The organism is Anoxybacillus sp. ST4 (genome assembly GCF_019448545.1).
Taxonomy (GTDB): domain Bacteria; phylum Bacillota; class Bacilli; order Bacillales; family Anoxybacillaceae; genus Anoxybacillus; species Anoxybacillus pushchinoensis.
The window spans coordinates 115,344-173,014 of sequence record NZ_JAHZOE010000004.1; the positions used below are offsets into that span (position 1 = coordinate 115,344).

A 57,671-nucleotide genomic window follows, 5' to 3' on the forward strand; every position below is an offset into this window, starting at 1 on the left:
AATGTTTGCTTATTCTTTTTCTTCGAAGTCGTTAACTTTTCCAATTTCACATGCGTTTTTGTGATTTTTATCTTTTCCGTATCTTGATAAAAACTTGGTTTACTTCTCTTTTTTGACTTAAATTTTGGAAACTCTGTCCTGCCTTCGAAGAAGTTTTTATACGCTTGGCAAGCATCTTTAATCGCTTGTTTTGTTATATTGTTTGAGTAATGGTTAAGCCAAGCATATTCTTTTTGCTTTTTTAACTGTGTCAACGTTTTCCTTAACTTATTATCGTTTACAAACGTTCCACCATTTTTGTAGTTTTCTTGTTGTGTAGCCAACGTCCAATTATATGCCCACCGGGACACGCCTGCACACTGAAATAACTTTGTTCTTTGCTTATTGTTCGGCAAAAGCATGACCTTATAAGTCTTTATCATCTTTTACCAACTCCTGAATCACTTTGTAAGTTGTATATAGAGTTTGGCTAAATTTTATAAATTTATTTTAACTGTTTCCAACCCCCTTTGTTATAAAAATAAAATAAATTTTCTGAACAAACTTACTTTCATTATATAATGAATGAGCGTTCAGTCAATATTTTTTCTCATTTTTTATTTTCTTTTTGGAAAGACTACAAGAAAGAAAGGAGTGAAAGCATGCGTTGGCTCGCCATTGTCCTCATTTTATTGTTTCTCCTTTTGCTTGATTACAAATGGGGCGAAAAAGTGTCAAAAGCTTCTGTACGAAAAAAAATCGGCGTCGAGCGCGAAAGCAACTTGACGCTATTTACAGCCGGAGAGGAGCTGTTTGATGACTATTTCGCCGAGTTAGAACGAGCGAAACATCACATTCACATTTTATTTTATATCGTGCGCGATGATGAAATGGGGAAGCGTTTTTTTTCTTTGCTTGAACAAAAAGTAAACGAAGGGGTGGAAGTGCGCCTCCTTGTCGATTGGGTTGGAAGCTTCGGATTGCCTCCTTCCGTCCGACAAAAAAGCGGTCAGTTCGCTTTTGCAAACCGCCCAACATTGCCGTTTTTTTTCTACAAGTTAAACGAACGAAACCATCGGAAAATAACAGTCATTGATGGGAAAATCGGCTATTTAGGTGGATTTAATATCGGAAAAGAATATATCGGTCAAGATCCGAAGCTCGGCAACTGGCGCGACTATCACTTAAAAATCGTCGGAGAAGGGGTTCACGATTTGCAACGACAGTTTCAAGAAGATTGGAAAAAAGCAACTGGACAATCGTTTGGAAATAGTGAGCGATATTTTCCACCTCTTCAAAAAGGAGCGATGAAACATCGCTTTCTTCCGACAGATGGAAAATATTTAGAGGAAGAATTTATTCAGCTCATTAAACAAGCGAAACGAAAAATAATTATTGGCACACCGTACTTTATTCCGAGCAAAAACATCATGACCGCCCTCCTTGAAGCGATGAAGCGCGGCGTCCAACTGACTATTGTCGCACCGACACAAGCTGATCATCCACTCGTCAAAGAAGCCGCATACCCTTATTTTCGTCAGCTTCTTCGTGCCGGAGCTCATATTTACCAGTTTAACAACGGGTTTTACCACGCCAAAGTGATCGTCATTGATGATGATATTTGCGATATCGGCACAGCGAATTTCGATCGCCGCAGTTTGTTTATTAACTATGAAATGAATTGTTATATATATGACAAACCGTTTATTCAACATGTGAAACAAACGATTGAACGAGACATTAGCACATCAACGTTGCTAACGGAACAATATTTTCACCAGCAACCATGGTTTTATCGCCTAAAAGAAATCGCCGCAACAATGATGGCCCCGTTATTGTAAAAAGCCCTCTCCAGGCGGAGAAGGGCTTTTCGTTACATTTTTTCTGGTGCGTGTACGCCGACAAGCGCTAACGCATTTTTTAACGTAATTTGCACAGCTTTCATAAGCGCGAGGCGGGCACGACTTTTTTCCACGTTCGTTGCATCAAGCACTTTTTCCGCATTGTAAAAGCTATGCAGCGCAGAAGCGAGCTCGAAAATGTAGTTCGTCATGCGATGCGGCGAACGTTTCACCGCCGCCTCCGCAACCGCGGACGGAAACTCTCCTACCTTTTTCAACAAGTCAATTTCTTTTTCTGCCAATTCATACGTGAACGATAAGTCGCCGTCATATGATAACCCTTGCTCTTCCCCTTGGCGAAGCATGCTGCATACGCGCGCATGAGCATATTGCGCATAATATACAGGGTTCTCGTTTGATTGCGATACCGCTAAATCCATATCAAAATCTAAATGCGTATCCGATGAGCGCATCGCAAAGAAATAGCGCGTCGCATCTAGCCCGACTTCTTCCATTAAGTCGCGCAACGTTACCGCCTTTCCTGTCCGCTTGCTCATGCGCACTTTCTCGCCGTTTTGATATAAGCTGACGAGTTGGATAATTTCAACTTCCAATACGTCTGGGTCATAGCCGAGCGCAGCAATCGCTGCCTTCATGCGCGGAATGTAACCGTGATGGTCCGCTCCCCAAATGTTAATGATTTTCTCAAATCCGCGCTCGAGTTTATCTTGATGGTACGCGATGTCTGGTAATAAATACGTATACGTCCCATCTTGTTTAATAAGCACGCGGTCTTTGTCGTCACCAAATGTCGTAGAGCGGAACCACGTCGCGCCATCTTGCTCGTAAATATGTCCTTTTTCGCGCAACGTTTCAAGCGCTTTATTAATTTTTCCGTTATAGTAAAGCGACGTTTCTGAATACCAAACGTCAAATGTGACCCGGAAGTCGGCTAAGTCTTTTTTAATTTTGTCCATTTCAAACGCCAGTCCGTACTCGCGGAACTGTTGAAGTCGCTCTTGTTCATCAAGCGCGACAAATTTGTCGCCATGCTCTTCCGCTAACTTTTTCCCTAATTCAACAATATCTTCACCGAAGTATCCGTCTTCAGGCATATCTTTATCGATGCCAAGCGCTTGAAAATAACGAGCTTCTACCGACTTTGCTAAATTGGCAATTTGATTGCCCGCATCGTTAATGTAATATTCGCGCGTCACGTCAAAGCCTGCTTTTTTCAAAATGTTGCATAATGAGTCACCAACTGCCGCCCCACGCGCATGGCCTAAATGCAAGCTTCCTGTCGGATTGGCCGACACAAATTCGACCTGCACTTTTTGACCGTTGCCGACGTTCGTTTCTCCGTACGCATCTCCTGCTTGTAAAATGGCGGGAACGAGTTCAGTTAAATAGCTGTTGTCCATGTAAAAATTAATGAATCCTGGTCCAGCAATGTCCACTTTTTTAACGGAAACCGCTTCGCCATGGAAGTGGCGAACAATATCTTCCGCAATCATGCGCGGTGCTTTTTTCGCTACGCGCGCCAATTGCATCGCAACGTTTGTTGAATAGTCGCCGTGCGCTTTATCTTTCGGCGTCTCTAAAATGACGTTCGTCACGTCTTCTTCCGTCGCGATCCCCGAGCGAATGACCGCTTCTTTTATTTCTTCTTTTAACTTTTGTTTCATTTGTTCAACAATGTTCATTTCTTTGCCTCCTTAAACGACATCGTCACAGCATGACGGCCGATATGTTTACCAGATAAGTGAAGTATATAAGAAAAAAACAGCTGCCCTTTTTTCGTTTTCTCGTTGTACTGATACAATACTTGTTCCGTCTTCGTCTTCATTTCCCAGCGTGCCATCGGACTTTCGTACATCCCGATCGTCTCCGACTGTTTGCGGAATGTGTGACGCATCGAGATGGCTCCAGAGCGAAGGACGACCACTTCATCGGCCATAATTTTCACGACGTTTTTGATCGTCTCCCCTTCGTACATCTCTTCAAACGTCACATACGTCACATCTCCTTTTAAGTAGTATAAACCATTTGCCTCAATGACAACAATTTCTTTTCGTGCCCCGTCCCGAATTTCTGTTACCTGCTTGAGCTGTATAGGCGTTCCGTTCACCTTCCCCACATCCTTGCTGTTGTTATGACTGTAGATAAGTATAGAAAAAGAGACGCATACATGCAATAGGCGGCCCCTTTTTAGAGACCGCCTACCATGTTACGCCTGCTTTAAGTTTTTTAATACATTCCATGCAAACGTTAGCACCGCGATAGTAACGAGTGTACCACCGAGCGCAGTTAGTGGAATGAATGCTTCATATCCCGAGACGACAAATGCTAAACCGATCATCATCGCCGGCAATCCAATATTATGAAGCCAAAAATGCGCTTTCGCTGTTTTCGTTTCCGCAATATGAGGGAATAAATGATATAAAATACCAGCAAGCGTTAACGCTGTCCAACCGAGCAAATTAATATGAACGTGGACAGGTGTAAATGTAAAAGCGTGCGTCATAGACATGTAAAGCCCTAAACAGACGCCGATTGCGAAATACACAACAGAAATTTTAATTAGCCGAATGCCCATTTTTTCACCTCCTTTCAAATATTTACACTATGTAAATGTTACTTTCAATGTATGACGTTGGCAATACTTTTATGAAAAAAAATCCCCGTCTCATAGACAGGGATTTTCATTTATTTCACCCAACCGAGAAGCATTTCGCGCACGAGTTTGCTTGCCGTGTTGGCTGTTTGTTCAGAATGGTCATATACTGGCGCAACTTCCACTAAATCTGCCCCAACAACACGAACGTCGGAACGAGCGATTGCGTGAATGGCAGCTAACAACTCTTTCGATGTAATGCCTCCCGCATCGACTGTTCCCGTCCCTGGCGCATGCGCTGGATCTAATACGTCAATGTCGATCGTGACATATACCGGACGACCAGCAAGCGTTGGGAGCACCTCTTTTAACGGTTCAAGCACATCGAATTTCGCAATGTACATACCGTTTTCTTTCGCCCACTCAAATTCTTCTTTCATGCCCGACCGAATGCCGAAAGAATATACGTTTTTCGGTCCAATGAGCTCAGCAATTTTACGAATTGGCGTTGAATGCGACAACGGCTCACCTTCGTAATGCTCGCGTAAATCCGTATGGGCATCCATATGAATGATCGCTAAGTCTGGGTACTTTTTATATACAGCTTTCATAACCGGCCAAGATACTAAATGCTCGCCGCCAAGACCGAGCGGAAATTTCCCAGCTTCTAACACGCGATCAACAAACTGTTCAATCATATCTAAACTGCGTTGCGCGTTGCCAAACGGTAACGGAATATCCCCTGCATCAAAATATTTCACTTCATCAAGCTCGCGATCTAAATATGGGCTATATTCCTCAAGCCCGATTGACACTTCGCGAATGCGTGCTGGACCGAAACGGGAGCCTGGGCGGTAGCTAACTGTCCAGTCCATCGGCATCCCGTAAATAACCGCTTGGCTTTCTTCAAAATTCGGATGGCTTTTAATAAATACGTTGCCAGAATACGCTTCATCAAATCGCATCGTCTTCTCCCCTTACTTCACTAAGTCTTCAACGAATTTCGGCAATACGAAGCACGCTTTATGAAGCTGTTTTGTGTAATATTTCGTTTCGATGTCGTGGAAACGTTCTTCGCTCACTTCAAGCGGATCGTATTTTTTTGAGCCCATAGTAAACGTCCACATGCCGCTCGGATACGTTGGAATGTTTGCGATATATAAACGTGTAATTGGGAAAATTTCACGCACATCACGTTGAACAGTGCGAATTAAATCTGCTTTAAACCATGGATTGTCTGTTTGCGCAACAAAAATGCCATCATCTTTTAACGCTTTCGCAATGCCTGCATAAAACCCTTTTGTAAATAAATTGACCGCTGGACCGACTGGCTCTGTTGAGTCAACCATAATGACGTCGTATTCGTTTTCGCTTTGCGCAATGTGCATAAAGCCGTCGTCCACTTTCACTTCCACGCGCGGATCGTCTAATTTTCCAGCGATTTCTGGCAAATATTTTTTCGAATACTCGATGACTTTCCCGTCAATTTCAACGAGCGTCGCTTTTTTCACGCTCGGATGCTTTAATACTTCGCGAATGACACCGCCATCTCCGCCGCCGACGACAAGAACGTTTTCTGGATTCGGGTGCGTAAATAGCGGGACGTGCGCAACCATTTCATGATAGACGAATTCATCTTTTTGCGTTGTCATAACCATTCCGTCTAAAATAAGCATGTTGCCGAATTGTTCTGTTTCAACCATATCGAGCTTTTGAAATTCCGTTTGCTCTGTATGTAAAGTGCGTTTAATTCGTGCTGTAATCCCAAAGCTGTCCGTTTGTTTTTCAGTAAACCAAAGTTCCATGTTTGAACACCCTTTCGTCAATAATGCACCGCTTATCATGCCCAAAAAATAAAATGCTAAACATGAAAAAGTATAGAGCAATCTAGCAAAATTTCAAGTAAAAATTGCTAGAAAACGTTTAAAAAAATAAAAATGTTTTCATACTAATTTTAAACGTAAAAAATGAGGTGATGGCTATGGAGACGATCGCCATCGAACGATGGAAACGAACGTTTAAATATATGCGGCTCTTCCTTTGGTTTGCGCTAGTTAGCAGCTTGTTAGGCACGATAACGATCGCCGGGCTCATTATATTTGCGAAATGGAAAGGCCCTCCCCCTTTAGCGGTTCCGCAATCGACTATTTTTTATGCAGAAGACGGCACGAAAATTGGTGAAAATCATTACGGTGGAAAAAGATATTGGGTGAAACTATCCGATATGTCTCAACATGCGATTAATGCAACGATCGCGGTAGAGGATCGAAAATTTTTCGACCATTACGGGTTCGATGTTAAACGAATTGCTGGGGCAATCATCGCAGATATTAAAGCAATGGCGAAAGTGCAAGGGGCAAGCACCATTACGCAACAATATGCACGCAACTTATTTTTAAGCTACGAAAAAACGTGGTGGCGCAAAATACAAGAAGCGCTATATACGATTCGACTTGAAGCAAATTACGACAAAAAAAATATTTTAGAAGGGTATTTAAACACCATTTACTATGGGCATGGGGTGTACGGAATTGAAGCAGCCGCAAACTTTTATTTCGGTAAATCTGCTCGGGAGTTAACGGTAGCGGAAGCAGCGATGCTTGCAGGCATTCCAAAAGGTCCAAGTTACTATTCCCCACTTGTCGATCTAGAGCGAGCAAAAAAACGGCAACGTATCGTTTTGCATTCGATGGTTGAAGCGGACGTATTGTCAAAAGAAGAAGCAGAAAAAGCTGCCAATGAGCCGCTTCATTTTTCTAACGGACAACAAATGAAAACGAAAGCCATTGCACCGTATTTTCAAGATGCTGTAAAACATATATTAAAAACGAAGCTCGGCATCGATGAAGAAACGATTGAAATGGGGGGCTTGCGCGTATATACAACGCTCGATGTGCATATGCAGGCGACCGCCGAAGCGAAAATAAAAGAAACGATTCATTCGCAATCAAACATTCAAGTGGCGCTCGTCGCCATGGAGCCAAAAACGGGAAAAGTGAAAGCACTTGTCGGGGGACGCGACTATGAAAAAAGCCCGTTCAATCGCGCCACACAAGCAGAGCGCCAGCCCGGTTCAACATTCAAACCGTTTTTATATTACGTTGCACTGCAACATGGGTTTACGCCATCGACGCTGTTGCGCAGCGAGCCAACGACGTTTACGCTTGAAGACGGTTCAACGTATACACCGCGCAACTTTAACAACTATTATGCAAACGATACAATTACGCTTGCACAAGCTATTGCTCTTTCTGATAACGTATATGCTGTAAAGACGCATTTGCTGCTCGGACAAGAAAAGCTCGTCGCCATCGCGAAACAACTCGGCATCACGAGCGAAGTAAAGCGAGTGCCATCGCTCGCCCTCGGGACATCACCCGTGAAAGTGATTGATATGGCGCGCGCCTACAGCATAATCGCCAACGGTGGAAAAAAAGTCGAGCCGCTGTTCATTACAAAAGTGACGAATTATGAGGGGAAAGTATTGTACGAACAACGAACGAATGATGAACAAATACTTGATCCAGCGCTCGCTTTCGTCACGACACATTTAATGACAGGCATGTTTGATCCAACGCTTAACGATTATGCGTCTGTGACGGGACAATCGATTATTTCGCGCATGACCCGTCCGTATGCTGGAAAATCTGGGACGACGAAAACGGATAGTTGGATGATCGGCTATACTCCTCAACTCGTTACGGCAGTTTGGACAGGATATGATCGCGACGAAACGATCGATCGGACAGATGAAAAACAGTATGCTAAACATATTTGGGTCAATTTTATGGAAGATAGTTTGCGCGGAAGAAAAGTTGCGACATTCGAGCCGCCAGAAGGAGTCATTGGGGTGTACGTCGATCCTCATAGCGGTAAGCTCGCTACTGCAGCTTGTCCGACAACGAGATTAACGTATTACGTTGTCGGTACAGAACCGACAGACTACTGCAAAGACCATCCGGCAGAAAAGAAAAAGAACAAAAAGAAAAAAGAAAAAGATTCATGGTTTAAGCGACTGTTCGACTGGTTTTAAACATAAACGCCCAAGCGCGTGTGCTTGGGCGTTTATGCGTCCTAGTTTTATCATGTGTTACATTTGTACCTCTAGTTTACTCCTTTTCCCACTCAACGGCAAGTATGGACAAGTTTTCGTTCACAAAACCGTCACATTTTATCCATGATTTTGAAGCTGTCGTTTCAATTCCTCGCTCGAACGATCCCACATGTCGCGATTATGTTGTTGTAAAAACGAAGCTAATACAGCTTTTGAGCGATCGTCCATATGGTCGACGATAATATGGCGCTTTAACGATTTATCCATTCGGTTCACATGCTCTGGAAGCGATTTATATCCGCGGCGCGCCTCGCGATCAACCGTCATTTCACACGCTGTCACCCCAGCATAATACGCCCCTTCTTCTGCATGATCAATCGTCACCCATACGAGCCAATATGGCTTGCCATTTGGCACTTCCTCACGATTCGGCGTAAATTTAATCCCTTTTTCCACGACGCTGCGCGCATGCATCGCTCCCATATCAATAAATGCCTCGCCCGCCTCAACATCGATTAAAACAGGGGAAACGTTCGCTAAGCTCAGTACGCCCGCTCCGAATGTTCCATGCACTTTCGGTTCTTTTTTTATAATATTAAACATCGGCTTTTTTTTCTCTTCCACGATCGTTCATCCTTTCATTACAAAATGAGCGTTGAAAATATACTTTGCAACCATTGAGCAACGGCTGGAATGGCTACATGGAAAATCGGTCGAATCGTATATTGATCTAATGGCGTGAAAATAAGAATTAAAAAAATGAGCGCCCCATAGTTTTCGAATTGCGTCATTTTTGCGCGCACATGCATCGGTGCTAAATCTTCAACAACGCGATACCCGTCGAGCGGAGGAAACGGCAACAAGTTAAACACAAACAGCAAAATATTAAGCCCGATATAAATTTCAAAAAACTGATACAATCCATCCCGAAACCATACCGGGATGAAATCAAATATGCCGATGCGAATCATCGCATACCATAAGGCGAATCCGATCGCCGCAAGCAATAAATTGCTAAGCGGACCAGCGACGGAAACGAGAATACCTGCAAGACGCGGATGGCGAAAATAGGCGCGATTGACAGGTACCGGACGCGCCCAGCCAAATCCAGCGATAAAAATGAGTAACGTTCCGAGAATGTCTAAATGGGCGAGCGGCGACAGCGTCAGCCTCCCTTGCTCCTTTGCCGTCGGGTCACCAAATTTATACGCGACGTAGGCATGGGCAAATTCATGGACTGAAAATGCAATCGCGAGCGCCAAAACAACATACGGTATTTCTCGAAGCGGATATGCTAAAAATTGGTCCACGATCCTTCTCCTTTTCAAACTTTTTTCATTTTTTGATTATTATACACGAAAAACATATCGAAACACTACTGATAACGGTCGATGAGTGGTATAATAACGATTGTCGAACAAAGCAGAAAGGGGACGGTCGCACATGCCATACGTAACAGTAAAAATGCTTGAAGGACGTACGGAAGAACAAAAGCGAGCGCTCGTTGAAAAAGTAACGGAAGCCGTTGCAGAAACGACAGGTGCACCGAAAGAGAAAATTGTCGTTTTTATTGAAGAAATGTCAAAAAATCATTACGCCATCGGCGGAAAGCGATTAAGCGACGAAAGCTGACCATAACGGGTCAGCTTTTTATGTACGCTTGTTCGCGCAACTGCTCAATATAACGGTACGCTTCCTCTATTTCTTCTTCCGTATACCGCTGTTTACGTTTTAACGTAAATACTTTTTCCTTCACTTCGTCTTTACTTAACTCTTCAAAGTATAAAATGGTCGAAACGAGTTCTAAAAATCTTGCACTCTGTTCATTTAAACTGCGCAAACAAACGTCTAAATCAGGCATGTCCAACTGATAGTGCGTTAAAAATTGCTCTCCTGCTTCCGTCAACGTATAGCGATATTGATAATATCCGCCTTTTTTTTCTTTCATTTCTTGTAAAAAGCCAACGTTACATAGCTCTTCAATACGCCATGTTAACTCTTCAGAATATGGACCGTAAAAATGGAAATCGAACTTTTCATAAAACGGAAACTTCATCTTTTTCGCAATGTAAATCATTTTTTGCAGCTTTTTTCGACCGACAATTTCCCCTACTGCTGCTAGCGCCTTCAACATTTTCGCATGCTCAAAAAGCAACGTCCCCATCTCCTATTCGTATAAAAGTTGTTTAATTTTTTTCTTTATATTTCTTTTTGTCGATAAGTCATCGAGAAAATCTTGTGGAAAATATAGTTTATGGTCTGTGCGACGTTTCCCGGAAATCGCATCGACGATTGTCGATTCTCGCGATAGTTCGCGCAATTCCCCATTCGGCATTAACAAATAAATCGGAAGCCGTTCTTCTTCTTCCCCCGGACGATAAAAGTCATAAGGAAGATCAGAGGAAGAGTCAACAACTAAATAATAGTCCGGATCAATGCCTGCTTTTTTAAATAACGTCGTCAATTCCATCAATTTTTTCATTTCTTCATTCGTCGGTTGAAATTCAACGTATTTAAATAAATGACGATTCATAAAACGACGGCATAAGTCGCTTAAAATCGCATCTCGTTCGTATTGCCATTGTTGAAAATAATATAACGTCACCGCTTCATCCAATTGCAAGTAGTCTTCTAGTTGCATGTTTCCATGAAAAAGAGATTGGAAATGAACTGGAGGTGTTTGGAATGTATAACCGGATAAATATAAATGTTTCGCACGGTGCAAAATTTTTGTCAAAATGACTTCTGCGCTGCGCGTAACAGGATGGAAATATACTTGCCAATACATTTGATATCGGCTCATAATGTAGTCTTCTACCGCATGCATGCCACTTCGCTTAATGACTACTTGTTCTTCACGCGGACGCATCACGCGCAAAATGCGCTCCATATCAAAATGTCCATAGCTGACACCTGTATAGTACGCATCGCGCAATAAATAGTCCATGCGATCCGCATCAATTTGGCTAGAAATTAAGCTGACGACAAGCTTATTTTCATACGTTTTTTCAATCACTTCAGCGACCTTTTTCGGAAAATGTAGCGACACACGACGCAACACCGCATTCACTTCCGTATCACCTAAAATAATTGCGCGCGTAAATTGTTCGTGATCAAGATGAAACACTTTTTCAAACGAATGCGAAAACGGCCCGTGCCCTAAATCGTGTAAAAGCGCAGCGCATAAACAAAGCAAACGCTCATTTTCATCCCAATCCGGTCGACCAGCAAACACATCGTCAACGATGCGGCGCACAATTTCATATACGCCAAGCGAATGATTAAAGCGGCTATGCTCCGCGCCGTGGAACGTCAAATACGTCGTGCCGAGCTGTTTAATGCGACGCAGCCGTTGAAATTCTTTTGTGCCAATTAAATCCCAAATGACTTTATCACGCACGTGCACATACCTATGCACCGGATCTTTAAACACTTTCTCTTCGCTTAACTTTTCGTTGGGATACAATCTCTCTCCCTCTCTTCCGTTCATAACATAGCTTTATTATAGAGCGTTCTTCGTAAAAAACAAAGGGTTCCTTTTTACTGAAATAAAAGAAAAAATCACCTTTTTAAACAAAGGCGATTTTTTTATTTTTTCAACTTCGCAGCAATTTTTTCAATTAATTCATCTTCCGTCATCGCTGATACAGGACGATTGTTGACGAACGCAAACACTTTTTTTCGACCCGGACCGCAATATGATTGGCAACCGATTTCAATCGTGGCGTTCGGATCCAACTTTTTTAACCTTGGCAACAACGTTTTTAAGTTTGTTGCTTGGCAATCGTCACAGACGCGAAATTCATTTTGCATAACGTCCTCACTCCTTTTCGCTAACGAGTATTCTAACGCTTATATACAAACAATGCAAGTTGCATCTATTTCCTTTGAAAAATAGTATATCTTTTTCCTTTTTTGGTGATTATGAAAGTAAAAGAATGTGAAAGGAGTTTTTCATATGTCAAAAAAACGGCAAGATGCTTGGACTGAAGAAGAGGATTTATTGTTAGCTGAAACGGTGCTTCGCCATGTACGTGAAGGAAGCACGCAATTAAATGCGTTTGAAGAAGTAGGTGATAAGTTGAATCGCACATCCGCTGCATGCGGGTTTCGATGGAATGCGGTCGTTCGTCAGCAATACGAGGAATCGTTACAAATGGCGAAAAAGTTTCGGAAACAAAGACAACGAGCACTTGGAAATAAACATGCCTTGCGAAAGCGACCGCTCTATACGCCGCCTGTTCCTTCACTTGAGGAGTTAGGAATGGAACCGTTACAAGTCGAGACGAATGCATATGAACATGTTGAGACGAATCATTTAACGCTCGATCATGTCATTGCTTTTTTACATTCCTTAAAGCAATCGTACGTCGGACAAGAGACGGCACTAATCGAAAATAAACAGCTCAAGCTTGAACTTGAACAATTACAACAACAACATAAACAACTAGAACAACAATTTACAAAACTACAAAAAGAAAATGAAGAATTGCGCGAAGATTACGGAACGATGGCGCGAATCATTAATCGGGCAAGACAAATCGAGATTTCAGAAGATGAGTTTAAAGCGCCTATTTTTAAAATGGATCGCAACGGAAATTTAGAGAAAATCGAAAAAATTGCTGAATAAAAAAGCTGTCCGATGCGACAGCTTTTTTATTTCGGCAACATCGTCTCATTACGGTCAATCATGCGCTGAAAATACATGTAATATCGCTCCCATTCTTCCGAGGTAAGCGATGACGGCTCGAGCCTACTCCCGAACGATTGGAGCGCTTCGTACAAGCGCATAATGAGTGATGAAACGGTCATTTCTTTACCGAGTAATTCACTAAGCGACGCCATCGTATGCGGAACGATCGTCGGATACGTGAACTTCGTTTGTTTTCCTGCTAGCGAGCGCTCATAAAATTGGCGAATCCACTCCGCTCTTGCGGCGCCGCTTCCACTTACACATATATACGCTTGCACCGCGACACCGCCTCGAATGCGCCGCTGTGAAATACCTGCAAATTTTTTTCCGTCAATGCTTAAATCAAAGCTTCCCGGGCAATACGAACCGACAACTTCCCCCGCTTGCACATGCACTTCTGACAACATGCGTGCAATAAGTGTCGCCATCGCTTCATATCCGCGATCAATGTCAATTCCTTTTTTTGTATCAGGAAAAATAAGTGAAACGTTTAAAACCCCTTCATCTAACACGACCGCCAACCCACCGGAGTTGCGAACGATCGTATGCCACCCTTGTTCATGTAAGTAGGCGAGTCCTTTCTCAATATGCGGTAATTTCGTATCTTGAATACCGAGTACAACGGTATGATGATGCACCCATAAGCGAACAATCGGTTGTGAATGACCGTTACCGACCGATTCGCAAAGCGCATCATCAAATGCAAATGACTGCTTAGCATCAAACGATGGCCCAAGACTCGAATGATCGATAATGCGCCACATTTGTTGTCGCAACAATTCGCTCATTATTCCATCGCCGCTAGCGCCTGCGCTGCTGTGATGAGTGATAATTTGTACACATCTTCGGCGTTACATCCGCGCGATAAGTCGTTTACCGGTTGATTTAATCCTTGTAAAATTGGACCGACCGCTTCAAAGTTGCCGAGACGTTGGGCAATTTTATAGCCGATATTTCCCGCCTCTAAACTCGGGAAAATAAAGACGTTGGCATCGCCTTGAATGACAGAATCAGGCGCTTTCTTTTTCGCAACTGAAGGTACGAACGCCGCATCAAATTGAAACTCGCCATCGAGCGTTAAATCTGGTGCCATTTCTTTTGCAAGGCGCACCGCTTCAATGACCTTTTCTGTCTCTGGCGATTTGGCTGACCCTTTTGTTGAGAAGCTAAGCATCGCTACGCGCGGATCAATGTCAAACATTTTCGCTGTTTGAGCGCTTTCAACAGCAATTTCCGCTAAATCTTGACTATCTGGAGCGATGTTAATGGCGCAATCTGCAAATACGTACTTTTCATCGCCACGTACCATGATGAATACGCCAGACGTTTTACGAATGCCCGGTTTCGTCTTAATAATTTGTAGCGCAGGACGTACAGTATCTGCCGTCGAATGCGCGGCGCCGCTAACAAGACCGTGCGCTTTTCCCATATAGACGAGCATTGTGCCAAAATAGTTTTCATCAAGTAAAATGTTGCGAGCATCTTCTTCTGTGACTTTCCCTTTTCGGCGTTCAATGAAAGCCGCCACCATTTCATCCATTCCTTCATATGAGCGCGGATCAATGATTTCTACTTTTTCCAACGTCAAGCCGAGCTCTTTCGCCTTTTGAACGACAGCTTCTTGATCGCCGATGACAATCGGCTGTAATACATTTTCTGCCGCTAGACGTCCGACAGCTGTTAAAATACGTTCATCTAATCCTTCTGGAAACACGATCGTTACATTTTTCCCTGCCACCTTTTGTTTTAAGGCTGCAAATAAATCACTCACGAAATGTTCCTCCTTAGTTTAAAAAAATTCGTCTATCTATTAGAATACTCTTATTGAGACGAAAAGCAATGAATTACGCCGCAAACGAAAATAGTCTTTTTTTTATAATAATTCTGTTTTTTGTTTCGAGTGATATATCACCTAAAAAGTGATATATTTGTTAAAAAACATGTACAATATAAAGGAGCGTTACGTATGTCACAATGGATTCATCACCTTGAACAATGGTTGCTTGAGTTTGGGGTCATTGGTTTAGTTATCGTTTCATTTACGGAATCTTCTTTTTTCCCTATCCCACCTGATGTGTTATTAATTCCGCTAAGCCTTGCGCAACCGGAGAAGGCATTATGGTTTTCGTTTTTAACGACCGTCGCTTCCGTACTTGGCGCCTTGCTTGGATGGTATATCGGGAAAAAATTTGGCAGACCGGTTTTGCGTTATTTGATTTCTGATGAAAAAATGGACAAAGTCGAGCAATACTTTCAACAATACGGAGCGATGGCGATTGTCATCGCAGGATTTACACCTATTCCGTATAAAGTATTTACCATTTTCTCAGGCATTTCAAACGTCAGCATTCGCACGTTGCTTTTTTGGTCGCTCATCGGCCGCGGAGCGCGCTTTTTCACCGAAGGGCTCATTATTTTCATCTTAGGCGCTCAAGCGAAATCATTTATCGAGCAACATTTCACAACGATTACGATCGTCGGCGGAATAGTCATGGTCATCGCTTTTCTCATTTACAAACGATTGAAATAGTGCGGTTTGTCATAAACGAAACACATATGATAAAATTTTTAACAGTACATACAAAAGGAGTGTGACATATGAGCGAAGCAGCACAAACGTTAGACGGTTGGTATTGCCTGCATGATTTTCGCACAATTGATTGGGTAGCTTGGAAAACGCTCACAAATGATGAGCGTCAAGAAGCAATTCATGAGTTTTTAACGCTAGTGGAAAAATGGGAAACAACGGAAGCTGCTAAAGAGGGAAGCCACGCCATTTATACGATTATGGGGCAAAAAGCGGACGTCATGTTTATGCTTTTACGTCCAACGATGGAAGAACTTCATGAAATTGAAACAGCAATCAACAAAACAAAGTTAGCTGAATATCTCGTCCCTGCATATTCATACGTTTCTGTCGTTGAGCTAAGCAACTATTTGCCGGCAGAAGCTGGCGATCCGTATGAAAACCCAGAAGTGCGCCGCCGTTTATATCCGATTTTACCGAAAACAAATCACGTATGCTTCTATCCAATGGACAAGCGTCGTCAAGGAAATGATAATTGGTACATGCTTCCGATGGAAGAACGCCGCAATTTAATGCGCGCACACGGCATGACAGGACGAAAATATGCAGGAAAAGTCGTACAAATTATTACTGGCTCTGTCGGTTTTGATGACTACGAATGGGGCGTCACCCTCTTTTCAAACGATGTCCTTCAGTTTAAAAAGCTTGTATACGAAATGCGTTTCGATGAAGTAAGCGCACGATTTGGTGAGTTTGGCTCGTTTTTTGTTGGGAACATCTTGCCAAAAGAAAAAATACAATCGTTTTTACATGTATAGGCCTCCGGTTTGGAGGTCTTTTTTTATGATGTGCTTCATACATATAACAATGACGACTTTCCTCACATTTTCGCATGTTTCATCATAGGCTAATAGCGATTTCCATAAAGCGAGGTGAAGGGATGGCTGTTGTTGCACATACAGAAGAAGATGTAAAATTGCTTGCACGCCTCATGCGAGCGGAGGCAGAAGAAGACGGACAGCTCGGCATGTTAATGGTTGGAAATGTCGGAGTGAACCGCGTACGAGCGAACTGTCTAGATTTTAATGGACTACGTACCATTCGGCAAATGGTTTTTCAAAGTCCAGGTGGGTTTGAAGCTGTACAAAAGGGGTATTTTTATCAACGTGCCCGCGAAGAAGACATGCGCCTTGCCCGGCGCGTCATTCGCGGTGAGCGATTTCATCCAGCAACGAATGCGCTTTGGTTTTTCCGACCAGATGGTCCATGTCCACCACAATGGTTTAATCAATGGAATGCAGGGCGCTTTAAAGCGCATTGTTTTTACGCGCCAACTCGCTCGAATTGTCCACGCGTATATTAATTTAAGGGAGGGATTAGTATGAGTGAAGAAAGACAACAAGTTCCTTATTATGCATATCCTTACTACTATCCGTACCAAATGCCAACATATCCATTTGGATTGCCTACACCAACGTTTACGCCCCAAACGGGAGCGATGCAAACACCAACGACCGCAAGCCAGCCGCTACCTGGCATGCTTCCGCTCGAAGAATCGTACATTGAAAACATTTTACGACTAAACAAAGGTAAAATCGCCACAGTTTATGCGACGTTTGAAAACAATCGTGAATGGAATGCAAAAATTTTCCGCGGCGCCATTGAAGCAGCTGGACGCGACCATCTTATTTTAAGTGATCCACAAACAGGCATGCGCTATTTATTGCCGATGATTTATCTCGACTATGTGACATTTGATGAAGAAATTAATTATGAATATCCATTTGCATCAGGTGTCGGATTAAGCACATATGCTCCACGTTAAAAACGAGGCGTCCAACGCGCCTCGTTTTACATATGTTTGATCGCAGTATACGCTAAAAGTAACCAAGCGATAATAAACGATACGCCTCCAAACGGGGTAATCACCCCAAGTATTTTGATTTGTGTCAAACTAAGGATATACAAACTTCCTGAAAATAAAATGATGCCCGCAACCATAAACCAACCAGCTGGCGTCACGTTCGGCCATTTTGTCGCAAACAACGCAACGAGAAACAAACCGAGCGTATGGAACATTTGGTATTGTACCGCTTTTTGCCACGTGTCTATGTATCGATCCGGAATTGTTCCTTCCAACACGTGCGCCCCGAACGCGCCTAGCGCAACACATAACGCCGCACTAACCGAGGCGATGATCGTAAATCGTTTCATGCTCCCCCTCCTAAAAATCAAGTAATGACGGTCCGTTCGCATCGCCGTCAATGTCTAATCGTTCTTTTGTTGCCGGCTGCGTGGCAACGATCGTTGACGTGTTCGCTGACGGCTGTTGTAAAATAACGTCACACAATGCACGAACGGCATACATATGCTCACGCAACGCCTGCGGTGACGACGTATGCTTTGCTTTTGCGATTTCTTCTTCCATTTTTGTTAACACATGTGTCACTAATATGTCCAAAACATTTTCACTCCCGTCTTCCTTTTTCCCCTAAAACAATGGTATCTTATACATAGCAACTTTTCAAATTGAAAACGCTTTAATTGGACAAGGAGTGACAACAAATGAAACGGACATGGTGGAAAGAAGCTGTCGTATACCAAGTATATTGGCGAAGCTTTTTTGATTCAAACGGTGATGGATACGGTGATTTAGAAGGGCTCATTCAAAAGCTCGATTACATTCACGATTTAGGGGTCGATGTCATTTGGCTCAATCCGTGCTACGAGTCACCAGATAAAGATAATGGATACGACATTTCAGACTATTATCGCATTATGGATAAAGCAGGGGATATGGAGACGTTTGATCGCCTGCTTCACGAAGTGCATCAACGTGGAATGAAATTAATTATGGACCTTGTCGTAAACCATACATCCGATCAACATCCTTGGTTTATTGAGTCGCGTTCGTCAAAAGACAATCCGAAGCGCGATTGGTACATATGGCGTGACAAGCCAAATAACTGGCGTTCGTACTTTACACCGTCCGCATGGGAATACGATGAAAAAACAGGGCAATACTACTTCCATTCCTTTGCGGTTGAACAACCAGATTTGAATTGGGAAAATAAAGAAGTTCGTGAAGAAATTTATAAAATGATGCGCTTTTGGTTAGATAAAGGCATCGACGGATTCCGTTTAGATGCGATTGCTTTATTAGCGAAGCCAGACGGATTCCCGGACGCAGAAAATCCGTATGACATTCGCTATTTAACAAACAATCCGGGCGTGCACGAGTATTTACAAGAAATGCACGACAAAGTACTTAAACATTATGACATTTTTACCGTCGGGGAAGTTGCTTTCGTATCGCCAGAAGAAGGCTTAAAATATGTTGGGGAAGACCGAAACGAGCTACATACGCTGTTCCATTTTGAAGTGTGTGACGAAATGCCGACATGGGACCCGATTCGCTTTAAACAAATTCAAAAACGTTGGTATGAAGGGTTGTGGGGGAAAGGATGGAACTCACAATTTTTAAACAACCACGACCATACGCGACAAGTGACGCGCTACGGAAACGATAAGCAGTTCCGTGTTGAATCAGCGAAATTGCTCGCTACGCTCGTGCATACGTTGCCTGGAACGCCATACATTTATCAAGGAGAAGAAATCGGCATGACCGGCGTCAAATTTGACTCAATTGATGACTATAACGACATTGCGATGAAAAACAAATATGCGGAAGAAGTCGCGAAAGGTCGCGATCCGAAAGAAGTGCTCGAAAGCTTGCAGCTATTGAGCCGTGATAACTCGCGCACACCAATGCAATGGGACGATAGCGAACATGCAGGATTTACAACAGGCACGCCGTGGCTTAAAGTAAATCCAAACTATAAAGAGATTAACGTCAAACAGGCATTGGCCGATCCGAACTCAGTATATTATTACTATAAAAAGCTCATTCAATTACGCAAACAAAATCCGGTAATGGTGTACGGCACATTCCGCGATCTTTCAGAAAATGAGCCGTACATTTATGCCTATACACGCGAGCTCGATGGCGTTCGCTGGCTCATCGTTTTAAATCATTGCGACAGCGACAACGTATATACATTGCCAGAAGAGATCAGCTCTGCAAGTCGCCGCCTCTTGCTCGGCAACTATACAGACGTCAAAGAAGAAGGAACGACGCTTCATATGCGCCCACACGAAGCGAGAATTTATGCATTACAGTAAGCAGCCGATATGGCTGCTTACTTTTTGTTTACTGCCTGTTCAAACGCTTCCAACGCTCGTTTTTCCCCAAAGACGATGACGATGTCGCCCGCGCAAAACCGCTCATCTGGGGTCGGGTTCCCAATGATGTCGTCCTGCCGCTGAATAGCAATAATCGTCACTCGAAAGCGCGTCCTTACCGCTTGATCGCCGACAGACGTATGAACAAATGAAGAATGAGGCTCAATCTTTACTTCCTCAATGGCGTATTGTCCGGTACGGTCGTGAAAAATCGTATCAACATAATCGACAGTAACTGGCTTTAATATCGTCATCGCCATGCGCCGACCGCTCAAAAACGAAGGGTTAATCACCTTGTCCGCACCGGCGCGCCGCAATTTTTCTTCTGATTCTGGCCGCTCGGCACGCGCGACAACTTGAATGTCGCGGTTTATTCCTTTTGCTGTTAAGGCAATAAAGACGTTATCAGCATCAGATGGCAACGCGGCAATTAAGCCAGCCGCCCGTTCAATGCCTGCCGCGATCAATACGTCATCTTCTGTCGCATCCCCTTCGACGTACGGAAGAGGGTCGTCCATTTCTTCGAGCCAATCCGTCTTTCGCTCAATAACAACGACAGGTGTCCCGTTTTTAACAAGCTCGCGCACCACTTGTTCGCCAACGCGCCCAAATCCGCATACGATAATATGATTTGCCATCATCTCGATTTTCTTTTTCATTTTTCGCCTCCGTACCGTTTTTGAAAATTCGCCTTCCATCATCATAGAAACGACTGCCCCTGTCGCGTAGGTGACGATGCTGATGCCGACTGGAATAATGATGAGGGCAAACAGTTTTCCGTAAAATGTTTGTGGAACAGTATCCCCGTAACCAACCGTTAAAATGGTGACAACTGTCAGCCAAAGCGCATCAAAAAAAGATAATTGTTCTGAGAACATAAATCCTACTGTGCCTGCGATAATGGCTACCATCATCGCGACGACAGAAACGACGATGGAGCGCGATGAACTCATTCGTTTCTCCCCTTATTTTCTTTTTTAGCAAACTTCATGCACGGCGTACCAGACGATTGTTTCACGACAACGGAAGGGAGCGCAGCACTTTTGAAACCGAACGCACGACAACCGCGCGGTAGCTGTGCATCCCACGTGACGTAAAAATGTTTGCATGCATAACAGTTTATTCGTGTATCAAATGTTTTCGATTTGCCAGTCAATCGTCTCTCTCCCTGTTCGTTGTAAAAACGCGTTCGTTTTCGAAAATGGGCGGCTGCCGAAAAAGCCTCGCGCGGCTGAAAGTGGGCTCGGATGCGGGGCTTCAATAAGATAATGATGTTCATTTGTAATGAGCGATTTTTTCGCTTGCGCATGACGCCCCCATAAAATAAAGACGACCGGCTCCGTCTTTTCATTTACAAGTTCAATGATGCGATCCGTAAAATGTTCCCATCCTTTTCCTTTGTGCGAGTTTGCTTCCCCTTGCCGCACCGTTAATACCGTATTTAACAATAATACCCCTTGCTTCGCCCATTTTAACAAATAGCCATTGTTCGGTATGTAACAGCCGAGATCATCGTGTAATTCTTTAAAGATGTTTAATAACGACGGAGGGAAAGGGACGCCCGGTTTGACAGAAAAACTTAATCCGTGCGCTTGATTCGGTCCATGATACGGATCTTGGCCTAAAATAACGACTTTCACATTGGCATATGGCGTGTAATGAAGGGCGTTGAAAATATCATGCATATCGGGATAAATCGTTTTCGTGCGATATTCTTCTTTTAAAAACTGACGCAACTTCAAATAATACGGCTTTTGAAATTCCTCTTCTAACAGAGGTGCCCAATCATTTTTCAATATGCTCATCGTTTCACTCCTTCCTAACATAAAGGCTACCCTAACGATAGGATAGCCTGTTTTTCGTTAAAATTGAATTTTTTCTTCTAAAAAGTCTTTTAATTGTGCGATTGGAATGCGTGTTTGTTCCATCGTGTCGCGATCGCGCACAGTTACCATTTGATCTTGTTCTGAGTCAAAATCATACGTAATACAGAACGGTGTTCCGATTTCATCTTGACGGCGATATCGTTTTCCGATCGAACCAGACTCATCGTAATCGACCATAAAGTGCTGGGAAAGCTGTTCAAAAATAGCACGTGCACCTTCTGATAACTTTTTCGACAACGGCAATACGGCTGCCTTGTACGGCGCTAATGCTGGGTGAAGATGCATAACGGTGCGCGTCGTGCCGTCTGCAAGTTGTTCTTCTTCATATGCATCAATCATAAAGGCAAGCGTCACGCGGTCTGCACCGAGTGAAGGTTCAATGCAGTACGGAATGAAACGCTCATTCGTCTCTTGATCGAGATAATGGAAATCTTCTCCTGAATATTCCATATGACGGCGCAAATCGTAATCGGTGCGCGATGCAATACCCCATAGCTCGCCCCAACCGAACGGGAACTTATATTCAATATCTGTTGTCGCGTTGCTGTAGTGAGATAGTTCATCTTCAGAATGATCGCGCAAACGAATGTTTTCACGCTTCATGCCAAGCGATAAAAGCCATTGTTCGCAATATTGTTTCCAATAATCAAACCATTGCAATTCCTCGCCCGGCTTGCAGAAAAATTCAAGCTCCATTTGCTCAAATTCGCGCGTGCGGAATGTGAAGTTTCCAGGTGTAATTTCGTTCCGAAAACTTTTTCCGATTTGCGCAATACCAAACGGCAATTTTTTGCGCATCGTCCGCTGCACGTTTTTAAAGTTTACAAAAATGCCTTGTGCCGTTTCAGGACGAAGATAAATTTCGTTCGCGCTCGATTCCGTCACACCTTGGAACGTTTTAAACATTAAGTTAAATTGGCGAATGTTCGTAAAGTCGCGACTGCCGCAATCCGGACAAGCGATGTCGTGCTCTTGAATGAGCTGCTCCATTTTTTCAAATGGGAGCCCATCGACAACCATTTCAATGCCTTTCGCTTCAAGGGCGCTTTCAATAAGTTTGTCTGCCCGGTGACGCGCTTTACATTGTTTACAGTCAATCATCGGATCGTTGAAGTTCCCTAAATGACCTGACGCTTCCCACGTGCGCGGGTTCATTAAAATCGCTGCATCTAATCCGACATTGTACGGCGATTGTTGGACAAACTTTTTCCACCATGCGCGCTTAATATTGTTTTTTAATTCTGTCCCTAGCGGACCGTAATCCCACGTATTCGCTAACCCGCCGTAAATTTCTGAGCCAGGAAAAACAAAACCGCGATGTTTCGCGTGTGCCACAATTTGATCCATCGTTACCGACATATTTCATCCTCCTTTTATGAAGTGTAAACAAAAAACGCTCTCATCCTTAGGCCTTTCGCCTAGGGACGAGAGCGTAACTCCCGCGGTTCCACCCTAGTTGATGCGTAACGCATCCACTTTTTGCGTGAAGCAACTCCAGACTGCCGTTTCGCTAAGCGTCTTTGCTAGGCTTCCACCACCCCTAGCTCGCTACAAAAGAACGATCTTAGCTACTATCCATCTTTCATCGTTGCACCTGTATTTCGTTTGGCTAATATTGTATCAAACGACAATACGAGCGTCAAGGGGAGGGAAACCGGTTAATTCCGAATTAAGTAGTCAAACGCACCTAAAGAAGCTGTTGCGCCTGAGCCCATGGAAATGATAATCTGTTTATATGCGCTATCTGTACAATCGCCAGCAGCGAAGACACCAGGAACGTTTGTTGCACCGCGTTTGTCGACGATAATTTCACCGAAGCGATTGCGCTCGACCGTTCCTTCTAACCACTCTGTATTCGGTACGAGTCCAATTTGAACAAATACACCTTGAAGTTCAATATGGTGCTCTTCGCCTGTTGCGCGATCAATATACGTGAGACCGTTTACTTTGTCTGTACCTGTAATTTCTTTCGTTTGCGCATTTTTAATGACTGTTACGTTCGGTAAGCTGTACAAACGATCTTGCAACACAGCATCCGCCTTTAATTCTAGCGCAAACTCAAGAACGGTCACATGCTTAGCAATTCCCGCCAGATCAATTGCCGCTTCGACCCCAGAGTTACCACCGCCAATGACCGCGACATGCTTTCCTTCAAACAACGGACCGTCGCAATGCGGGCAGTAAGCAACCCCTTTATTTTTGAACTCCGCTTCGCCAGGGACGCCGAGATTGCGCCAGCGCGCACCTGTCGCGATAATGACCGCTTTACTTTTTAAAACGGCGCCGTTTTCAAGTTCAACTTCAATGAGGTCTTTCTTTTCCAACCGTTTCGCACGCTGCAAGTTCATAATGTCAACATTGTAATGTTTCACATGTTCTTCAAGGCTTGCTGCGAGTTTTGGACCTTCTGTATATTTGACGCTAATAAAGTTTTCAATGCCTAGCGTATCTAAAATTTGACCGCCAAAACGTTCAGCGACAATTCCCGTGCGAATGCCTTTACGCGCAGCATAAATGGCTGCTGTCGCACCAGCAGGTCCCCCACCGATGACAAGCACGTCGAACGGTTCTTTGTTTGCGAACGTTGAAGCATCTGACGTGCTTCCTAACTTCGCAAGAATTTCTTCAAGCGACATGCGGCCGCTCGCAAATGGTTCGCCATTTAAAAAGACAGTTGGTACCGCCATCACGTCTTTTTGTTCGACTTCTTCTTTAAATGCTGCTCCATCAATCATCGTATGTGAAACGTTCGGATTTAGTACGCTCATGACGTTTAATGCTTGAACGACGTCCGGACAGTTATGGCACGTTAAGCTGACGTATGTTTCAAAACGGTACGTTCCTTGTAAACTTTTAATTTGATCAATGACCGCTTGATCGACCTTTGGCGGACGTCCACTCACTTGAAGCAACGCAAGCACGAGGGAAGTAAATTCATGTCCTAAAGGTACTCCTGCGAACACAACGCCCGTTTCTTCGCCAACGCGATTGACGCTAAAGCTTGGCGTTCTCTCTAACGTTGTTTTTTCTACTTTGATTTTCGATGACATTGTTGCAAGCTCATCGACTAAAGCAAGCATATCGCGGGAAACTGAATCGTCTCCCGCGCTCACTTTTAACACAATGTCATTTTCCATCAATTGTAGATATTGGGCGAGCTGTGCTTTAATTTCAGCATCCAATATCATTGACGTAAGCCTCCTTAAATTTTACCTACAAGGTCAAGGCTTGGCTTCAATGTTTGCCCACCTTCTTGCCATTTTGCTGGGCATACTTCGCCAGGGTTGTTGCGCACGTATTGTGCAGCTTTAATTTTGTTTACAATTGTGCTTGCGTCGCGACCGATGCCGTCAGCGTTAATTTCAACTGCTTGGATAACGCCATCTGGGTCGATAATGAACGTACCGCGTTGCGCAAGACCTGTTTCTTCATCAAGCACTTCGAACATGCGTGATAATTTTTGTGAAGGGTCGCCGATCATTACGTATTCAATTTTGCTGATAGCTGGCGAATGATCGTGCCATGCTTTATGCGTGAAGTGTGTATCTGTTGAAACAGAGTATACTTCAACACCAAGCTCTTTTAATTTCGGATATTCGTTTTGTAAATCTTCTAATTCTGTTGGGCAAACGAACGTAAAGTCTGCTGGATAGAAGCAAACGACGCTCCATTTTCCTTTTAAGTTTTCTTCTGTTACCTCGATAAATTCACCGTTATGGTACGCCATCGCTTTAAATGGTTGTACTTGTTTTCCTACTAATGGCATGTTTCATCATCCTCCTGCATCATTTTTTTGCATGTTAGTAGTATGATCCAGCCATATAGAAAATATGACTGACAAATTAAATTATAACAATTATAATTCGATATAAATTATCATATAGTAATTTTTATTTGTCAAGTAGAAACTTGTCGATTTAATTAGTTTTTCGACATTTTTCTTTTTATCCCTTTTTTATAAAACAAAAACAGAGCCTTCTGAAAGACTCTGTCATGCAAAAAAAGCGAAGCCAAGCAAAATAAGTATGTTACATAATACCGCCGACATAAAAAACGACTTCGCTTTTTTATTTTTCTTTACTTGATGCTCAGCGAATAAAGCAATGGAAAACGTTAAGCAAACAAACAGCAAAAAACGTATCCCATATCCGTCAAAGACGTGACGAGCAAGCAGTGGGGAAAACAAAAGCAAAATAAATAATTGCTGGACGCTCCACCAATACATTTGTCATCCTCCTAACACATGACAATATGTGCTAAGCGCGAGCGAAACGGCTCACCGTTCCATACGATTTCACTTGTCGCTCTTCTTTTTTGCACTTCCGATTCACATAAAAGGAGCCAAAAGTTTTTTGTTGGTAGGTTGCCAAGTTCATGTTTTTCACTTAATCGGTTTAAATACATTTGTCTCGTTTCATTCATTTGTTTCGATAAATGATCGCCCTCATTTGAGAAAGCATACAGGACGCTCGCGATCGGCACGCGTTTCACGCGATATTCGTTCGCAACGCGCAAAAAGAAATCCCAATCCCAATAATTATGGACGTACGGATCGAAATAGCCGATCGTATCATGAATGGCGCGGCGATACATGCTTCCTGAAGGGACGTATGTTGAAAACGACCGCATCGCCTGTAAATCGCATTCATATGCAAATAAAAAGCGATCAGTCGGTAAGCGCATCCCGTTTTCAATGCGGTAATGAAAAATTTCTACATCGCTATATACAAAGTCCGCGTCGTTCATATTTGCAATCATTCGTTCCGTATGACATGGCAATAATAAGTCGTCGTCATCACAAAGCATGATAAAATCTTCTGTTGCTGTGCGCACACCGATATTCCGCGCTTCAACATGCCCGACGTTTTCTTGCAATTCAATGAGTTCGATCGGGAGCTCAGGATATGCATCAACTGCAGCTTGTACAGATGAACCTCCATCGTTAACAATAATCACTTGCGTTGGCTTGTATGTTTGTTTACTTAATGACTCTAACAATTCCGCTAATGGAAGTAGCCGGTTATATGTTGCAATGACTACAGAAACACCCAAATGACATGTCTCCTTTCAAAAATTAAAGAAGCTACAATGATACCATTATAGCTTCTTTTTGTACAATTATGCGAGTTCTTGTTGTTTCGTTTCTTTCCCGAGAAAAAGAACGGCGAGTGCACCGATAAAAATGGCGACGCAAAAAATCGCAAAAATCATCGTCATCGACACGTTTTGTGCAACTAAATAACCGACAAGAAGCGGTCCTAAAATGCCCCCAATGCGTCCGAATGAAGCTGCCATGCCTGCCCCTGTCGCGCGAATAACCGTTGGGTATTGTTCTGGCGTGTAGGCATAAAGCGCTCCCCATGCGCCGAGATTAAAGAATGATAACAGCGCTCCAAACGTCATTAACATCGCAGCCGACTCGGCATTTCCGAAGAAATAAGCGCTTAACGCTGTCCCAACTAAATAAATAATGAGCACCGCTTTTCTTCCGATGCGTTCAATCAACCAAGCCACGCTAAAATAGCCCGGCAACTGTGCCAACGTCATAATTAGCACATATTCAAAGCTTTTAATTAAACTAAATCCTTTCATCACCATCACGCTCGGCAGCCATAAAAACATGCCGTAGTACGAAAAGACGACCGCAAACCATAAAATCCAAAGCATCGTCGTTTGCTTGGCGTAAGGTTTTGCCCATACGTCTGCGATATTGCGCCAAACAGAACGACGCTCTGTCGTTTTCACCGCAATAAACTTTTGTGAATCGGGCAAGTTAATACGCAAATAAATGGCGTATAACGCAGGTAAAGCCCCTAAAATGAGCGCCATTTGCCATCCATATGCAGGAATAACGAAAAAAGAAATAAGCGCAGCTAATAGCCAGCCACCTGCCCAAAAGCTTTCTAATAAAACGACAACTTTCCCGCGCTCATGAGCAGGTACGCTTTCCGATACGAGCGTTGAAGCAACCGGAAGTTCACCGCCAAGTCCCATACCGATAAAAAAGCGTAAAATTAAAAATACCGTTAACGTTGTCGCAAAAGCAGATAAGCCGCTTCCGATTGAAAATAATAAAAGCGTAATAATAAATACTTGCTTTCGACCGATACGATCAGCTAACAATCCGAACACAAGAGCACCGACGGCCATACCGATCGAGTTCATGCTCCCGATCCAACCCATTTGCTCAGCTGTTAATCCCCATTCCTTTTGCAAAGCCGCAAGAATGAATGAAAGCATCCCGACATCCATCGCATCGAACAACCATCCAAGCCCCGCGATCCAAAGCAACTTGTTTCTTGATACGTCTTGACTCATGTCATCCCTCCGTTGTCAGCTGTCAAATTATCCTCTACACGATTATATTTCCTTTTTTGTTATGTATCAATGCAAAAAGCGTCGGAAAAGCCGACGCTTATCGCAAATCTTCTTTTGAAAAAGCTCCAGGGAGAAGTTCTTTCACCGTCGTTTCCTGTACATCGCCTTTCATATTGGCTAAAATGACAGGCATATTCGGGTCACACAATTCAACAATGACTTGACGGCATGCGCCACATGGCGGAACAGGACGTTCCGTATCCGCAACAACAGCTAACATCGCATACTCATGGTCTCCTTCTGAGTACGCTTTAAATAAAGCTGTACGTTCAGCACAGTTACATAAACCGTATGATGCGTTTTCGATGTTGCAACCTCCATACACTTTCCCATCTTTCGTTAATAGCGCTGCCCCAACTTTAAACTTTGAATACGGAACGTACGCCCGCTCTCTCGCTTGTTTTGCCGCTTCAATTAATAGTTGTTTATTCATTGTTGATCATCCCTTCTTGGGCTGTTTAGTTAAAAAACGTCTTCATTAACCAGTCAGCAACGACGCCACCTAAATATACGCCAAATACACCCATCATTCCTGCCAACACAGGCGGGGCTGGCAACGGCAAACGTAAAAACTTAAACAAAATTCCAACGACAAGCCCGGCAAGTAAGCTTAGTAATACTTCTTTCATATGTGAATGCCTCCATTAGTATGCTTCGTTTGAAGTTGTTCCTTCCATAATAGCAGGTCCAGAACTTGTACCGATCCGATTTGCTCCTGCATCAATCATCGCTTTAGCATCAGCTGCGCTACGCACACCGCCAGATGCTTTCACGCCGACGTTTGGACCAACTGTTTTGCGCATTAATGCGACGTCCTCTACTGTTGCACCGCCGCTGGCAAATCCCGTTGATGTTTTAACGAAATCCGCACCAGCACGAACAGCAATTTCGCATGCGCGCACTTTTTCCTCATCTGTTAACAACGCTGTTTCAATGATAACTTTTGTTAACGCTTTTCCTTTCGCTGCATCGACAACGGCGCGAATGTCGCGCTCTACTAATTCATCATTCCCGTCTTTTAACGCACCAATGTTGATGACCATATCGACTTCTTGCGCACCATTTTCAATCGCTTGTTTTGTTTCAAAAGCTTTCACTTCTGGCGTTGTCGCTCCTAACGGGAAGCCGATCACTGTACATACTTTCACATTCGTTCCTTGCAAACGTTCAGCAGCAAGCTTTACCCACGTTGGGTTAACGCATACTGATGCAAATTCGTACTTTTTCGCTTCTTCTACTAACTTTTCAATTTGCGCTTTCGTCGTTTCTGGCTTTAATAACGTATGATCAATCATGCTAGCAATGTTCATCATTCATTCCTCCTTGAATATTGAAAATGTTCGAAGCACACGAGGCGCTCCGCTTTTAAATAAACATACCGGCAATCGATGCGCTTAACAATGAAGCAAGCATACCAGCAAGCACAGCTTTTAATCCCATGCGCGCAATGTCGCTGCGACGGTTTGGCGCTAAGCTTCCTAAACCACCGAGTAAAATTCCCATCGAAGAAATATTAGCAAATCCACATAGCGCAAAGCTAACAATCGCTACTGTTTTCGCTGATAAATCTGGAATTTGTGGTGCAAAAGATGAATAAGCGACAAATTCGTTTAAAATTAATTTTTGGCCGATAAACCCACCAGCTGTCACCGCTTCAGACCATGGCACACCAATCGCAAACGCAATAGGCGCAAATAAGAAACCTAAAATTTTCTCAAGCGTCAACCCATCGTAATGAAACAAGTTACCGATTCCGCTGAGCAATCCGTTAATTAAAGCGATAAGGGCGATAAACGCTAACAACATCGCACCGATATTTAATGCCAACTTTAAACCGTCGCTCGCACCGCGCGCAGCTGCATCGATGACGTTTGTCGATTGTTCATCTTTTTCCATTTCAAACTGTTCATCTTCTTTAATTGGCTCTGTTTCAGGCACGATCATTTTCGCCATAACTAATCCGGCTGGGGCAGCCATGAAGCTTGCCGCAAGCAAATATTCAAGCGGAACACCTAAAAGCGAGTAACCGACAAGAACAGAACCAGCAACAGACGCTAATCCCCCCGTCATAACTGCAAACAACTCAGATTGAGTCATTTTTGATAAATATGGGCGAATAACAAGCGGAGCTTCTGTTTGCCCAACGAAAATGTTCGCTGCCGCTGACATTGACTCTGCTTTACTCGTTCCGAGCAATTTCGCAAGTGGCCCCCCGATCATTTTAATAACCCACTGCATGACACCGAGATAATAAAGAACGGAAATTAACGCCGAGAAGAAAATGACAACAGGCAACACTTGGAACGCAAAGACGAATCCGATTCCTTTTGCTGCAAACATGCCACCAAACAAGAAGTTAATCCCTTCGCTCGCATAGTTAATAATGTTCGTCACACCATTCGTTAACCATTGCAACGCAGCTTTTCCTGCTTCCCATTTTAAAACGATAAACGCAAAAGCGACTTGAATCGCAAGACCACCTAAAATCGTTCGCGGATTAATCGCTTTGCGGTTATTTGAAGAAAGAAAAGCAATTCCAAGAACAACAAAGATACCAATAAGTCCCCAAACGATATTCATGTTGCACACTCCTAATAAGTTTTTTAGTTACGTAATCAATATAACAGGAAAACGAACATATGTAAACGTTAACATGAACAAATGTCAAAGAAAATTCATGGTTTCCTTAAATCTTTCTTCCTTCTTTGCATAAATAAAGGGGGGCTTTCTTCTTTTCCCCCCATTTGTCGTTTTTTATTCTTTTTCTAACAAACATTCCGCAGTAAATTGGTCTGTCACTAATACGTTGGCATACTTTCCTTTTAACGCGCCATATATGCCTGCCACTTTATGAATCCCACCAGCGATGACAATCGAATATTCTTTTTTTCTTAACTCTTCTAATTCGATGCCAAGCGTGCGCGCATTTAGCTCTTCGCTACATAACTCTCCATTTTGGTCAAAAAAACGTGAACAAATGTCACCAGCCGCTTTTGAATAAATCGTTTGCAAGTCGGCATCTGTAAAATAGCCGAGCTGGAACAGTAGCGACTCCGATTTAATGGGCCCGATCGTAAATATTGCAATGTTTGCTTGTCGACCGAGATCGAGAATTTTACGAATGTGGCGGTCGGCTTCCATCGCTTGCTTAACAACGACATGATCGACGATGGCCGGGAGAGGCAAGTGATGTACCGTTGCGTTGAATGCGCTTCCAAACAAATGTAAAATATCAGAAGCGAACGTATTCGTTTCCGACAAGCTGACGCCACCTTTTAATTGAACGACTTTGACGTCTTTCACATGCTTATGTTTAAGCTGTAACGCAACATGATACAGCGTCGTCCCCCATGTCACGCCAATGACATCACCGTCTTTTACGATTGAACGTAAATATTCAGCTGCCTCTTTTCCAACATATTTTTTAATAATGCCATCTTGATGTTCAGGAACGGACACAACAATTGCTTTCTTGAGATTGAACTTTTGTTCAAGCTGCTTCGCTAATTGTTGAATATCTTCCGCTGGATCGTTAATTTTAATTTCCACAATCCCTTCCTCTTTCGCTTGCTGCAATAAACGGGACACGGTCGGTCGCGACACGCCGAGCTTTTTGGCAATATCATTTTGGTTGTAATCTAGCAAATAATACAACTTCGCAGCTTCCACTACTTTTTTTAACTTATCTTGCTCCATCGCTTCATCACCTTTTGTCATTGAATGAAAAAGGAGCAACCTTCCATATTTGAAGGAATACTCCCTTTTCTTTCATCATACGAAAATAGTTGAACATTTGACAAGCAAAAGTTTTAACATAATTTCCACTTGTATAAGTGAAACGCGGCTCGTCCATTTGTTTTAAATACAATATGTTCGTTTTTCTCATGTGGGAAAAACCGTGCTGTAAACACTTCTTCACCTTCATTTAAGAAAATTTCGATGGACGATGTATCGATGAATATATGGAGTGTTCGCAAATTCGATAAAACGCACTGTCTTTTTTCTTTTTCACCTTGCCGTGCAAAGCTTTCACGTTGTAGCGTGGCCACCCTTTTCTCAAAATCATATGAAAACGAAACATCGTTTTGTATGTCAATGGATAAAACACCTTGACCTTCAATATGCTTAAGTAACAGCTCAACCGTTTTTCCTTTCACTCCATCAAATTGCATCGTTTCTTTGTGCAACGATACATTTGGATAGTGAACTTCGTCGCTTCGGAGCAACTGCAATTGCTCAATCGGTCGTTGATATAATTTATCGCCAACTAAAACGAGTTCACGAGGCAACGTTAATGCATGTACCCATCGGTAAGCGATCGTTGGATGTTTATCTTCATCTTGGTCGGGAACGCCCATCCAGGCGATCATAATACGGCGACCGTATTCATCGACCATCGTTTGCGGAGCATAAAATTCAAATCCTCGATCTAATTCAGTGAATGTGCCATGTGCATATTGCCCCGTCTCGTAGTTCATCTGTCCGACGAAATATCCTGCTTGATATACGTTTTGGTAATGCATACCTTCTGGTTGTAATCCTTGTGGGCAGACGATGAGAACATCTTTTCCACCCAAACGGAATACATCTGGACACTCCCACATGTAACCGAAATTTCCGTTCTCACCGCCTGCAATAGCCCCTACATGTTCCCAATGCACAAGATCGTGGGAACGGAATAATACTGCCTTTCCGTCTAGTTGAGCGCTTTGAGCACCGATAACCATGTACCATGTATTTTCGTGCTTCCAAACTTTTGGATCTCGAAAATGAGCAGTATAACCGTCCGGGAGGTGAATAACAACCCCCTTTTTTTCAAAGTGAAGGCCGTCATTTGATATCGCCATGCATTGATACGTATGTCGCACTCCTTGATCATCTTTTACATTTCCTGTATAAAAAAGCGTCAACACACCGTCATTGTCTACAGCACTCCCTGAATAGCAACCGTTTCGGTCAAACCATTCGTCTGGAGCTAGCGCTGGCACTTGTGTTTGCCAATGAATAAGGTCGCGTGACGTATAATGCCCCCAAAATTTCGCCCCATGTGTCGTTTGAAACGGCATCCATTGATAAAATACGTGGTATTCGCCGCGCCAGTAAATGAGTCCATTTGGATCGTTCATTAGTCCGACAGGAGGCATTAAATGATAACGCAAGCGATTCGGGTCACTTTCAACAATCGATGCATACTTTTTTATTTCTTCCTCAGCTAATTGTATGAGCGATTTCATCTCGACCAACCTTCTCGTAAAATTCGTTCGACTTCATCACGCGTCGGTAAAGCTGTCATCGCCCCTTTTGTTGATGCAGCTAGCGCCCCTGAAACACTCGCAAAACGCGCCATTTGTTCAACTTCCGCAAGCGACAAGTCGTCGATCGTCCCTTCTCGCTCATGCAAGCAATAAAGCATACCGGAAACAAACGCATCTCCTGCCCCTGTCGTATCCACCGCCTCTACTTTAAGCGCTGGGGTAAATACCGATCCTTCCCTCGTGAACGCATAACTTCCGTTTTCTCCTAGCGTGACGACAATGAGTGGAATGTTGTAGGAAGCAAGGGCATCTACACCTTTTTGAATATCTTCTTCCCCTGTAATAAATGTCAATTCCTCTTCGGAAATTTTCAATACGTCCGCTTCAGTTAACATAGATATAATCATTTGGCGAGCTTGTTGTTCGCTTTCCCACAGACCGAGACGTAAATTCGGGTCATACGAGACGATCATTCCATTTTCTTTAGCTAACATAACAGCCCGCTTTGTCGCGCTTCGTGCTGGTTCGCTAATAAGTGAAATAGAACCAAAATGGAGAATGCGATGCGTCCGAAATAACGACTCATCCACTTCCTTTTCGCTTAAAAAGCGATCGGCACTCGGATTAATGTAAAAATCAAAGCTTCGTTCTCCGTTTTCGGCTAATGTCACAAAAACAACACCGGTACGAACATCGTCACTAAATTGAAGCGAAGTTGTGTTGACACCGTATTCATCGAGCGTTTCTTTCAAAAAGACACCGAGTACGTCACGTCCGACTTTTCCAACAAATGTCGATGGTATGCCAAGCCGTGCGACACCGACCGCGACATTCGCTGGCGCCCCACCAGGACTTTTTTGGTAAGCCCGATTTGTTGCATCGAGCGGAATAAAATCAATTAACGCTTCACCAAGACTAATAATTCCTTTCTTCATCGTTATTCCCTCCTACAAAAAAAGGCGAGTATTCGCTCGCCTCTTATTCTTCTTTAAATCCTAATATCCATGTTGCCACAAACGCTGTACCGACGGCAATCGCAAAACCGATTAAATAATTTATTAAGTTCGTCATCCCCATTGGTGCGACGATCGCAATCATTGGGATGCCCGTTAATCCATATGCATTTGCGACAACGTTTGTAAATACAACATACGCTCCACCAGCCGCTCCACCAATTGCTGCTGCAATAAACGGTTTTCGATATTTTAAGTTCACTCCAAAAATAACGGGTTCAGTAATACCTAAAAATGCAGAAAAGGCTGCCGGCAAAGCAATTTCTTTCGTTTTTGTACGCTTCGACTTTAAAAATACGGCCAAACCTGCTCCACCTTGGGCAACGTTTGCCATTGACCAAATTGGCAATAAATAGTTTTTACCAATATCGGCAAGCAAACCAGCTTCGATAGCATGGAAGCTATGATGCACTCCTGTGATGACGATCATCGAATACAAACCACCGAAAATAAGACCTGCCAACGCCCCACCTGTATCATATACAAAATTTAACGTTGTCGTAATACCTTTCCCTACGATGTTTCCAAGTGGGCCGATTACTAAAATAGCAGTAAAGCCTGTTAAAATGACAGTCACAAATGGCGTGACAAGTAAATCTACTGCATGCGGAACAACTTTTCGTAAACTTCTTTCAATTTTGCTCATGACATATGTTGCAAGTAAAATCGGAATAACAGTTCCTTGATACCCGATCATGGCGATATCAAAGCCGAGGAAATGCAAATACTCTGGTTCAGCACTTCCTAATCCCCATGGATTTAATAAAGCCGGATGGGTCATAATTCCACCAATAACTGCTCCTAAAAACGGATTTCCACCAAATTCTTTGGCAGCACTATAGCCAATTAAAATTGGCAAAATGATGAAAGCAGCGCTTGAAAACATGTCCAACAATACAATCCAGGCGCTATCAGGTGCTACCCAATTGAACGCTTTCATCATACCAAGTAATCCCATCAATAAACCGCTAGCTACAATGGCAGGGATAATCGGAACAAAAATATTAGACAATGTTTTCGCGAGCCGAGCAAGCGGATTCATTTTTTGCTTTAACGCCTCTTGATGTGCATCTGCATTTGCATGTTGTAAGCCCACTTGTTTAACAAATTGTTCATGCACCTTATTAACGACGCCTGTACCAAAAATAATTTGATACTGACCGGAGCTAGAAAAAGCACCTTTCACCCCATCTAATTGTTCGATAGCTTCGTGGTTCACTTTTGTTTCGTCTTTTAAAACAAGACGAAGACGAGTTGCACAATGAACAGCGCTAATGACGTTTTCCTTCCCACCAAGCAACGAAACGAGTTGCTCACTAATTTGTTCGTAATTCATATTCACCCCTCCTGTTATTATATGGAAAACAAAAAGACCTAAAACGTACATACGAATGCCGTTAAGCTTCGTCGTACATTTTAGGTCTTGCCTGCAAAGCAGTCACAATCCTACATCATTCAATTTTTATCCGCTTTCATTTTAACTTATTATTCAATTTAAGTCAATATACAACAAATATATTATTTTGTAGTTAGACGTTGGATATGCAACGTAATATAAGCGAGTTCCGTCACAGGAAATTCGATGCCGTATTCTTTTTTCGCATATTCAGCCATCGCCATCGCACATGCAAATTCTTTTTCGTACTTTTTTTGAATAAGCGCTAACATATCTGGATCCATAGTATGAAACAGCTCACCATTTTCTATTCGATTAAGCGCAAAGCGTAAATGGGTAACAAGCCGCTGATAAGATATGCTTTCTTCATCAATATGAATGCGTAACGTTTGCTTCATGAAATCAATCATTTCGCGAATTAAAGTCGTTTGCTGTAACGTTTTATTCATACTGGCTGCGTCCATTTTCGCGGTATGAATGTGAAGCGCAATATGGGCAACTTCATCATCCGGAATGTCAATACCGAGACGGTCGCGAATAAGCTGCTTTGCCCAAAGACCAATTTGGTACTCTTTCTTATACAGCACTTTAATTTCATTTAACAATTTATTTTGAATTTGATACCCTTGCTGAATGCGTTCAATCGCAAACGACAAATGATCCGTTAATGCAATGTGAATGTGGTTATTCAACGGTGCTTGCAACTGTCCTTCTGCATAGCTAATAATTTCTTCGGCAATATCGATATGTTCTTCAGGAAGAGTACGCAACAACTCTTGGAATTTTTCGTTTTCTTCTTCCATCACAAAAATTTTCTCGATTTTCGCACGAGGTACGATGTCGTTTTTCTTTTTTTGAAACGCGATACCCGGTCCCATTACAATTTTTTCTTGACCCTCATCCAATACAACGACGGCGTTATTATTTAAAATTTTATGAATTCGCAACGTCATCTTCGTCCCCTTAACGATCTATTTCGTTATATCACTTATATTACTTCAAATGTACTTTCATTAAAACGGTCTTCCCTCTTTCCACTTGTTCCACATGTTCCCAACCATACTCTTTCACCGCATCCCCGTTCGTTATGACTACAGGAGTAAGATCGCTTTTCGCCTTTTGTTGCACAAGCGATACATCAAACGACAAAAGCAAGTCACCAGCCTTCACACGCTCTCCCGCTTTCACATACGCTTCAAACCCTTCCCCTTGCATATGAACAGTATCGATTCCAACATGTATAAGAATTTCTAATCCTCCCTCTGAACGCAAACCTACTGCATGTTTCGTCGGGAATACTTGTACGACCTCTCCATTGACTGGTGAAACAACAACACCGTCTATTGCCTCGATCGCCAAACCCTCTCCCATCATCTTTTGGGCAAATACAGGGTCTGGAACATCATCGAGCGGTCGCACATTTCCTGTTAACGGGGCGACAATCGTTTCTTCACGTTTACGAAGCCATTTAAACATTTGAAATATCCCCCCTTATAAAGAATTATTTGGATAAAAACAAAAGACCTAAAACGCAAGGAAGACACGACTCTCCCATCCGTTTTAGGTCTTGCCTGCTTATGCAGTCACAATCCTACGTATTTAGCTTCTTCTTATAAGTTAAAGTAAGCTCTTTCATTTGTCAATATGCTACAATAATCATAAGACAACATACGAAACGGAGTGGATGTTTGTGAACCCTTTTGCCACTCATTTTGACAGCTTAGAGGAGTTTGCCGATCGTGTGAGCGAACTGTTACAATGTCCGATTACAATTGAAGATGCAAACCATCGCCTAATGGCTTATAGCGGACATGAACATTACACTGATCCCGCCCGCACAGCGACCATCATTCACCGACGCGTACCGGAGCGAGTCATTAACAGTTTATGGCGTGAAGGAGTGATTCCAAAGCTTTTGCAAAGCGAACAGCCTGTCCGTGTGGCACAAATTTCAGAAGTAGGACTTGGCAATCGCATCGCCATTTCAATTTGGAAAAATAAAGAGGTGCTCGGATTTATTTGGGCAATTGAAATGGATGAACCTTGGACGGAACAACAATTCGATGTATTAAAACAGGCTGCAAAAGCGGCAAAAAATTTATTGTTGCAAGTGCAAATTCGGAAGCATAAAAAAGAAGAGCGCATTCAAGAATTTTTTTGGAAGCTATTAACCGGACACTTTTCGTCTCCGCACGATATTGTTGAACAATGCAACGAATTAAACGTACACGTATATCCGTTTTTTGCTGTTGGCATTTTTCAATTTCAACAACATATTCAAACGCAAGTGGAAAGGCAAATTGATTACTTATTAAAGACGACACAACAGCTTGCCGTGCCGCTCTATACGATCGATCATCAACGGCTCATCGTGCTTGTCGCCCCAAGTTCGAACGTCTACGGTGAAGCGCATATTGAACGGTTTTTCCGTTCGTTTATGACGCAAATGAAAGAACGTTTTCGCGTCGACATTGTAATGGGGGCTTTCGGAAACGTATATGAATGTTATACGAACATCGCTAAAAGCTACGAAGAAGCACAAACCGTATTAAAAATGAAGCGCGCATTTCCTCATCAACTTGCTGATGTTCAAAGTTACCAACATCTCGGCATGTATCAGTTTTTCGATTTACTTTTTGAGAAAAAGCGACATGGGGATTTCCACAATGCTGCGCTCGACAAGCTGAAACAATACGATGCTCAACATCATACAAACTTAGTCGAAACGATCGAAACGTATCTCGATTACGACAGCAATGTGAACGAAACGGCAAAAGCGCTCAATATTCATCCAAATACGCTTGCTTATCGGCTAAAGCGAATTAGCGAAATCGGACATATCGACTTAAGCAATATGAGTGAAAAAGTAAAACTATACGTTGATATGAAATTAGACAAATATCGGGCAACATAGCTTTTGTGGAAATCCACAAAAGCTTGTTTTTTCTTTCTCTTTTCTAAACAAACAACAAATGATAAAAAACATTTATACTGTAGATAATAATGAAAGAAAACATGAAAGGGGAAACAGCACATGATTATTGGTGTTCCAAAGGAAATTAAAAATAACGAAAATCGCGTAGCCATTACACCTGCTGGCGTTATGTCGTTCGTCAGCAATGGACATACCGTATTAATTGAGAAAAACGCAGGGGTTGGAAGCGGTTTCACAGATGAAGCTTACGTTCAGGCAGGTGCACAAATCGTTGAACGTGCCGCAGATGTATGGGCGCAAGCAGATATGGTGATGAAAGTAAAAGAGCCGCTACCGAGCGAGTACGAATACTTCCGTCCGGGATTAGTATTATTCACATACTTACACCTTGCTGCTGAACCAGAGTTAGCGCGCGCACTTAAAGAAAAAGGCGTCATCGCGATCGCTTATGAAACGGTACAGGTTGGTCGCACGCTACCGCTCTTAACTCCGATGAGCGAAGTGGCGGGACGTATGGCAGCGCAAATCGGTGCCCAATTCCTTGAAAAAACAAAAGGTGGAAAAGGTATTCTTCTTTCCGGTGTTCCAGGCGTTAGCCGCGGAAAAGTAACGATTATCGGCGGTGGCGTCGTTGGAACAAACGCTGCGAAAGTTGCGATCGGCTTAGGCGCAAACGTAACAATTATCGACTTAAGCGCCGAACGTTTACGTGAACTTGATGATATTTTCGGAAGCCAAATTAATACGCTTATGTCTAACCCAATGAACATCGCGCAAGCTGTCGCCGAGTCCGACCTTGTGATCGGTGCCGTATTAATTCCTGGGGCGAAAGCGCCAAAACTAGTGACAGAAGAAATGGTAAAAGCGATGCAACCAGGCTCTGTCATCGTTGACGTAGCAATTGACCAAGGCGGTATTGTTGAAACGAGCGACCACGTAACAACGCACGACAACCCAACATATGTGAAACACGGCGTCGTTCACTACGCAGTAGCGAATATGCCTGGAGCTGTGCCACGTACATCAACACTTGCGCTCACAAACGTCACAATGCCGTACGCGTTACAAATTGCAAATAAAGGCGTACACAAAGCGGTTGCAGACAACCCTGCATTACGCCTTGGTGTAAACGTCGCAAACGGAGAAATCACATACGAAGCAGTCGCACGCGACCTCGGTTACGACTACGTTCCGGTTGAAGTAGCTTTGGAAAAACAACTATTAGCATAAAAAAACAAAAGGTGTCCTGACAAACGGGACACCTTTTTCCTATAACACTTTGGATAAAAACGACTTCGTTCGCTCATGTTGTGGTGCATCAAAAATTTGTTGTGGCGTTCCTTCCTCTACGATCACTCCACCGTCCATAAAGAGAACACGATCCCCGACTTCACGCGCAAATCCCATTTCATGCGTCACGACGACCATCGTCATTCCTTCTTTCGCCAACTGCTTCATAACCGCAAGCACCTCACCGACCATTTCTGGATCAAGGGCAGATGTCGGTTCATCAAACAACATCACTTTCGGTTCCATCGCAAGCGCACGAGCGATCGCGACCCGCTGCGCCTGTCCGCCCGATAAAGAGTCCGGATATACGTTCGCCTTATCTTGCAAACCGACTTTCGCAAGCAATTGTAGCGCTTTTTCTGTCGCTTTTTCCTTTGGCCATTTGCGCACTTTCATCGGAGCAAGTGTGATGTTATCAAGCACCGTCATATGCGGAAATAAATTGAATCGTTGAAATACCATTCCTACTTCTTCGCGCACTTTATTTAAATCCGTTTTCGGATCTTTTAAATGGAATCCATCGACGATAATATCGCCTTCATCGAAATCTTCAAGCATGTTTAAACAACGTAAAAATGTCGATTTTCCTGAACCGGAAGGACCAATGACAACGACAACTTCTTTTTCACGAATATGCACGTCAATTCCTTTTAACACGTGTAGCGATCCGTACGATTTTTTTAAGTTGGTCACTTGAATCATGCATCATACCTTCTTTCTAACCGGTGTAACAGCTTGCTTAGCGAAAGAGTGAGAATTAAATAAATAAGGGCAACAGTTAAGTAAGGCTCCCAAACGCGATAATATTGACCTTGCATCGCCCGTCCCCAATACATGAGTTCAGGTGCTGCAATGATAGCCGCAAGTGACGAGTCTTTAATAAGGACGATAAATTCATTGCCAAGCGGTGGGATCATTCGTTTAATCGCTTGCGGTAAAATGATGTAACGCATCGCTTGTACATGTGTCATACCGAGCGAGCGAGCTGCTTCCATTTGACCACGATCGATCGATTGAATGCCGGCCCGGAAAATTTCTGCGATATACGCAGCTGCGTTTAACGATAAAGAAATCGCTCCTGATACGAGCGGATTCGGCTGCGCTGTAAACATCGGCATGACACCGAAATGAATAAGTAAAATTTGTACAAATAGCGGTGTTCCACGGAAAAAATGAACGTACCAATCAAATGGAAGACGAATGAAGCGGTTTTGAACCATTTTTCCAAGCCCAATTACTAACCCGAGCATCGTCCCAAAGACGATACCGACTAATGATAGGCCGATCGTCCATAATACCCCTTTAAGAAAGAACGGCGCATATTCAACTACAATATCAAAACGAAAATCCATATGTCTCACCTTTCCCTTTGAAAAAATTGCGTAACTGGAGACAGTTACGCAATTTTTACATCAACGTTATTGCTGTTGTTGTAATGATTCAATATTCGGTTCTGTGCCAAACCATTTTTTATAAATTTCTGTATACGTGCCATTTTCAATGACTTTTTTCAACGCTTCGTCTACTTTTTGTTTGAGCTCGCTACCTTTCGGGAACATAAAACCGTAAAATTCGGATTCAAAATGGTCTAGATCTTCAAACGCTACAATTTTAGCATCCGGATTATTTTTTACGTATTCGTTCGCTACCGCATTGTCCGTCACAACTGCCTCCACACCGCCGTTTAATAAATCCATAATCGCAACGACCGTATTCTCAAACTTTTTAATGTTTTTACTCTCTTTTCCTAAAATTTTCTCAACTGCTTCTTGTCCAGTTGTACCATTTTGGACCCCAACTACTTTTCCTTGTAAATCTTTCGCGCTTTTAATCGAACTTCCTTCTTTCACAAGAATCATATGTGTTGATTCAAAGTAAGGAATAGAGAAGTCATATGTTTTTTTCCGATCGTCGTTGATCGTAATGCCCGAAACAGCCATATCCGCTGTTTTCCCTTGAATAGCCGCAAACAATGGATCCCAGCCGATATTTTTTAATTCATATTCTAGTCCAGCTTCTTTCATGACAGCTTTTAATAAATCGACATCAAAGCCGACAATTTCCCCTTTATCCATGTATTCGAATGGAGCAAACGCCGCATCTGTGACGACAGTCATTTTCTTTTCTGTTGTTGCTGTTTTTTCTGTCGAACTACCGCATCCGACAAGCGCAAACATAAGTATAAAAACAAGTGTTGCAATCATTCCTTTTTTTATCATTGTTATTCCCCCTTACTATTTGCTGTAAAATAATAAATACTTGTTTATAAACATGTTATGCTCCTCATGTTTCACATATTATCAGCTTTTTTGTTTTTATGCAACAAATTTTATAAAAATAATTTTCGGAAAAATCTTTATTTTAAAAAATGTTTTCGCTCAATCTTTCACAAATTTTTCAACACTTTATTCTCCCGTGCGTGTAATAAAGTAGTATTCTTTATATAGGGGGTTACTATTCCTTAATGATTGGGAGGAGATTATGATGGCGCTACTTACTGTGAATGAAACGTTAACGGACGCATGGAGAACGTTTAAAGGTGATAAGTGGAAAAAAGAAATTGACGTTCGCGACTTTATTTTAAATAACGTAACCGTTTACACAGGGGATGAATCGTTTTTACAAGGTCCAACTGAAGCGACAAAAACACTTTGGGAACAAGTGATGGAACTTTCAAAACTTGAACGCGAAAAAGGCGGCGTTCTCGACATGGATACAGAAATTGTATCGACCATCACGTCGCACGGACCAGGCTATTTAAACAGGGAACTTGAAAAAGTTGTCGGTTTTCAAACAGATCAGCCATTTAAGCGAGCGCTCATGCCATTTGGGGGCATTCGCATGGCGGAGCAGGCGTGCGAAGCTTACGGATATGAAGTGAGCGATGACGTAAAGAAAATTTTTACTCAATATCGTAAAACGCATAACCAAGGCGTATTTGACGTGTATACGGACGAAATGAAAGCGGCACGTAAAGCCGGAATTATTACAGGACTCCCTGATGCATACGGACGCGGCCGCATTATCGGAGACTATCGCCGCGTTGCTTTATACGGCGTTGATCGTTTAATTGAAGAAAAGAAAAAAGACTTACGAAACACAGGCGCGCGTACAATGAGCGAAGACATCATTCGTCTCCGCGAAGAACTAGCAGAGCAAATTCGCGCCCTCCAAGAACTAAAAGAAATGGCTGCAAGCTACGGCTACGATATTTCAAAGCCGGCGCGCAACGCACATGAGGCGTTTCAATGGCTATACTTTGCTTACCTCGCTGCGATTAAAGAACAAAACGGTGCAGCAATGAGTTTAGGTCGCGTTTCTACGTTTTTAGATATTTATATCGAACGCGACTTGCAAGAAGGGACATTAACAGAACGGGAAGCACAAGAGCTTGTTGACCATTTCGTTATGAAGTTACGCCTCGTCAAATTCGCGCGAACACCAGAATATAATGAGCTATTTAGCGGCGACCCAACGTGGGTAACCGAGTCGATCGGCGGTGTCGCGATTGACGGCCGTCCGCTTGTGACGAAAAACTCGTTCCGCTTCTTGCATACGCTCGACAACTTAGGGCCTGCACCGGAACCAAACTTAACGGTGCTTTGGTCCACACAATTGCCAGAAGCGTTCAAAAAATATTGCGCGAAAATGTCGATTCAAACAAGCTCTATCCAATATGAAAATGACGATTTAATGCGCCCTGAGTTCGGCGATGACTACGGCATTGCGTGCTGCGTATCCGCCATGCGCATCGGCAAACAAATGCAATTTTTCGGCGCGCGCGCAAACCTTGCGAAAGCATTATTATATGCGATTAATGGCGGCGTAGATGAAAAATTAAAAGTGCAAATCGGTCCAGAATTTGCGCCAATCACATCTGAATACTTAGATTACGATGAAGTGATGCGCAAGTTTGATAACGTCATGGAATGGCTTGCTGAATTGTATATTAATACATTAAATGTCATCCATTACATGCACGATAAATATTGTTATGAGCGCATTGAAATGGCGCTCCACGATACGCACATTTTGCGCACGATGGCAACTGGTATCGCTGGGTTGTCCGTTGTCGCTGACTCATTAAGTGCCATTAAATATGCGAAAGTAAAAACGATTCGCGACGAAAACGGCTTAGCTGTCGACTTTGAAATTGAAGGCGACTTCCCGAAATACGGTAACAACGATGATCGTGTAGATTCGATTGCTGTCGATATTGTTGAGCGCTTCATGACAAAATTGCGCAAACATAAAACGTATCGCGATTCAAAACATACAACATCGATCTTAACAATCACGTCAAACGTCGTCTATGGAAAAAAGACAGGAAATACACCAGATGGTCGTCGCGCTGGTGAACCGTTCGCCCCTGGTGCGAATCCATTACACGGTCGCGATACAAAAGGAGCGCTTGCATCGTTAAGCTCTGTCGCAAAATTACCGTATGAATATGCATTAGACGGTATTTCAAACACGTTCTCAATCGTACCAAAAGCGCTTGGGAAAGATGAAGCGACACGCATTCAAAACCTTGTCGCGATTTTAGATGGCTATGCGCAAAAACGCGGTCATCATTTAAACGTCAACGTCTTTAACCGCGACACGTTGCTTGACGCGATGGAACATCCTGAAAAATATCCGCAACTCACCATTCGCGTATCAGGCTATGCGGTCAACTTTATTAAATTAACACGTGAACAACAAATTGACGTCATTAATCGGACGTTCCATGAAACAATGTAATGAAGCTCCCACACATCGTGGGAGCTTTCTACCTAGGAGGAAACAACATGAACGGATTTATTCATTCCATCGAATCGTGCGGGACGGTGGATGGTCCCGGCATTCGTTACGTCATTTTTACTCAAGGCTGTTTATTGCGCTGCCAATATTGCCATAACGCAGATACGTGGGACATCGGCAAAGGAAAACAAATGTCGGTCGAGGAAATTATTGCTGACGCTGAAACGTATTTGCCGTTTATGCAAGCATCCGGTGGTGGGATTACAGTAAGCGGTGGGGAGCCGCTTTTGCAAATCGATTTTTTAATTGAGTTATTTCGCCGTTGTAAACAGCTTGGCATTCATACAACGATTGATTCGTCTGGCGGATGTTATACGACGGAAGCATCATTTCAACAAAAATTAGATGAATTGCTTCAATATACAGATTTAATTTTGCTTGATTTGAAACATATCGATGAAAAAAAACATCGTAAACTAACAGGAAAAACGAATGAACATATTTTAGCGTTTGCGCGCCTATTATCAAAGCGAAACGTACCCGTTTGGATTCGCCATGTGCTCGTTCCAACCGTCACAGACGATGAAGAAGATTTACGTCGCTTAGCTGACTTCATTCGCACGTTAGACAACGTCGAAAAAATTGAAGTTCTTCCGTATCATCAACTCGGCGTATACAAATGGAAAGCACTTGGACTTACGTATCCGCTTGAAGGTATCCCAACGCCATCAGAACAACTTGTTGAAAAAGCAAAACAAATATTAGGCGCAAAATAAGCTGGTCGTCATTGACCAGCTTTTTGCATAAATTTCGCTTTCAACTCATCCCATGTCAATTGCTCCGTCCGTTGCACGAGCCAATCGGGAGACAGCGAGGCTAAATGCACTCCGATGCCGATCGAAAACATATTCGCCTGTTTGATCGCTTTCATTCCCGCTTCCCCATCTTCAATAGCGACACAATGGGATGGGTTGACACGAAGTTGTTTCGCAGCTGTTAAAAAAATTTCTGGATCTGGCTTCATGCGCGTAATTGTTTTTACATCGACAATGACATCGAAAAAAGAGCGCACGTTGAGCCGCTCAACAACGACACTTACGTTTGAACTTGACGATGCGAGCGCCATCGGGACACCGTCGCGCTGAATGTCGCAAAGAAACTCCCTCATTCCCGGCAACACGTCACTTGGCGACAATTGCTCGATCAATTCGCGATAATATCGACCGCGCCGGTCACCAAGGGCTCGTTTTTCTTCCTCCGACCATTCATGCGCCTTTTCCCCAAGAAGCGTCTCAACCATCGCCTGTCTGCTCATCCCTTGTAACTTTTGATTGAGCTGTCGATCAAAGGGCACTCCGATTTCATCGGCGACACGTTTTGTCGCGATATAGTACAGCTCAACCGTATCAGCAATGACGCCATCTAAATCAAAAATCACTGCTTCAATCATTGCGTCCTCCCATTTTCCTTTCCACCATTTTTCTTAGTCGTGGGCTAAGTGAAAGCTTCATCCAATGTTCGTATATTTCTTTCTTTTCCGCTAGCGACAGATGATAACGCTCCCCTGCCACTTGTTTCGCCCGCTTCGTGATTTCATAAAGGGAAATCGCTGCCGCGACAGAAATGTTAAAACTTTGCACAAATCCATTCATCGGAATGACGAACTTTCCATCTGCCAAAGCAAGCGCTTCTTCTGATACCCCACGATGCTCATTTCCGAACAAAAGCACTGTCGGTTTCGCTACGTCAATTTGTTCAAGCGGAATTGTTCCTTCCCCTAAATAGCTCGCATATACTTGATAGCCGTTTTGTTGGAGATGGCGAATTGCCCGCTCAATTGATGAATGTTTATGCACCGTTAACCATTTGTCCGCATGTCGCGTCACCCATTTGTTCGGCTCAAACGGAGCCGCTCCGGTAACGACATGAACGTCTTGAATACCGAACGCTTCCGCCGAACGCAATACCGCTGCCTGATTGTGCGGGTCGTCTACCGCTTCCGTCAAAATGGTAATATACCTCGTCCGTTCGCTTAACACATCGTACATCCGCTTTAAGCGACTTGGCAAAATCATTTCCCAAAGCAAGCGATTGTCGTCAGTTAACAATCCTTCTTCTATACGTTGTGCTAACCATTGCTGTTCTTCCTCTTTTGCCATTCGCACGCGACAACCCTCCTACGCTTTAATGACATGTGCGGTTTTCCCATTTGTCAACTTTAATAAGTCTTGAACAGAAAGCTTCATTTGCGTGCCAATTTTTCCTGCGCTCACAATGATTTGCTCGTGCGCAAGAGCTGATTCGTCAACATACGTGTCGTACATTTTTTTCATCCCAATTGGTGAACAACCGCCGCGCACATACCCTGTCATTTTTTCAATGTCTCCCACAGGCAACATATGCACGCTTTTTTCTCCAACAACAGCCGCCGCTTTTTTTACATGCAACTCCGCTGCGACAGGGATGACGAACACGTAAAGTTGTCCGCTCGTCCCTTTTGTCACAAGCGTTTTATATACAATCTCTTCACGTTGTCCAATTTTTTTCGCAACCGATCTCCCATCAATTTGCCCATCGGCATAGTCATAAGTGAGCAATTCATATGGCACACGTGCGCGATCGAGCATGCGCACAGCATTCGTCTTTGTTTGTTTCACCATCCGTCCCTCGCTTTCCCCTATTAGTGTACCATAAACAAAAAGAAGGGACATCCTTTACGGGACGCCCCTCATTCACTTACACTCCCTTATACGCTTGACGATAAATGTCAGCGAGGTCGCTCACTAACGGCAATTTTGGATTGGCTGTTGTACATTGATCTTCAAACGCTAATTCAGCGAGTTGTTCGACTTTGCTTTCAAACTCTTCTTTTTTCACACCTGTAGCTGCGATGCTTAGCGGCATATCGAGTTCTTTCGCTAGCTTAATGATTGCTTGAACAAGGCTTTCGACACCTTCTTCTGTCGTTTTTGCTGGCAAGCCGAGCAAGCGCGCAATTTGAGCATAACGTTCGTCAGCTACGAAATGTTCGTACTTCGGAAACGCTGTAAACTTCTTCGGTTTTTGCGCATTGTAACGAATGACATGCGGCATTAAAATCGTATTTGCCCGTCCGTGCGGAATATGGAATTCTGCACCAAGTTTATGCGCTAAACTATGGTTAATGCCTAAGAAGGCGTTCGCAAATGCCATACCCGCAATCGTTGACGCGTTATGCATTTTTTCGCGCGCGACTTCATCGTTTCCGTTTCTGTATGCGCGTGGCAAGTATTCAAAAACGAGCTGAATTGCTTTTAAAGCTAATCCGTCTGTATAGTCGTTCGCCATGTTCGATACGTACGCCTCAATCGCATGCGTTAATACGTCCATACCTGTATCTGCTGTAATATGTTTTGGCATCGTCATAACAAATTGTGGGTCAACGATGGCGACATCTGGTGTTAACTCATAATCAGCAAGCGGATATTTGACGTTATTTTTCTTATCTGTAATGACCGCAAACGATGTCACTTCTGAACCTGTACCAGACGTTGTTGGAATCGCCACAAATTGCGCCTTTTGGCCGAGTTTTGGATATTTAAATACACGCTTACGAATATCTAAAAACTTTTGTTTTAACCCATTGAAGTCTGTATTCGGATGTTCATAGAACAACCACATCGCTTTCGCCGCGTCCATTGCCGAACCACCGCCGAGCGCGATGATGACGTCTGGCTGGAACGCATGCATCATGTCGGCACCTTTCATCACTGTTTCAATCGATGGATCCGGCTCAACTTCTGAGAAAATTTCGCAATGCACATAATCTGGGCGTTTGCGTAAATAGTACAACACTTTATCAACATAGCCGAGCTTCACCATACCTGGGTCTGTAACGATAAAGGCACGCGAGATGTTTGGCATTTTCGCTAAATATTGTGTCGCGTATTTTTCAAAATAAATTTTTGGCGGAACTTTAAACCATTGCATGTTTACATTCCTTCTCGCTAATTTTTTAATGTTAATTAAATGTGTCGCCCCAACGTTTGTCGAAACAGAGTTGCCACCGAACGTACCGCAACCGAGCGTCAATGACGGAATGTATGCGTTGTAAATATCACCGATCGCTCCTTGTGAAGATGGGGCGTTCGAGATAATTCTTCCGACTTTCATTCGCTTACCGAATTCAAGAATGACGTCTTGATTTTCCGAATGAATAACAGCCGAGTGGCCAAGCCCGCCAAATTCGAGCATTTCTTCTGCTCGTTTTAATCCTTCTTCTGTACTATTCACCTTATAGCACGCCAATACCGGGCTTAATTTTTCACGAGAAAGCGGCTCTTGCGGACCGACGCTTTTTAGTTCTGCCACAAGAATTTTCGTATCAACTGGCACATCAACGCCTGCCATTTTCGCAATTTCATATGCTGGTTTACCGACGATATTCGGATTGACTGCGCACGTATTTTCATTAATGACGAGCTTTTCAACTTTTTTCTTTTCTTCTTCATTTAAGAAATAACATTTGTTTGCGATCATCTCATTTTTCACAGCATCATAAATTTCTTTATCAATAATGACCGCTTGTTCAGATGCACAAATCATGCCGTTGTCAAACGTTTTTGATAGAATAAGATCGTTCACGGCACGTTTTATATTTGCGGTTTTCTCAATATAGCAAGGCACGTTACCAGGTCCAACCCCTAATGCTGGCTTTCCTGAGCTATATGCCGCTTTAACCATGCCTGCTCCACCTGTCGCAAGAATAAGCGAAACGCCAGGATGATGCATCAGTTGTTGCGTCGCTTCGACAGAAGGCGTTTCGATCCATTGAATACAATGCTCTGGCGCACCCGCCGCAATCGCTGCATCGCGTAAAATGCGTGCCGCTTCACTGCTGCATGTTTGAGCGGATGGGTGGAACGCGAAAATGATTGGATTGCGCGTTTTAATAGAAATGAGCGCTTTAAACATTGTTGTTGACGTTGGGTTTGTTACCGGTGTGACCCCAGCGATCACCCCAACAGGCTCGGCAATTTCAATGATGCCTTCTTGTTCATTTTCTCGGATGACGCCAACCGTTTTATCGTATTTAATGTTATGGTAAATATATTCTGTCGCAAAAATGTTTTTAATAATTTTATCTTCATACACGCCGCGCTTTGTTTCTTCAATAGCTAGTTTCGCTAAATACATATGTTTATCAAGCCCAGCTAACGCCATTTGTTTAACAATATGATCAATCGTTTCTTGATCGTAATCACGAAACGATTTAAGCGCCTTTTGAGCATTAGCAACGAGCGTATCAATCATTTTTGTAACTTCCTTCTTTTGGTCTAATACTTTTTCCTCCACAGCCATATAAGCCCCTCCCATAATTATTCTTGTGAAAAATTTCACAAGTTAATCAAAAATAAAAATGTGATTGTTTTCACATTTTTATTATAATGAATTGGATTTCGTTTGTGTGTGTCAACTTTGTGAAATATTGAGCAAATATATTTTGTAAGAAAACTGCTTCTTGGAAAAGAAGCAGCTACTCACATACGGGATTGCGCGGAATTTTCGTAAACGAAATATCGTTGTACATGCGCGTATTCCGTTTAACGATCACGACGTAGTTAACCGTCCATATATAAGAAGGAATATCTTGGTTATCTTCAAACATCATCGCTTCAAATTCATCGCCAATCATCTCTTCGAATAATTCCAATGTGTATGTTTCTGCATCTGTCGAAAAGTCTCTCCATTCGCATATAAGCATCTTTTGTCACCTCAACTTTTCTGTTGTTACCATTATTGTAACATTATTTTTTTATTTTTAGATTGTGAAATATTGAACAAATCATGAATATTACTTATTCGTTATATATGCTTGTTTCGGATGGTTTGGTTGGTCTGGATACTTTAAGCGCATTTTTCCTTCTGCTAATAACTTTCCTAAATAATTGTTTCGTAAACCGTCTGGCGTCCTTTCTAATAAGTAGGCTAATTCTTTTAACATTAATGGTCGGCGGGCACATAATTGCAAAATCACTTCTTCCATCTTCGCCGGGGCAAGTCTTTTTTTCTTCCGTGCAATCCCAGCAATGCTCCAAAGCTCTTGATCGATATGCATTCCTTCGTTGTTATTTACGGAGTTGATCGATTTATTTAAGGAGCTTTCGGGTTTATTTTCGGAGTTCTGATCTTTATTTAAGGATTTATCTATTATATTAACGGAGCTAAGTTCGTTATTTAAGGAACTTAACTCTTTATTTACGGACTCAAACTCGCTATTATAGGAGTTTAGGTCGTTGTTGTAGGAGTTTTCGTTGTTATTTATGGAGTCCGCTAACTCTACATGCTCCGACCAATCACATATCATTTCTAAATCGTCGTTTTGTTTATGTCTTTTTGGGAAGGACACAACTGGTAATGTTATGACCGTCCGCTCCTGGAAATCGTATTGATCAATGACAGGCTGTTGCAAGCAAATCGTTTCGATCGTTTTCAATCCTAAACCAGCCCGTTTGCAAAAATGAATGTAAATAAACATTTTAAATATATTTGGATTTCGCAAATGGCTCATCCCACCGTTATATGCTTGATCTAAAGGAATGCGAAAAAGCCCTGGATTTGAGAACTGTATAGATGACTGTTGGCGCTCAACAATAATTCCTCCATCTCCGTTATAATCAGCATGAACGAGCGCGTTCATAAGCGCCTCATGAACCGCTTCTTTTTCTTTCTCTAATCCATCTTGCATCTCGTTCATCACTTTAAAATAAAAATCATAAATATTTCCCGACCATGTTCCATCTTGTGAAGTGAAACGATTTGTCCAATGCATATCATTGTCGTCATGCTCACGATATTCCAAAAAGTATTGTGGTAAAACTTCTGTAATCATTCGCTCTTCGCTGAACATAAGGAGCCCTGCTAATGTGAGCCCTTCTTTGTTTGTATCTCGTATTTTTCCCCACGCCCCAATTTTATATAAAAAATCTTTCGTTTCTAACCCGTTCCACGGATGGTTTGGCTTTGCTTTCGCAAATTGTTCGCGATAATGACGAACAGATTCTAAATGCAATTCATTAAGCCCGTAATGTTCTAACACCACGTTATCTTGTAAACGAATGTTTGCATCTTTATTCACTTTCGATCTCCCTCTTACGTTATGTTATAAAAACGTTTCGATACTCGTCTATTTCCATTTTATCATCTTTGCAAATGTTCATCATAAACTTTTCGATTTGGGGAAAATTAAGAAAAACATGGTTATGGAGGAACAAAAACATGTCTCTACCAAAGTTATCACAATCGTATTGGCTACAAACAACAACTATTCCGTCTTTTCCATCTCTGACACAACCGATTGAAACAGATGTAGCGATTATTGGTGGAGGAATAACAGGCATTACGACGGCCTATTTGCTCGCTAAACAAGGCGTGCGTGTCGCCGTCATCGAAGCAGATCGGCTATGTCACGGCACAACAGGGCATACGACTGCAAAAATGACTGCCCAGCATGATCTCATTTATCATGAACTGATAGCCCACTTTGGCGAGGATAGTGCTCGTCAATATTACGAAGCAAATAAAGAAGCATTGCAATCGATTTTGCACATCATAAAAGAACATAATATTCATTGCGACTTATCGGTAGAAGACGCATACGTGTATACGACTGAAGAAACGCAATTATATAAGCTTGAGGCGGAATGGAAAGCGTATGAAACGCTCGGCATCGACGGGGCATATGTCGATCAACTGTCGCTTCCTTTCTCCATCCAAGGTGCAGTCATGATGCGAAACCAAGCGCAATTTCATCCGCTCCATTATATAAAAACATTAGTTGATCTTGCAGTAAAATACGGGGCATCGTTTTATGAAAAAACGGTTGCGGTCGAGATTGAACCGACAACGCAACCCGTCGTGAAGATGAAAAACGGAGCTACCATGACGTGCGATACGGTCATCATTTGTACTCACTTTCCGTTTTTTGATCCTTCTTTTTATTTTGCTCGTTTACATGCCGAACGGTCATACGTTATTGCAGTCGAGTCGCATGAACGATTGCAAGGCATGTATTTAAGCGCAAATGAACCAAAGCGATCTCTTCGCTGCACAACGATGGAAGGCAAGCCACTTCTTCTAATCGGCGGTGAATCGCATAAAGTCGGACAAGGGATCAACATGATTCAACACTATGAAGCGTTACAAGTATTTAGTGAACATATGTTTGATTTATCACATGTGCTATATCGTTGGTCGGCACAAGATCTCGTCACGCTAGACAATCTTCCATACATCGGTCCAATTCGCAAAAGTCTCCCTCACATTCTTGTTGCGACAGGATATCGAAAATGGGGGATGACGACAAGTATGGTCGCTGCTCGTCTTTTGACAGATTTAGCGTTACAAAAAGAAAATCGTTACGCGCATTTATTTACTCCGTCGCGATTTGTCGCTGACCCGTCATTAAACAGTTTGTTGACAGAAGGCATCGATGTCGCTAAACATTTTTTAACTGGAAAGCTCGAATATGCTCTTCGTACCCCGCGCGACATATCGAAAGGGGAAGGGGCAGTGGTCAATGTGGACGGAAAACGGGCAGGTGCCTATCGCGATGAACAAGGCACACTGTATGTCGTCGATACAACGTGTACGCATATGGGTTGCGAACTTGAGTGGAACAATAGTGAAAGATCATGGGACTGCCCGTGCCACGGTTCACGCTTCTGTTTTACTGGAAAAGTGCTAGAAGGACCAGCTATCGAACCACTTCAACAGCTTAAAGGGGATGAATGATGAACGGAATACAACAAACCGTCACGCACTCGCTCGATATGAACGAACAAACGTTGCGTGACTATTTCACAAAAACTCCCGACCTCATTTATTGTCATATATGGATTGGCGAGCCGAAAAAAAGAGCATTGCTCGTATATCTCAATACGCTCGTCGATAAAAACTCGATTAACAATAACATTATTGATCCGCTTTTATTTGAAACGAAACAAATTGGAGCGATTACGGACATTCAATTGCCGATCGGGTCGAAATCATATACGACAAAATGGGAACACGTCATTCAACATGTGTTTCAAGGAGAAACCGCACTATTCCTAGACGGTGACGACCACGTATTGCTGTTGGATACACAAGGATGGCCGCAACGCGCCATTGCAGAACCGCAAGTGGAATCGTCGCTGAAAGGATCGCACCAAGGGTTTATTGAGACGTGCGAAAAAAATATTGCGCTCATTCGACGTTATTTACCGCACCAACAGTTAAAAATTGAAGAGACAACGGTCGGCAGACGCGGTCACACACCTGTCTCTATTTTATATTTAGAAGATGTAGCTCACCCCGAAGTACTACAAGAACTAAAAGATCGCATCGAGCAAATCGACGTCGATACGATCGTCAATACAGGCGAACTTATGCAACTGATTGAAGATAATCCTTTTTCGCCATTTCCGCAATTTTTATTGACGGAACGGCCGGATGCAGCAGTAAGCAACCTACTGCAAGGACGCATCGTCATCGTTGTTGATCGTTCGCCTAGCGTCATGATCGGACCGATGACGTTTATTACCTTCTTCCAAACAGTTGATGACTATAGTACGCGTTGGATGATCGCCTCGTTTTTACGACTTTTGCGGTTACTTGCCTTTTTCATGGCGATTTTTTTACCGTCGGCTTACATTGCGGCCCTTTCGTTTCATTACGAAATTATTCCGCTCAATTTATTGTTAACGGTCGGCGAATCGCGTGAACGGGTTCCTCTTCCTCCGATTCTTGAGGCGATTTTAATGGAACTTGCGATCGAAATGTTGCGTGAAGCAGGGTTACGTTTACCTGCGCCAATCGGGCAAACGGTCGGCATCGTCGGCGGAGTCGTCATCGGGCAAGCAGCCGTTGAAGCTGGCATCGTCAGCAACATTATGGTCGTCATCGTGTCGCTCACAGCGATTGCTTCATTTATTATTCCAAATCCTGATATGTCCGAATCGATTCGCCTATTGCGCTTTCCGATGATGATCGCCGCTTCTTTATTCGGATTAGTCGGAATGGTGATCGGATTTATGGTTATCATCGGGCACCTTATTTCATTGGAGTCGCTTGGCACACCTGCGGGAAGTCCGTTTGCTCCGGCACGACTGCGCGACTGGAAAGATACCATATTGCGCTTCCCGCTCTGGATGATGCGCACGCGTCCGTTATCGGCTCGACCAACACAGCTAACAAGACAAAAAAAAATTCGCAAATAAGTGGTGCGTATGAAACGTTATCAGTTTAATGAAATCACGACAATGCAATATATTTTTCTTATTTCAGGTATACAAATCGGCATTGGTATTTTATCGCTTCCTGCTCAGCTTGCTGATATCGCAAACACGGATGGGTGGATCGCAATTATTATCGGTTGGGGCATTTCCGTCATCGCTAGTACGGTGATTATTAAGACGATGGAAAAACATGAACAAGATACGATTTTCGATCTCTCGCGCCGCTATTTCGGCCGCATATTTGGTTCGTTGCTTCATCTCGCGTTCGTCGCTTATGCTTTACTTGCGTCTATAACAGTCGTTTTTACAGCTATTCACGTTATACAAACGTGGGTGTTGCCAAATACGCCAAACTATTTACTTATGATGCTATTTATGTTGCCGGGGTTTCTTATTACCCGAAATGGCGTGCGCGTGCTCGGTCGCTATGCCGAATTTGTTTTTTATTTAACGCTTTGGATGCCAGTTCTTATCGCTATACCGTTACAAAAGGGAAACGTTTTACATATGCTCCCTATTTTAAAAGAAGGTTGGGCTCCGATTTTCCAAGCGGTAAAAACGACTGTCTTATCGTTTTTAGGGTTCGAGCTTGCATTCGTGTTTTACCCGTTTTTAAAAGAAAAAAAGCATGCGATAAAAGCGATGGTCATCGCCAACAGCATTTCTGCCTTCACTTTTTTATTAATTACAGTAACATGTTTTATTTTTTTTAGTCCTGATGAAACACCTTCGCTCGTGTGGCCGACGTTATCGTTGTTAAAAACGGTCGAGTTTTCATTTATCGAACGGTTCGAAGTCATTTTTTTGTCGTTTTATTTGTTCGTCATGTCGACAACAGGCATTCCGTATATTTTTACAACCGTCTCTGGCATCAGTCAACTGTTTAAAAAACAAGACCATACGATCGTGCTCGTTATCGCTGTGTGCGTATTTATTGTCGTATCTTTTTTATACAATCCTTCTTTTTCACATATTCAAACGATGGGATCATGGTGGGAACGATATGGCTTATGGGGGGCGTACATTTTCCCTGCCGTTCTGTTTATTTACGTCTCCGTTGTGCGATGGTTTCGAGGAGGGAAGAAAAAATGAGAAAACATATGTATATATTTCTTTGCTTTCTTTTAACGGCTGGATGCGGCATGCAGTCGCAGCTTGATGATTTGACGCTCGTATTAACGGTCGGGTTAGACGAAAAAGACGGAAAGCTGCTCGTTTATTCCGTTAGTCCTGTTTTCAATAAAGAAGCGAAAAACATTTACGAAGTCATTCGCACATCAGGATTCACGCTTCGCGATAACCGTTTTAAAGCAAACGCCTTCGCTTCCGGAAAAATCGTTGGCGGAAAAACACAAAATGTCGTTGTGAGTAAAAGAATCGCAAAAAATCATGACGTGTTCTCGTATTTAGACGTGTTATATCGTGATCCGAAAAACTCAACTACTGCGAACTTCATCCTTTTTGACGGCCCGTTAAAAAATTTAATGTACATTCGGCTTGATGATAAGCCTCGTTTATCTGTCGCTATTCGAGACGTACTACTGACAGCTGATAAAGGGAAGCAAACGACAAAAATCAATCTTCTTCAATTTCGCCGTTTATCGATTGATCGCGCCCAAACGCCTTTTGCGCCGATAATGAAAGTATATAAAGGGGATCTCGTCGCAGGCGGGATTGCTTTATTTAATGAACAACGAAAATATGTCGGCTCGTTATCACAAAAAGAAAGCCCATATTTTGCGATATTGCAAAAGCGTATCAAACCGGCAACCTCACTTACGTTACCGATTAAAACATTAACAAAACGAACGGAATACGTAAGCATCTCTATTGAATATGGCGATGTTTCATATAAACCGTCGTTTCAACATGGAACGTTTCGTTTTGATGTGCGCATGAAATTACGCGCCGTCTTAACGGAATCTACAACGTACCTAAATATGAAGAAAGATAAGGAGAAAGTTGAAAAATTGCTCGCCAAAGAAATACAAAAACAGCTTGAGTCAATTGTAAAAAAAATGCAAACATATGAAGTCGATCCGATCGGATTCGGCTTATACGCTCGCGCTTATGAGTACGAAGCATTTAAAAAACAAAAAAGCTGGGCAAAAGCATTTGCGAAGGCGGACATCAACATTCGTCCGACCGTTGAAATCGTTAATTACGGCGTTCTCCAATAGCGAAAAAAAGTTGCTCAATATAGACCGATCATTCATAATGAACTTAAACATGCGAAAAATGAGGTGGGATAAAAAAGATGGATGATCGTGTCATCATTCGCTTTGAACATGTCACAAAACGATACGATGATGATGATCCTGTGCTCGATGATGTGAGCTTTGAAATGGAGCGCGGGAAGTTTTATACGCTTCTTGGTCCTTCTGGATGTGGGAAAACAACTATCCTTCGCTTAATTGCTGGTTTTACCGAACCGACAAAAGGCGATATTTATTTTCACGGAAAGCGAATAAACGGCATCCCAGCGAATAAACGGCAGGTGAATACCGTTTTTCAAGATTATGCGCTTTTCCCCCATTTAAACGTGTTTGAAAATGTCGCTTTCGGGTTG

The 57,671-nt window shown here is 42.9% G+C and carries 60 protein-coding genes, 1 pseudogene and 1 other annotated feature (2 of these 62 cut by a window edge); of the genes and pseudogenes, 18 read left to right on the forward strand and 43 right to left on the reverse strand.

Features of this window, described 5'->3' with window-relative positions; genetic code table 11:
* Positions 1-422 (reverse strand): annotated as a pseudogene (locus tag K1I44_RS04940) (RNA-guided endonuclease InsQ/TnpB family protein); it reaches 768 nt to the left of the window's first position.
* Positions 423-641: 219 nt separating this feature from the next.
* Between K1I44_RS04940 and cls the strand changes: the two are divergent.
* The gene (cls, locus tag K1I44_RS04945; RefSeq protein WP_219985450.1) at positions 642-1,820 is read left to right on the forward strand and encodes a cardiolipin synthase; all 1,179 of its coding nucleotides are present in this window, start codon (positions 642-644) and stop codon (positions 1,818-1,820) included.
* 32 nt (positions 1,821-1,852) lie between these two features.
* Here cls and argS read toward each other — a convergent pair whose 3' ends face one another.
* The 5 genes from argS to speE all read right to left on the reverse strand — a co-directional run bounded on the left by argS (position 1,853) and on the right by speE (position 6,239).
* On the reverse strand, positions 1,853-3,523 hold the full coding sequence (gene argS, locus K1I44_RS04950; RefSeq protein WP_219985451.1) for an arginine--tRNA ligase: 1,671 nt from the start codon (positions 3,521-3,523) through the stop codon (positions 1,853-1,855).
* On the reverse strand, positions 3,520-3,957 hold the full coding sequence (locus K1I44_RS04955) for a YwiB family protein (protein WP_219985486.1): 438 nt from the start codon (positions 3,955-3,957) through the stop codon (positions 3,520-3,522). The genes argS and K1I44_RS04955 overlap by 4 nt, the downstream gene beginning before the upstream one ends.
* A gap of 90 nt (positions 3,958-4,047) precedes the next feature.
* Positions 4,048-4,416, reverse strand: a complete 369-nt coding sequence (locus K1I44_RS04960) for a cytochrome-c oxidase (RefSeq protein WP_003397065.1) — start codon at positions 4,414-4,416, stop codon at positions 4,048-4,050.
* Between the two features lie 110 nt (positions 4,417-4,526).
* Positions 4,527-5,399, reverse strand: a complete 873-nt coding sequence (gene speB, locus K1I44_RS04965; protein WP_219985452.1) for an agmatinase — start codon at positions 5,397-5,399, stop codon at positions 4,527-4,529.
* A gap of 12 nt (positions 5,400-5,411) precedes the next feature.
* Complete coding sequence (gene speE / locus K1I44_RS04970; protein ID WP_003397067.1) at positions 5,412-6,239, reverse strand: polyamine aminopropyltransferase; 828 nt, start codon at positions 6,237-6,239, stop codon at positions 5,412-5,414.
* A 176-nt stretch (positions 6,240-6,415) separates the two neighbouring features.
* On the opposite strand from speE, the gene K1I44_RS04975 reads away from it, so the two are divergent.
* On the forward strand, positions 6,416-8,467 hold the full coding sequence (locus K1I44_RS04975; RefSeq protein ID WP_003397068.1) for a transglycosylase domain-containing protein: 2,052 nt from the start codon (positions 6,416-6,418) through the stop codon (positions 8,465-8,467).
* Between the two features lie 138 nt (positions 8,468-8,605).
* On the opposite strand, the gene K1I44_RS04980 is transcribed toward K1I44_RS04975, so the two are convergent.
* Both K1I44_RS04980 and K1I44_RS04985 read right to left on the reverse strand, forming a co-directional pair.
* On the reverse strand, positions 8,606-9,112 hold the full coding sequence (locus K1I44_RS04980) for a YwhD family protein (RefSeq protein ID WP_003397070.1): 507 nt from the start codon (positions 9,110-9,112) through the stop codon (positions 8,606-8,608).
* A 17-nt stretch (positions 9,113-9,129) separates the two neighbouring features.
* A complete protein-coding gene (locus tag K1I44_RS04985; RefSeq protein WP_003397072.1) occupies positions 9,130-9,798 on the reverse strand; it encodes a site-2 protease family protein in 669 nt (222 codons plus the stop codon).
* Between the two features lie 133 nt (positions 9,799-9,931).
* Here K1I44_RS04985 and K1I44_RS04990 point away from each other — a divergent pair, with 133 nt between their 5' ends.
* Entirely contained in the window at positions 9,932-10,120 is a 189-nt protein-coding gene (locus tag K1I44_RS04990) for a 2-hydroxymuconate tautomerase (RefSeq protein WP_003397075.1), read from the forward strand.
* A gap of 10 nt (positions 10,121-10,130) precedes the next feature.
* Here the strand turns inward: K1I44_RS04990 and K1I44_RS04995 are convergent, their stop codons facing one another.
* From K1I44_RS04995 to K1I44_RS05005, 3 genes are all read right to left on the reverse strand, one after another.
* On the reverse strand, positions 10,131-10,643 hold the full coding sequence (locus K1I44_RS04995; RefSeq protein WP_003397076.1) for a YwgA family protein: 513 nt from the start codon (positions 10,641-10,643) through the stop codon (positions 10,131-10,133).
* A 12-nt stretch (positions 10,644-10,655) separates the two neighbouring features.
* Positions 10,656-11,978 (reverse strand): HD domain-containing protein, encoded by a 1,323-nt coding sequence (locus tag K1I44_RS05000; RefSeq protein WP_035044963.1) that lies wholly within the window; start codon positions 11,976-11,978, stop codon positions 10,656-10,658.
* Between the two features lie 98 nt (positions 11,979-12,076).
* Positions 12,077-12,301, reverse strand: a complete 225-nt coding sequence (locus K1I44_RS05005; RefSeq protein WP_003397078.1) for a YuzB family protein — start codon at positions 12,299-12,301, stop codon at positions 12,077-12,079.
* Between the two features lie 145 nt (positions 12,302-12,446).
* Between K1I44_RS05005 and K1I44_RS05010 the strand changes: the two genes are divergently transcribed.
* A complete protein-coding gene (locus tag K1I44_RS05010) occupies positions 12,447-13,118 on the forward strand; it encodes an RsfA family transcriptional regulator (RefSeq protein ID WP_003397080.1) in 672 nt (223 codons plus the stop codon).
* A gap of 26 nt (positions 13,119-13,144) precedes the next feature.
* Here the strand turns inward: K1I44_RS05010 and lipL are convergent, their stop codons facing one another.
* Both lipL and pta read right to left on the reverse strand, forming a co-directional pair.
* Entirely contained in the window at positions 13,145-13,969 is an 825-nt protein-coding gene (gene lipL, locus K1I44_RS05015; RefSeq protein WP_219985453.1) for an octanoyl-[GcvH]:protein N-octanoyltransferase, read from the reverse strand.
* Complete coding sequence (pta, locus tag K1I44_RS05020) at positions 13,969-14,952, reverse strand: phosphate acetyltransferase (RefSeq protein ID WP_003397086.1); 984 nt, start codon at positions 14,950-14,952, stop codon at positions 13,969-13,971. Before pta ends, lipL begins: the two co-directional genes overlap by 1 nt.
* Positions 14,953-15,147: 195 nt before the next feature.
* Between pta and K1I44_RS05025 the strand changes: the two genes are divergently transcribed.
* From K1I44_RS05025 to gerQ, 4 genes are all read left to right on the forward strand, one after another.
* A complete protein-coding gene (locus K1I44_RS05025) occupies positions 15,148-15,711 on the forward strand; it encodes a YqaA family protein (protein WP_003397088.1) in 564 nt (187 codons plus the stop codon).
* A gap of 68 nt (positions 15,712-15,779) precedes the next feature.
* Positions 15,780-16,526 (forward strand): hydrogen peroxide-dependent heme synthase, encoded by a 747-nt coding sequence (gene hemQ, locus K1I44_RS05030; RefSeq protein ID WP_003397089.1) that lies wholly within the window; start codon positions 15,780-15,782, stop codon positions 16,524-16,526.
* Positions 16,527-16,648: 122 nt separating this feature from the next.
* Positions 16,649-17,071, forward strand: a complete 423-nt coding sequence (locus K1I44_RS05035; RefSeq protein ID WP_219985454.1) for a cell wall hydrolase — start codon at positions 16,649-16,651, stop codon at positions 17,069-17,071.
* An 18-nt stretch (positions 17,072-17,089) separates the two neighbouring features.
* Complete coding sequence (gene gerQ, locus K1I44_RS05040; protein ID WP_219985455.1) at positions 17,090-17,533, forward strand: spore coat protein GerQ; 444 nt, start codon at positions 17,090-17,092, stop codon at positions 17,531-17,533.
* A 26-nt stretch (positions 17,534-17,559) separates the two neighbouring features.
* On the opposite strand, the gene K1I44_RS05045 is transcribed toward gerQ, so the two are convergent.
* Positions 17,560-17,922 (reverse strand): DUF423 domain-containing protein, encoded by a 363-nt coding sequence (locus K1I44_RS05045; protein ID WP_219985456.1) that lies wholly within the window; start codon positions 17,920-17,922, stop codon positions 17,560-17,562.
* Between the two features lie 10 nt (positions 17,923-17,932).
* The gene (locus K1I44_RS05050; RefSeq protein WP_003397095.1) at positions 17,933-18,169 is read right to left on the reverse strand and encodes a YwdI family protein; all 237 of its coding nucleotides are present in this window, start codon (positions 18,167-18,169) and stop codon (positions 17,933-17,935) included.
* A gap of 104 nt (positions 18,170-18,273) precedes the next feature.
* Here K1I44_RS05050 and K1I44_RS05055 point away from each other — a divergent pair, with 104 nt between their 5' ends.
* Entirely contained in the window at positions 18,274-19,890 is a 1,617-nt protein-coding gene (locus K1I44_RS05055) for a glycoside hydrolase family 13 protein (RefSeq protein ID WP_003397096.1), read from the forward strand.
* Between the two features lie 17 nt (positions 19,891-19,907).
* Here the strand turns inward: K1I44_RS05055 and K1I44_RS05060 are convergent, their stop codons facing one another.
* From K1I44_RS05060 to K1I44_RS05150, 19 genes are all read right to left on the reverse strand, one after another.
* The gene (locus K1I44_RS05060; RefSeq protein WP_021094361.1) at positions 19,908-20,903 is read right to left on the reverse strand and encodes a potassium channel family protein; all 996 of its coding nucleotides are present in this window, start codon (positions 20,901-20,903) and stop codon (positions 19,908-19,910) included.
* On the reverse strand, positions 20,900-21,106 hold the full coding sequence (locus tag K1I44_RS05065; RefSeq protein ID WP_003397099.1) for a hypothetical protein: 207 nt from the start codon (positions 21,104-21,106) through the stop codon (positions 20,900-20,902). The genes K1I44_RS05060 and K1I44_RS05065 overlap by 4 nt, the downstream gene beginning before the upstream one ends.
* On the reverse strand, positions 21,081-21,755 hold the full coding sequence (locus K1I44_RS05070) for a uracil-DNA glycosylase (protein ID WP_219985457.1): 675 nt from the start codon (positions 21,753-21,755) through the stop codon (positions 21,081-21,083). The genes K1I44_RS05065 and K1I44_RS05070 overlap by 26 nt, the downstream gene beginning before the upstream one ends.
* A gap of 57 nt (positions 21,756-21,812) precedes the next feature.
* Positions 21,813-23,195: a glycine--tRNA ligase gene (locus tag K1I44_RS05075; protein WP_003397101.1), complete on the reverse strand. Its 1,383-nt coding sequence runs from the start codon at positions 23,193-23,195 to the stop codon at positions 21,813-21,815.
* 58 nt (positions 23,196-23,253) lie between these two features.
* Positions 23,254-23,431 (reverse strand) — a binding site (T-box leader).
* 63 nt (positions 23,432-23,494) lie between these two features.
* Positions 23,495-25,024 (reverse strand): alkyl hydroperoxide reductase subunit F, encoded by a 1,530-nt coding sequence (ahpF, locus tag K1I44_RS05080; RefSeq protein WP_219985458.1) that lies wholly within the window; start codon positions 25,022-25,024, stop codon positions 23,495-23,497.
* A 14-nt stretch (positions 25,025-25,038) separates the two neighbouring features.
* Positions 25,039-25,602 (reverse strand): alkyl hydroperoxide reductase subunit C, encoded by a 564-nt coding sequence (ahpC, locus tag K1I44_RS05085; RefSeq protein WP_003397103.1) that lies wholly within the window; start codon positions 25,600-25,602, stop codon positions 25,039-25,041.
* A gap of 225 nt (positions 25,603-25,827) precedes the next feature.
* On the reverse strand, positions 25,828-26,061 hold the full coding sequence (locus K1I44_RS05090; RefSeq protein ID WP_055440824.1) for a hypothetical protein: 234 nt from the start codon (positions 26,059-26,061) through the stop codon (positions 25,828-25,830).
* 11 nt (positions 26,062-26,072) lie between these two features.
* On the reverse strand, positions 26,073-26,888 hold the full coding sequence (locus K1I44_RS05095) for a glycosyltransferase family 2 protein (protein WP_219985459.1): 816 nt from the start codon (positions 26,886-26,888) through the stop codon (positions 26,073-26,075).
* Between the two features lie 66 nt (positions 26,889-26,954).
* Positions 26,955-28,154, reverse strand: coding sequence for an MFS transporter (locus K1I44_RS05100; RefSeq protein ID WP_003397108.1), 1,200 nt, complete (start codon positions 28,152-28,154; stop codon positions 26,955-26,957).
* A 97-nt stretch (positions 28,155-28,251) separates the two neighbouring features.
* Complete coding sequence (locus tag K1I44_RS05105; protein WP_219985460.1) at positions 28,252-28,647, reverse strand: cytidine deaminase; 396 nt, start codon at positions 28,645-28,647, stop codon at positions 28,252-28,254.
* Positions 28,648-28,672: 25 nt separating this feature from the next.
* Positions 28,673-28,843 carry a XapX domain-containing protein gene (locus K1I44_RS05110; protein ID WP_003397112.1) on the reverse strand — a complete coding sequence of 57 codons (171 nt, stop codon included), beginning with the start codon at positions 28,841-28,843 and terminating at the stop codon, positions 28,673-28,675.
* Between the two features lie 15 nt (positions 28,844-28,858).
* Entirely contained in the window at positions 28,859-29,527 is a 669-nt protein-coding gene (gene deoC / locus K1I44_RS05115) for a deoxyribose-phosphate aldolase (RefSeq protein ID WP_370627960.1), read from the reverse strand.
* A 52-nt stretch (positions 29,528-29,579) separates the two neighbouring features.
* Complete coding sequence (locus K1I44_RS05120; RefSeq protein WP_003397114.1) at positions 29,580-30,794, reverse strand: NupC/NupG family nucleoside CNT transporter; 1,215 nt, start codon at positions 30,792-30,794, stop codon at positions 29,580-29,582.
* A 174-nt stretch (positions 30,795-30,968) separates the two neighbouring features.
* The gene (locus K1I44_RS05125; protein ID WP_035044964.1) at positions 30,969-31,910 is read right to left on the reverse strand and encodes a DNA-binding transcriptional repressor DeoR; all 942 of its coding nucleotides are present in this window, start codon (positions 31,908-31,910) and stop codon (positions 30,969-30,971) included.
* Between the two features lie 113 nt (positions 31,911-32,023).
* Positions 32,024-33,448, reverse strand: a complete 1,425-nt coding sequence (locus tag K1I44_RS05130; RefSeq protein WP_219985461.1) for a glycoside hydrolase family 32 protein — start codon at positions 33,446-33,448, stop codon at positions 32,024-32,026.
* Positions 33,445-34,404: an aminoimidazole riboside kinase gene (locus K1I44_RS05135; RefSeq protein WP_219985462.1), complete on the reverse strand. Its 960-nt coding sequence runs from the start codon at positions 34,402-34,404 to the stop codon at positions 33,445-33,447. Before K1I44_RS05135 ends, K1I44_RS05130 begins: the two co-directional genes overlap by 4 nt.
* Positions 34,405-34,447: 43 nt before the next feature.
* On the reverse strand, positions 34,448-35,818 hold the full coding sequence (locus K1I44_RS05140; protein WP_219985463.1) for a sucrose-specific PTS transporter subunit IIBC: 1,371 nt from the start codon (positions 35,816-35,818) through the stop codon (positions 34,448-34,450).
* Positions 35,819-36,000: 182 nt separating this feature from the next.
* Positions 36,001-36,831, reverse strand: a complete 831-nt coding sequence (locus K1I44_RS05145; protein ID WP_003397119.1) for a PRD domain-containing protein — start codon at positions 36,829-36,831, stop codon at positions 36,001-36,003.
* Between the two features lie 40 nt (positions 36,832-36,871).
* Positions 36,872-37,354 carry a PTS sugar transporter subunit IIA gene (locus K1I44_RS05150; RefSeq protein ID WP_003397122.1) on the reverse strand — a complete coding sequence of 161 codons (483 nt, stop codon included), beginning with the start codon at positions 37,352-37,354 and terminating at the stop codon, positions 36,872-36,874.
* A gap of 208 nt (positions 37,355-37,562) precedes the next feature.
* Between K1I44_RS05150 and K1I44_RS05155 the strand changes: the two genes are divergently transcribed.
* Both K1I44_RS05155 and ald read left to right on the forward strand, forming a co-directional pair.
* Entirely contained in the window at positions 37,563-38,792 is a 1,230-nt protein-coding gene (locus tag K1I44_RS05155) for a PucR family transcriptional regulator (RefSeq protein ID WP_035044966.1), read from the forward strand.
* A gap of 120 nt (positions 38,793-38,912) precedes the next feature.
* Complete coding sequence (ald, locus tag K1I44_RS05160) at positions 38,913-40,043, forward strand: alanine dehydrogenase (protein ID WP_219985464.1); 1,131 nt, start codon at positions 38,913-38,915, stop codon at positions 40,041-40,043.
* A gap of 39 nt (positions 40,044-40,082) precedes the next feature.
* On the opposite strand, the gene K1I44_RS05165 is transcribed toward ald, so the two are convergent.
* The 3 genes from K1I44_RS05165 to K1I44_RS05175 form a co-directional block, all read right to left on the reverse strand.
* Complete coding sequence (locus K1I44_RS05165) at positions 40,083-40,805, reverse strand: amino acid ABC transporter ATP-binding protein (RefSeq protein ID WP_003397127.1); 723 nt, start codon at positions 40,803-40,805, stop codon at positions 40,083-40,085.
* Positions 40,802-41,455 (reverse strand): amino acid ABC transporter permease, encoded by a 654-nt coding sequence (locus K1I44_RS05170; RefSeq protein ID WP_003397130.1) that lies wholly within the window; start codon positions 41,453-41,455, stop codon positions 40,802-40,804. The genes K1I44_RS05165 and K1I44_RS05170 overlap by 4 nt, the downstream gene beginning before the upstream one ends.
* A 66-nt stretch (positions 41,456-41,521) precedes the next feature.
* Positions 41,522-42,322, reverse strand: coding sequence for a basic amino acid ABC transporter substrate-binding protein (locus tag K1I44_RS05175; RefSeq protein ID WP_219985465.1), 801 nt, complete (start codon positions 42,320-42,322; stop codon positions 41,522-41,524).
* A 265-nt stretch (positions 42,323-42,587) separates the two neighbouring features.
* Between K1I44_RS05175 and pflB the strand changes: the two genes are divergently transcribed.
* Both pflB and pflA read left to right on the forward strand, forming a co-directional pair.
* Positions 42,588-44,846: a formate C-acetyltransferase gene (pflB, locus tag K1I44_RS05180; RefSeq protein WP_219985488.1), complete on the forward strand. Its 2,259-nt coding sequence runs from the start codon at positions 42,588-42,590 to the stop codon at positions 44,844-44,846.
* 47 nt (positions 44,847-44,893) lie between these two features.
* Positions 44,894-45,622 (forward strand): pyruvate formate-lyase-activating protein, encoded by a 729-nt coding sequence (gene pflA / locus K1I44_RS05185; protein WP_219985466.1) that lies wholly within the window; start codon positions 44,894-44,896, stop codon positions 45,620-45,622.
* Positions 45,623-45,630: 8 nt separating this feature from the next.
* Here pflA and pgmB read toward each other — a convergent pair whose 3' ends face one another.
* The 6 genes from pgmB to K1I44_RS05215 form a co-directional block, all read right to left on the reverse strand.
* Positions 45,631-46,296: a beta-phosphoglucomutase gene (gene pgmB, locus K1I44_RS05190; RefSeq protein ID WP_219985467.1), complete on the reverse strand. Its 666-nt coding sequence runs from the start codon at positions 46,294-46,296 to the stop codon at positions 45,631-45,633.
* Positions 46,289-47,005 carry a TrmH family RNA methyltransferase gene (locus K1I44_RS05195; protein WP_219985489.1) on the reverse strand — a complete coding sequence of 239 codons (717 nt, stop codon included), beginning with the start codon at positions 47,003-47,005 and terminating at the stop codon, positions 46,289-46,291. Before K1I44_RS05195 ends, pgmB begins: the two co-directional genes overlap by 8 nt.
* A gap of 18 nt (positions 47,006-47,023) precedes the next feature.
* The gene (gene ybaK / locus K1I44_RS05200) at positions 47,024-47,506 is read right to left on the reverse strand and encodes a Cys-tRNA(Pro) deacylase (RefSeq protein WP_255573220.1); all 483 of its coding nucleotides are present in this window, start codon (positions 47,504-47,506) and stop codon (positions 47,024-47,026) included.
* Between the two features lie 76 nt (positions 47,507-47,582).
* A complete protein-coding gene (gene adhE / locus K1I44_RS05205; protein ID WP_219985469.1) occupies positions 47,583-50,186 on the reverse strand; it encodes a bifunctional acetaldehyde-CoA/alcohol dehydrogenase in 2,604 nt (867 codons plus the stop codon).
* A 175-nt stretch (positions 50,187-50,361) separates the two neighbouring features.
* The gene (locus K1I44_RS05210; protein WP_219985470.1) at positions 50,362-50,589 is read right to left on the reverse strand and encodes a hypothetical protein; all 228 of its coding nucleotides are present in this window, start codon (positions 50,587-50,589) and stop codon (positions 50,362-50,364) included.
* Between the two features lie 90 nt (positions 50,590-50,679).
* Positions 50,680-51,963, reverse strand: a complete 1,284-nt coding sequence (locus K1I44_RS05215) for a transcriptional regulator (protein WP_219985471.1) — start codon at positions 51,961-51,963, stop codon at positions 50,680-50,682.
* A gap of 140 nt (positions 51,964-52,103) precedes the next feature.
* Here K1I44_RS05215 and K1I44_RS05220 point away from each other — a divergent pair, with 140 nt between their 5' ends.
* The 5 genes from K1I44_RS05220 to K1I44_RS05240 all read left to right on the forward strand — a co-directional run.
* A complete protein-coding gene (locus K1I44_RS05220) occupies positions 52,104-53,618 on the forward strand; it encodes an FAD-dependent oxidoreductase (RefSeq protein WP_219985472.1) in 1,515 nt (504 codons plus the stop codon).
* On the forward strand, positions 53,615-55,084 hold the full coding sequence (locus tag K1I44_RS05225; protein WP_219985473.1) for a spore germination protein: 1,470 nt from the start codon (positions 53,615-53,617) through the stop codon (positions 55,082-55,084). Before K1I44_RS05220 ends, K1I44_RS05225 begins: the two co-directional genes overlap by 4 nt.
* Before the next feature lie 9 nt (positions 55,085-55,093).
* Positions 55,094-56,194 carry a GerAB/ArcD/ProY family transporter gene (locus K1I44_RS05230; protein ID WP_219985474.1) on the forward strand — a complete coding sequence of 367 codons (1,101 nt, stop codon included), beginning with the start codon at positions 55,094-55,096 and terminating at the stop codon, positions 56,192-56,194.
* Entirely contained in the window at positions 56,191-57,282 is a 1,092-nt protein-coding gene (locus tag K1I44_RS05235; protein ID WP_219985475.1) for a Ger(x)C family spore germination protein, read from the forward strand. The genes K1I44_RS05230 and K1I44_RS05235 overlap by 4 nt, the downstream gene beginning before the upstream one ends.
* A gap of 77 nt (positions 57,283-57,359) precedes the next feature.
* Positions 57,360-57,671 carry the 5' end (the start) of an ABC transporter ATP-binding protein gene (locus K1I44_RS05240; RefSeq protein WP_003397534.1) on the forward strand. 744 nt of this gene lie beyond the right edge of the window, so 312 of the gene's 1,056 nt are visible here — the first part of the coding sequence; it begins with the start codon at positions 57,360-57,362; the stop codon falls past the right edge of the window.

Coding starts and splice junctions, on each gene's coding strand:
- K1I44_RS05145 (WP_003397119.1), bottom strand. CDS start 36,831: ATGACGTTGCGAATTCATAAAATTTTAAATAATAACGCCGTCGTTGTA.
- K1I44_RS05195 (WP_219985489.1), bottom strand. CDS start 47,005: ATGGCAAAAGAGGAAGAACAGCAATGGTTAGCACAACGTATAGAAGAA.
- K1I44_RS05175 (WP_219985465.1), bottom strand. CDS start 42,322: ATGATAAAAAAAGGAATGATTGCAACACTTGTTTTTATACTTATGTTT.
- K1I44_RS05000 (WP_035044963.1), bottom strand. CDS start 11,978: ATGAACGGAAGAGAGGGAGAGAGATTGTATCCCAACGAAAAGTTAAGC.
- hemQ (WP_003397089.1), top strand. CDS start 15,780: ATGAGCGAAGCAGCACAAACGTTAGACGGTTGGTATTGCCTGCATGAT.
- K1I44_RS05225 (WP_219985473.1), top strand. CDS start 53,615: ATGATGAACGGAATACAACAAACCGTCACGCACTCGCTCGATATGAAC.
- K1I44_RS04975 (WP_003397068.1), top strand. CDS start 6,416: ATGGAGACGATCGCCATCGAACGATGGAAACGAACGTTTAAATATATG.
- K1I44_RS05045 (WP_219985456.1), bottom strand. CDS start 17,922: ATGAAACGATTTACGATCATCGCCTCGGTTAGTGCGGCGTTATGTGTT.
- pflA (WP_219985466.1), top strand. CDS start 44,894: ATGAACGGATTTATTCATTCCATCGAATCGTGCGGGACGGTGGATGGT.
- K1I44_RS05170 (WP_003397130.1), bottom strand. CDS start 41,455: ATGGATTTTCGTTTTGATATTGTAGTTGAATATGCGCCGTTCTTTCTT.
- K1I44_RS05100 (WP_003397108.1), bottom strand. CDS start 28,154: ATGAGTCAAGACGTATCAAGAAACAAGTTGCTTTGGATCGCGGGGCTT.
- K1I44_RS05150 (WP_003397122.1), bottom strand. CDS start 37,354: ATGTTTAAATGGCTTCGTAAACGTGAAGAAACGATTGTCGCCCCGTTA.
- K1I44_RS05010 (WP_003397080.1), top strand. CDS start 12,447: ATGTCAAAAAAACGGCAAGATGCTTGGACTGAAGAAGAGGATTTATTG.
- pflB (WP_219985488.1), top strand. CDS start 42,588: ATGGCGCTACTTACTGTGAATGAAACGTTAACGGACGCATGGAGAACG.
- K1I44_RS05070 (WP_219985457.1), bottom strand. CDS start 21,755: ATGAGCATATTGAAAAATGATTGGGCACCTCTGTTAGAAGAGGAATTT.
- gerQ (WP_219985455.1), top strand. CDS start 17,090: ATGAGTGAAGAAAGACAACAAGTTCCTTATTATGCATATCCTTACTAC.
- argS (WP_219985451.1), bottom strand. CDS start 3,523: ATGAACATTGTTGAACAAATGAAACAAAAGTTAAAAGAAGAAATAAAA.
- ybaK (WP_255573220.1), bottom strand. CDS start 47,506: ATGGTGAAACAAACAAAGACGAATGCTGTGCGCATGCTCGATCGCGCA.
- K1I44_RS05220 (WP_219985472.1), top strand. CDS start 52,104: ATGTCTCTACCAAAGTTATCACAATCGTATTGGCTACAAACAACAACT.
- cls (WP_219985450.1), top strand. CDS start 642: ATGCGTTGGCTCGCCATTGTCCTCATTTTATTGTTTCTCCTTTTGCTT.
- adhE (WP_219985469.1), bottom strand. CDS start 50,186: ATGGCTGTGGAGGAAAAAGTATTAGACCAAAAGAAGGAAGTTACAAAA.
- K1I44_RS05210 (WP_219985470.1), bottom strand. CDS start 50,589: ATGCTTATATGCGAATGGAGAGACTTTTCGACAGATGCAGAAACATAC.
- ahpF (WP_219985458.1), bottom strand. CDS start 25,024: ATGATATTGGATGCTGAAATTAAAGCACAGCTCGCCCAATATCTACAA.
- deoC (WP_370627960.1), bottom strand. CDS start 29,527: ATGATGAACATTGCTAGCATGATTGATCATACGTTATTAAAGCCAGAA.
- K1I44_RS05090 (WP_055440824.1), bottom strand. CDS start 26,061: ATGTATTGGTGGAGCGTCCAGCAATTATTTATTTTGCTTTTGTTTTCC.
- K1I44_RS05120 (WP_003397114.1), bottom strand. CDS start 30,794: ATGAATATCGTTTGGGGACTTATTGGTATCTTTGTTGTTCTTGGAATT.
- ald (WP_219985464.1), top strand. CDS start 38,913: ATGATTATTGGTGTTCCAAAGGAAATTAAAAATAACGAAAATCGCGTA.
- speE (WP_003397067.1), bottom strand. CDS start 6,239: ATGGAACTTTGGTTTACTGAAAAACAAACGGACAGCTTTGGGATTACA.
- K1I44_RS05140 (WP_219985463.1), bottom strand. CDS start 35,818: ATGAATTACGAACAAATTAGTGAGCAACTCGTTTCGTTGCTTGGTGGG.
- K1I44_RS05060 (WP_021094361.1), bottom strand. CDS start 20,903: ATGAGTTCATCGCGCTCCATCGTCGTTTCTGTCGTCGCGATGATGGTA.
- K1I44_RS05005 (WP_003397078.1), bottom strand. CDS start 12,301: ATGCAAAATGAATTTCGCGTCTGTGACGATTGCCAAGCAACAAACTTA.
- K1I44_RS05125 (WP_035044964.1), bottom strand. CDS start 31,910: ATGGAGCAAGATAAGTTAAAAAAAGTAGTGGAAGCTGCGAAGTTGTAT.
- K1I44_RS04960 (WP_003397065.1), bottom strand. CDS start 4,416: ATGGGCATTCGGCTAATTAAAATTTCTGTTGTGTATTTCGCAATCGGC.
- K1I44_RS05130 (WP_219985461.1), bottom strand. CDS start 33,448: ATGAAATCGCTCATACAATTAGCTGAGGAAGAAATAAAAAAGTATGCA.
- K1I44_RS04990 (WP_003397075.1), top strand. CDS start 9,932: ATGCCATACGTAACAGTAAAAATGCTTGAAGGACGTACGGAAGAACAA.
- K1I44_RS05075 (WP_003397101.1), bottom strand. CDS start 23,195: ATGTCGGTAACGATGGATCAAATTGTGGCACACGCGAAACATCGCGGT.
- K1I44_RS05135 (WP_219985462.1), bottom strand. CDS start 34,404: ATGAAGAAAGGAATTATTAGTCTTGGTGAAGCGTTAATTGATTTTATT.
- lipL (WP_219985453.1), bottom strand. CDS start 13,969: ATGAGCGAATTGTTGCGACAACAAATGTGGCGCATTATCGATCATTCG.
- K1I44_RS05230 (WP_219985474.1), top strand. CDS start 55,094: ATGAAACGTTATCAGTTTAATGAAATCACGACAATGCAATATATTTTT.
- K1I44_RS05165 (WP_003397127.1), bottom strand. CDS start 40,805: ATGATTCAAGTGACCAACTTAAAAAAATCGTACGGATCGCTACACGTG.
- K1I44_RS05235 (WP_219985475.1), top strand. CDS start 56,191: ATGAGAAAACATATGTATATATTTCTTTGCTTTCTTTTAACGGCTGGA.
- K1I44_RS05055 (WP_003397096.1), top strand. CDS start 18,274: ATGAAACGGACATGGTGGAAAGAAGCTGTCGTATACCAAGTATATTGG.
- ahpC (WP_003397103.1), bottom strand. CDS start 25,602: ATGCCATTAGTAGGAAAACAAGTACAACCATTTAAAGCGATGGCGTAC.
- K1I44_RS05105 (WP_219985460.1), bottom strand. CDS start 28,647: ATGAATAAACAACTATTAATTGAAGCGGCAAAACAAGCGAGAGAGCGG.
- K1I44_RS05025 (WP_003397088.1), top strand. CDS start 15,148: ATGTCACAATGGATTCATCACCTTGAACAATGGTTGCTTGAGTTTGGG.
- K1I44_RS05155 (WP_035044966.1), top strand. CDS start 37,563: ATGTTTGTGAACCCTTTTGCCACTCATTTTGACAGCTTAGAGGAGTTT.
- K1I44_RS05110 (WP_003397112.1), bottom strand. CDS start 28,843: ATGAAAGAAGTATTACTAAGCTTACTTGCCGGGCTTGTCGTTGGAATT.
- K1I44_RS05035 (WP_219985454.1), top strand. CDS start 16,649: ATGGCTGTTGTTGCACATACAGAAGAAGATGTAAAATTGCTTGCACGC.
- speB (WP_219985452.1), bottom strand. CDS start 5,399: ATGCGATTTGATGAAGCGTATTCTGGCAACGTATTTATTAAAAGCCAT.
- pgmB (WP_219985467.1), bottom strand. CDS start 46,296: ATGATTGAAGCAGTGATTTTTGATTTAGATGGCGTCATTGCTGATACG.